37 protein-coding genes and 2 pseudogenes are annotated in these 41,782 nt (G+C 53.6%); 18 read left to right on the forward strand and 21 right to left on the reverse strand.

Going from position 1 to position 41,782, the window contains the following annotated elements; genetic code table 11:
- The 7 genes and pseudogenes from ABLU87_RS24295 to mdh all read right to left on the reverse strand — a co-directional run.
- A pseudogene (locus tag ABLU87_RS24295) lies at window positions 1-79 on the reverse strand (oxaloacetate decarboxylase subunit gamma); the annotation flags it as partial.
- Between the two features lie 273 nt (window positions 80-352).
- Window positions 353-970: a L(+)-tartrate dehydratase subunit beta gene (ttdB, locus tag ABLU87_RS24300; RefSeq protein WP_014227006.1), complete on the reverse strand. Its 618-nt coding sequence runs from the start codon at window positions 968-970 to the stop codon at window positions 353-355.
- The gene (gene ttdA, locus ABLU87_RS24305; RefSeq protein ID WP_014227007.1) at window positions 970-1,869 is read right to left on the reverse strand and encodes a L(+)-tartrate dehydratase subunit alpha; all 900 of its coding nucleotides are present in this window, start codon (window positions 1,867-1,869) and stop codon (window positions 970-972) included. Before ttdA ends, ttdB begins: the two co-directional genes overlap by 1 nt.
- A 32-nt stretch (window positions 1,870-1,901) precedes the next feature.
- A complete protein-coding gene (locus tag ABLU87_RS24310) occupies window positions 1,902-3,170 on the reverse strand; it encodes an SLC13 family permease (protein WP_122117299.1) in 1,269 nt (422 codons plus the stop codon).
- A gap of 210 nt (window positions 3,171-3,380) precedes the next feature.
- Window positions 3,381-4,046, reverse strand: a complete 666-nt coding sequence (locus tag ABLU87_RS24315) for a GntR family transcriptional regulator (RefSeq protein ID WP_122117298.1) — start codon at window positions 4,044-4,046, stop codon at window positions 3,381-3,383.
- Window positions 4,018-4,662, reverse strand: coding sequence for a GntR family transcriptional regulator (locus tag ABLU87_RS24320; protein ID WP_025108483.1), 645 nt, complete (start codon window positions 4,660-4,662; stop codon window positions 4,018-4,020). Before ABLU87_RS24320 ends, ABLU87_RS24315 begins: the two co-directional genes overlap by 29 nt.
- A gap of 131 nt (window positions 4,663-4,793) precedes the next feature.
- Window positions 4,794-5,732, reverse strand: coding sequence for a malate dehydrogenase (gene mdh, locus ABLU87_RS24325; RefSeq protein WP_004854646.1), 939 nt, complete (start codon window positions 5,730-5,732; stop codon window positions 4,794-4,796).
- A 413-nt stretch (window positions 5,733-6,145) separates the two neighbouring features.
- Here mdh and argR point away from each other — a divergent pair, with 413 nt between their 5' ends.
- The 3 genes from argR to yhcN-B all read left to right on the forward strand — a co-directional run bounded on the left by argR (window position 6,146) and on the right by yhcN-B (window position 7,603).
- A complete protein-coding gene (gene argR / locus ABLU87_RS24330; protein ID WP_004106225.1) occupies window positions 6,146-6,616 on the forward strand; it encodes a transcriptional regulator ArgR in 471 nt (156 codons plus the stop codon).
- A gap of 354 nt (window positions 6,617-6,970) precedes the next feature.
- On the forward strand, window positions 6,971-7,234 hold the full coding sequence (yhcN, locus tag ABLU87_RS24335; RefSeq protein ID WP_004106226.1) for a peroxide/acid stress response protein YhcN: 264 nt from the start codon (window positions 6,971-6,973) through the stop codon (window positions 7,232-7,234).
- 102 nt (window positions 7,235-7,336) lie between these two features.
- Complete coding sequence (gene yhcN-B, locus ABLU87_RS24340; protein ID WP_004106229.1) at window positions 7,337-7,603, forward strand: DUF1471 family stress response protein YhcN-B; 267 nt, start codon at window positions 7,337-7,339, stop codon at window positions 7,601-7,603.
- A 50-nt stretch (window positions 7,604-7,653) separates the two neighbouring features.
- Here yhcN-B and ABLU87_RS24345 read toward each other — a convergent pair whose 3' ends face one another.
- From ABLU87_RS24345 to aaeX, 4 genes are all read right to left on the reverse strand, one after another.
- A complete protein-coding gene (locus ABLU87_RS24345) occupies window positions 7,654-7,929 on the reverse strand; it encodes a barstar family protein (protein ID WP_004854654.1) in 276 nt (91 codons plus the stop codon).
- Window positions 7,930-8,068: 139 nt separating this feature from the next.
- Complete coding sequence (gene aaeB / locus ABLU87_RS24350) at window positions 8,069-10,036, reverse strand: p-hydroxybenzoic acid efflux pump subunit AaeB (protein WP_014227012.1); 1,968 nt, start codon at window positions 10,034-10,036, stop codon at window positions 8,069-8,071.
- A gap of 5 nt (window positions 10,037-10,041) precedes the next feature.
- Window positions 10,042-10,974: a p-hydroxybenzoic acid efflux pump subunit AaeA gene (gene aaeA, locus ABLU87_RS24355; RefSeq protein ID WP_004854657.1), complete on the reverse strand. Its 933-nt coding sequence runs from the start codon at window positions 10,972-10,974 to the stop codon at window positions 10,042-10,044.
- Window positions 10,975-10,981: 7 nt separating this feature from the next.
- Complete coding sequence (aaeX, locus tag ABLU87_RS24360; RefSeq protein ID WP_002918640.1) at window positions 10,982-11,185, reverse strand: p-hydroxybenzoic acid efflux pump operon protein AaeX; 204 nt, start codon at window positions 11,183-11,185, stop codon at window positions 10,982-10,984.
- Window positions 11,186-11,316: 131 nt separating this feature from the next.
- On the opposite strand from aaeX, the gene aaeR reads away from it, so the two are divergent.
- Entirely contained in the window at window positions 11,317-12,246 is a 930-nt protein-coding gene (aaeR, locus tag ABLU87_RS24365) for an HTH-type transcriptional activator AaeR (protein ID WP_004854659.1), read from the forward strand.
- On the opposite strand, the gene fucR is transcribed toward aaeR, so the two are convergent.
- From fucR to csrD, 9 genes are all read right to left on the reverse strand, one after another.
- Window positions 12,243-12,989 carry an L-fucose operon activator gene (fucR, locus tag ABLU87_RS24370; RefSeq protein WP_025108485.1) on the reverse strand — a complete coding sequence of 249 codons (747 nt, stop codon included), beginning with the start codon at window positions 12,987-12,989 and terminating at the stop codon, window positions 12,243-12,245. The genes aaeR and fucR overlap by 4 nt on opposite strands.
- 58 nt (window positions 12,990-13,047) lie before the next feature.
- Window positions 13,048-14,493 (reverse strand): metalloprotease TldD, encoded by a 1,446-nt coding sequence (gene tldD / locus ABLU87_RS24375; protein ID WP_004854666.1) that lies wholly within the window; start codon window positions 14,491-14,493, stop codon window positions 13,048-13,050.
- Between the two features lie 88 nt (window positions 14,494-14,581).
- Window positions 14,582-18,379, reverse strand: coding sequence for an AsmA2 domain-containing protein YhdP (gene yhdP / locus ABLU87_RS24380; RefSeq protein WP_122117297.1), 3,798 nt, complete (start codon window positions 18,377-18,379; stop codon window positions 14,582-14,584).
- A 79-nt stretch (window positions 18,380-18,458) separates the two neighbouring features.
- Window positions 18,459-19,928: a ribonuclease G gene (rng, locus tag ABLU87_RS24385; RefSeq protein ID WP_004125826.1), complete on the reverse strand. Its 1,470-nt coding sequence runs from the start codon at window positions 19,926-19,928 to the stop codon at window positions 18,459-18,461.
- Window positions 19,929-19,930: 2 nt separating this feature from the next.
- A complete protein-coding gene (locus ABLU87_RS24390; RefSeq protein ID WP_122117296.1) occupies window positions 19,931-20,512 on the reverse strand; it encodes a nucleoside triphosphate pyrophosphatase in 582 nt (193 codons plus the stop codon).
- A 7-nt stretch (window positions 20,513-20,519) separates the two neighbouring features.
- Window positions 20,520-21,008 (reverse strand): rod shape-determining protein MreD, encoded by a 489-nt coding sequence (gene mreD / locus ABLU87_RS24395; protein ID WP_004125830.1) that lies wholly within the window; start codon window positions 21,006-21,008, stop codon window positions 20,520-20,522.
- On the reverse strand, window positions 21,008-21,994 hold the full coding sequence (gene mreC, locus ABLU87_RS24400; RefSeq protein WP_004106252.1) for a rod shape-determining protein MreC: 987 nt from the start codon (window positions 21,992-21,994) through the stop codon (window positions 21,008-21,010). The genes mreD and mreC overlap by 1 nt, the downstream gene beginning before the upstream one ends.
- A gap of 70 nt (window positions 21,995-22,064) precedes the next feature.
- A complete protein-coding gene (mreB, locus tag ABLU87_RS24405) occupies window positions 22,065-23,108 on the reverse strand; it encodes a rod shape-determining protein MreB (protein WP_002918653.1) in 1,044 nt (347 codons plus the stop codon).
- Window positions 23,109-23,413: 305 nt separating this feature from the next.
- Window positions 23,414-25,354 (reverse strand): RNase E specificity factor CsrD, encoded by a 1,941-nt coding sequence (gene csrD, locus ABLU87_RS24410; protein ID WP_025108487.1) that lies wholly within the window; start codon window positions 25,352-25,354, stop codon window positions 23,414-23,416.
- 219 nt (window positions 25,355-25,573) lie between these two features.
- Between csrD and ABLU87_RS24415 the strand changes: the two genes are divergently transcribed.
- The 11 genes and pseudogenes from ABLU87_RS24415 to fis all read left to right on the forward strand — a co-directional run bounded on the left by ABLU87_RS24415 (window position 25,574) and on the right by fis (window position 35,632).
- Window positions 25,574-26,548: an MDR family oxidoreductase gene (locus ABLU87_RS24415; RefSeq protein WP_048263765.1), complete on the forward strand. Its 975-nt coding sequence runs from the start codon at window positions 25,574-25,576 to the stop codon at window positions 26,546-26,548.
- A 77-nt stretch (window positions 26,549-26,625) separates the two neighbouring features.
- On the forward strand, window positions 26,626-27,627 hold the full coding sequence (msrP, locus tag ABLU87_RS24420) for a protein-methionine-sulfoxide reductase catalytic subunit MsrP (protein WP_014227018.1): 1,002 nt from the start codon (window positions 26,626-26,628) through the stop codon (window positions 27,625-27,627).
- Complete coding sequence (gene msrQ / locus ABLU87_RS24425; RefSeq protein WP_025108489.1) at window positions 27,627-28,226, forward strand: protein-methionine-sulfoxide reductase heme-binding subunit MsrQ; 600 nt, start codon at window positions 27,627-27,629, stop codon at window positions 28,224-28,226. Before msrP ends, msrQ begins: the two co-directional genes overlap by 1 nt.
- A gap of 393 nt (window positions 28,227-28,619) precedes the next feature.
- On the forward strand, window positions 28,620-29,093 hold the full coding sequence (gene accB / locus ABLU87_RS24430; RefSeq protein WP_004125844.1) for an acetyl-CoA carboxylase biotin carboxyl carrier protein: 474 nt from the start codon (window positions 28,620-28,622) through the stop codon (window positions 29,091-29,093).
- A 10-nt stretch (window positions 29,094-29,103) separates the two neighbouring features.
- Window positions 29,104-30,453: an acetyl-CoA carboxylase biotin carboxylase subunit gene (accC, locus tag ABLU87_RS24435; protein ID WP_004125846.1), complete on the forward strand. Its 1,350-nt coding sequence runs from the start codon at window positions 29,104-29,106 to the stop codon at window positions 30,451-30,453.
- A gap of 110 nt (window positions 30,454-30,563) precedes the next feature.
- Entirely contained in the window at window positions 30,564-30,806 is a 243-nt protein-coding gene (locus ABLU87_RS24440; RefSeq protein ID WP_004125848.1) for a YhdT family protein, read from the forward strand.
- A complete protein-coding gene (gene panF / locus ABLU87_RS24445; RefSeq protein ID WP_032751512.1) occupies window positions 30,796-32,247 on the forward strand; it encodes a sodium/pantothenate symporter in 1,452 nt (483 codons plus the stop codon). The genes ABLU87_RS24440 and panF overlap by 11 nt, the downstream gene beginning before the upstream one ends.
- A gap of 11 nt (window positions 32,248-32,258) precedes the next feature.
- The gene (gene prmA / locus ABLU87_RS24450) at window positions 32,259-33,140 is read left to right on the forward strand and encodes a 50S ribosomal protein L11 methyltransferase (protein WP_070596136.1); all 882 of its coding nucleotides are present in this window, start codon (window positions 32,259-32,261) and stop codon (window positions 33,138-33,140) included.
- A 136-nt stretch (window positions 33,141-33,276) separates the two neighbouring features.
- Complete coding sequence (locus ABLU87_RS24455; protein WP_064375622.1) at window positions 33,277-34,017, forward strand: carbonic anhydrase family protein; 741 nt, start codon at window positions 33,277-33,279, stop codon at window positions 34,015-34,017.
- 328 nt (window positions 34,018-34,345) lie between these two features.
- A pseudogene (gene dusB, locus ABLU87_RS24460) lies at window positions 34,346-35,354 on the forward strand (tRNA dihydrouridine synthase DusB).
- Window positions 35,336-35,632, forward strand: coding sequence for a DNA-binding transcriptional regulator Fis (gene fis, locus ABLU87_RS24465; RefSeq protein ID WP_000462905.1), 297 nt, complete (start codon window positions 35,336-35,338; stop codon window positions 35,630-35,632). Before dusB ends, fis begins: the two are co-directional and overlap by 19 nt.
- A gap of 73 nt (window positions 35,633-35,705) precedes the next feature.
- Here fis and envR read toward each other — a convergent pair whose 3' ends face one another.
- Window positions 35,706-36,347 carry an acrEF/envCD operon transcriptional regulator gene (gene envR / locus ABLU87_RS24470; RefSeq protein ID WP_004854718.1) on the reverse strand — a complete coding sequence of 214 codons (642 nt, stop codon included), beginning with the start codon at window positions 36,345-36,347 and terminating at the stop codon, window positions 35,706-35,708.
- A gap of 378 nt (window positions 36,348-36,725) precedes the next feature.
- Here envR and ABLU87_RS24475 point away from each other — a divergent pair, with 378 nt between their 5' ends.
- The 3 genes from ABLU87_RS24475 (at window position 36,726) to ABLU87_RS24485 (ending at window position 41,479) form a co-directional block, all read left to right on the forward strand.
- Window positions 36,726-37,865 carry an efflux RND transporter periplasmic adaptor subunit gene (locus ABLU87_RS24475; protein ID WP_025108493.1) on the forward strand — a complete coding sequence of 380 codons (1,140 nt, stop codon included), beginning with the start codon at window positions 36,726-36,728 and terminating at the stop codon, window positions 37,863-37,865.
- 13 nt (window positions 37,866-37,878) lie between these two features.
- Window positions 37,879-40,989: an efflux RND transporter permease subunit gene (locus ABLU87_RS24480; protein ID WP_014227025.1), complete on the forward strand. Its 3,111-nt coding sequence runs from the start codon at window positions 37,879-37,881 to the stop codon at window positions 40,987-40,989.
- Window positions 40,990-41,257: 268 nt separating this feature from the next.
- Complete coding sequence (locus tag ABLU87_RS24485) at window positions 41,258-41,479, forward strand: hypothetical protein (RefSeq protein WP_032751522.1); 222 nt, start codon at window positions 41,258-41,260, stop codon at window positions 41,477-41,479.
- Window positions 41,480-41,782 lie beyond the last annotated feature (303 nt).

The following is a 41,782-nucleotide window of genomic DNA, read 5'->3' on the forward strand; positions in this document are numbered from 1 at the left end:
ACAGAAACGCCAGCACGAACCCCATGCCGAGGAACATCAGGGTGAAGCCTTCACCTAATAGCAGTGCTGCATCAGTCATAAAATAGCCTTCGGGCAGGAGGCACGATAATGATGTTATTTATCCCGGATATCTTTCAAATTGCTTCTTTGTTGGCTACGTTCGTTCCCCCCTGTCACTTACTTGCGTAAGCTCCCGGGGACTCTCTCTTGCCGCCTCAAAGCAACTCGAAATCTATTGGGTATATAACGAAAATAATAAGGGTGGATTTCCCTGGACCGCCCGGTCAGAGCCCCTGTTTATTATCGTCATAAACATCACGCCATCATTATCGTGCGAATGATATCATCCAGATTATTTGATAAAGCTTACGTTCTGGCATATTTCATCAGCGACAATCTCTTTACGCTGATTGAAAATAACTTTGTTCTGTTCAAACAGGTTATTACCATGAGTATCAATAGAAACAATTAACGGGCCAAACTCTTTTACCCGACATACCCACAGCGTTTCCGGCATACCCAGATCGCGCCACTGCGCATCTTCAATTTCTTCCACGCACACCGCGGCCACTACCGCGCAGCCGGCCGGGAATACGCAGTGCAGCGCTTTATGCTCCGCGCAGCCCTCTTCAGTGCCCTTCCCCATACCGCCTTTACCAACAATTAATTTCACGCCGGTCTTTGCAATAAATTCTTTTTCGAATTTTTCCATGCGCATGCTGGTCGTTGGTCCGACGGAGACCATTTCAAACTTATCGTCTTCGCCTTTAATCGGACGGACAATAGGCCCAGCGTGTAAAATAGCGCCGCCGCTAACATCAACGGGTAATTCGCGGCCACCTTCAATTAAGCGACGGTGCGCCACATCACGGCAGGTAACAATATGGCCATTGAGATAAATAATATCGCCAGCTTTAATATCGGCTAAATCTTCATCTTTAATTGGCGTAGTAAGGATTTTTTTCGTCATCAGAAATTCACTCCGCTGTGAGACATAATGGTGTAGTTCAAGTCTTTATCAAAAACGATATGTCCTTTCCGGTGCGACCAGCAGCCCACGTTCACCGCCACCCCAATGGTGGAAGGATGACGCGCGGTGTTTTCAATATTCACGCCCATAACGGAGGTATTACCGGACATCCCCTGCGGCCCAAGGCCAATTTTGTTAATACCGTCTTCCAGCATTTTTTCCAGCGAGGCCGCACGTTCATTTTCATTATGCGAACCGATCGGACGCATCAGCGCTTTTTTCGACAGCAGCGCCGCCGTTTCAACGGAGGTCGCCACGCCCACGCCGACCAGCAGCGGCGGACACGCGTTCAAACCGTAGCTGGTCATCACGTCGAGAACAAAGCGGGTAACGCCCTCATAACCCGCGCCCGGCATCAGCACCATCGCTTTCCCCGGCAGGGAACAGCCGCCGCCAGCCATATAGGTATAAATGCTGCACTGGTCAGAATTGGGGACAATCTCCCAGAACACCGTCGGCGTGCCTTTACCCACGTTTTTGCCGGTATTGTATTCATCAAAAGTCTCAACGCTGTTGTGGCGCAGCGGGGAATCCACGGTCGCTTTAATCACCGCTTCACGCAGCAGCGCTTCCAGCTCGCCGATCAGCGGGAAGTTCGCCCCGCACTCCACCAGAAACTGAATCACGCCGGTATCCTGGCAGGAAGGGCGATCCAGCTCTTTTGCCAGACGTTGGTTCTCAATCATGGTCGTAAAGATGACGTCAGCCAGTTTACTGGTCTCTTTCTTATGCAAATCTTCCAGTTTTGCAGTGACGTCATCAGGTAAGACTTTGCCGGTATATCCCACAAATTTGGCCATCACATTGGTCATATGGGATATCTGTTCACTTTTGCTCATACAGGCTCCTTAGTCAGGACAGCTTCCGTTCATTACGGATGAAAAGGGAAAAGGATTGGCAGCAGAATCAGGCTGACAATGGTGGAAACGATAATCAGAGGGATGCCGGATTTGGCGTAGTCGACAAACTTATAGCCACCTGCCGACAGCACCATCATGTTGGCAGGCATACCGATTGGCGTAGCGTAGGCGCAAGAACTGCCGATAACCGTCGCCATTAGCACCGCACGAGGATCGGCGCCCATACCCGCGGCAATCGACAGGCTCACCGGTACTAACAGCGCCACGGTCGCGGTGTTGGACATGAAGTTAGTCATAATGATGGACAGCGCAAAGACCACCACCAGCAGCATAAACGGCGAAGAGTTTTGTCCCAGCATGCCAATCACGTGATCCGCCACCAGTTTTCCCGCCCCGGTCATTTCCAGCGCTTTCGCCAGCGCCAGCGTGCCGCCGAAGATAAAAATGGTCTGAGAATCTATGGCTTTATAGGCCTGCTTTTCTGTAAGTACGCCGGTAACCACCAGCACCAGCGCGCCGATACAGCCCGCTACCGCCAGACTCACACCGGTCTGCTTTTCGAAAATCATGCCGAGGATCGTGGCGATCAGAACAACGAAAGAGAGGATCTGCTTCCAGCGCGGAACGTGGCTGTAATCGCGCTGTTCACCGATGCTGCCAACTGCACCGCTGTTCGGGTGATTGGGCAGGAATTTATAGCCGATGGTCAGGAAGTAAATAACGCCGCAAATCAGCATCGGTAAACCGACTTTGGCATATTCAAAAAAGCCAAAACCGCTGCCAATATTCTGCAAAGCTGACTGCGCAATCAGGTTGCCCGGCGCACCAATCAACGACAGGTTACCGCCGAGCGCGGCGGCAAAAACCAGCGGCATCAGCAACCGGGAACGGGCAAAGCCTGATTTCGCCGCCACGCCGATAACGACCGGGATCAGTACGGCTGCGGTACCGGTATTGGAGAGAAAACCGGACATCACGCCAACCACGACCATAATGGTAAAAATCAGCTGTTTTTCCGTTTTCGCGAAGCGCGTAATCACGCCCCCCACCTTATTCGCCATTCCGGTTTCAAATAGCGCCCCGCCGACGATAAACATGGCGACGAAGAGAATAACGTTGGTGTCGATAAAGCCGGCGAAAGCCTGCTTGAGATTGAGCACGCCGGTGAGCACCAGCGCGACGCAAACCACCATAGACGTGACCGCGAGGGGGATTTTTTCCCACACGAACATGGCGATAGCAAACACCAGCAAACATAGGGTAATGGTAATCGGTTCCATATTTATAGTTATCCCATCAATGATATATGATATTGTATCCAATATTGACGAGAGGGAAATTATTCCCATACAAAGAGTAAGTCAACGCGTTTTTTTTGAAAGCTTCAGGATTGAGATCTTTATCAAAATCTCGCGAAAGCAGTCACTTATCGAAACTTATTTATGGAATGAATAAGTAAGGCGCCTGCAGCGATCCTACAGGCGATGAGATCAAGCGGAGGGTTCTTCGACGTAGCGCGTTAGCATATTCTCCATCGAACGGATGATATGCTCGCGCATTCGCTGGCGCGCCAGCGCTTCATTATGCTGCTCCAGGGCCTGTAAAATCCCCATGTGCTCGCGGATGGAAATGATCGCGTACTCTTCCTCAGTGACCTTATGCCCCATCGAAAGCCCGTTCCACATATTGCTGAGCAGCAGCTTCATTTTGCCATTTCCCGCCGCGTTCCATATCTCCATATGAAACGCCTGGTTCAGGTCTGAATATTCAGCTGAGTTATTTTCCGCCAGCGCTTTTTCCGCAGAGTAATGCACTTCGGCAATGCGCGAAATGTCCGTCCCGGGACGACACGCTTTAGCAACTGCTTCACTCTCCAGCAGCGCGCGAATCTCATAATGCTCGCGGATCGTTTGTTCGTTAATTCCCAGCACGACCGCCCCTTTATTGGGCCGGACTTTAATCAGCCCATCCGCAGCCAGTATCTGAAACGCTTCACGCACGGGCATACTGGACACGCCGACCATGGTGGCGATCCCTTCAAGGGTAATTTCTTGCCCTTCAACTAAATCTCGCGACAGTATAGCTTTACGTAATACTGCCGCGACCTGCTCTTTCGCTGAAAGAAGCTTAATTTTCCCTAATCGAGGCTTCTGCACTTTCCCAATCCTTCATGTGTTGACGCATTATTTCTGCCAGAGAGAGGAAATAACGCTGCGTTTCCTGCGCGATCTCGGCGCGATCGCCCTGACGAATAGCCTCCATCAGAGAGCTGAGTATTTGCGCCGACTCCTGATTATCCTCTTTCAGATACAGAATGACATAACCGATATAACCATCCAAAAACTGCTGATAAATCTTTTCCAGATAGCGATTATCAATATAAGAAATGAGCGTCTCGTGGAACGCCAGCTCGCGCGCGCGCTCACCGGGATGCCCCAGCGCGCGCGCGCTGGCCGCCAGCGATTCGCCCGCCGCTGCGGGTACCAATGAAAAAAGCTCCGTTGCCATCACCGCAATGGCCCGGAAAATATGGCTGACGTGGTCAGGTGCCAGCCTTGCGACCTGCATATGGCGGTTTGGCAAACGCACCAGAAACCCTTCCTGCTCAAGGGCCTGTAGCGCTTCCCGAACCGGCATACGAGAAAGCCCCAGCTGTTCGGCAATACTCTCCTGCGCGAGTTCATCCCCCGGTTTCATGCTACCGGAAAGGATCTCGTAACGGAGCATTTGCGTAATGTGGTCCCTGGTCTGCTTTCTTTCGATTTTTTTCACAACGTCCTCGTTTATTACCGCTCAAGACGCGGGGAGTTTAGCAGATTTACCAGCAGGTTGAGTCATTCAGGGGTGGGAGAAAGCCATAAAAAAGCCGGAACCCAGGCTCCGGCTTTTCTTTTCATGAAACGTTATTTATTCACAAAGTCTTCGCCAAGGGCGATATCTTTCTTCAACGTATCCAGCATCCCCTCCAGCGCCTGCTGCTCAAACGCGCTCAGCGTGCCGATAGACTGACGCTGCTCTACGCCATTTTTGCCTAACAGCAGCGGCTGTGAGAAGAAACGGGCATATTGACCATCACCTTCAACGTAGGCGCATTCCACTACCCCTTTCTCTCCCTGCATGGCGCGAACTAAGGAGAGACCGAATCGCGCGGCGGCCTGTCCCATCGAGAGCGTTGCTGAGCCGCCACCGGCTTTTGCTTCCACAACTTCAGTACCGGCGTTTTGAATGCGCTTAGTCAAATCGGCCACTTCCTGCTCGCTGAAGCTGACGCCCGGAATTTGTGACAATAAAGGAAGGATAGTCACGCCTGAGTGGCCGCCAATCACCGGAACCTCAACATCTGATGAAGATTTGCCTTTCAGTTCGGCAACAAAGGTATTCGAGCGGATAATATCCAGCGTTGTGACGCCAAAGAGCTTGTTCTTATCGTAAACACCGGCTTTTTTCAGCACTTCTGCGGCAATCGCCACGGTGGTGTTCACCGGGTTGGTAATCACCCCGACGCAGGCCTGCGGACAGGTTTTGGCGATTTGCTGTACCAAATTTTTCACAATACCGGCATTAACATTGAATAAATCGGAGCGATCCATGCCGGGCTTACGCGCTACGCCCGCGGATATCAGCACCACATCAGCGCCTTCCAGCGCAGGGGTGGCGTCTTCGCCGGAAAAACCTTTGATTTTTACATCGGTAGGGATATGGCTTAGATCAACCGCCACGCCCGGGGTTACCGGAGCAATGTCGTACAACGAGAGTTCTGAACCTGAAGGCAGTTGGGTCTTAAGTAGTAGGGCAAGCGCCTGGCCAATTCCACCAGCGGCGCCGAGGACTGCAACTTTCATCCTAAACTCCTTATTATGGTTAAAATAGTCTTTCGTTACTCCGTCGCCTGGACCTTAATTCACAAGATGAACAATTACAATACTTATGGCTGAAGAATGCGTGGTCGTGCGCAGCGATGCAGCAGCTTCGCATTTTCCTCCCTGAGACTGACCATCCAGCAAAGCGTAGTACCGGATCGACTGTTGGTTACAATACACCCAGCGCATTGAGCAGAACAACATCATTTAATAACATTTCATTTACTTTTGTGGCAATTTGCGCGCCGTGACGAAAGCATGTTCCTTATTAGGGTTTTTTGCTAAAATATGCGCCCTTCATAACATTATTTACGCTTCTCCCCTGCGGATTATTTGCATAAAAATGCATGTTTATGCATAATGATGTTGTTTTTACCACCATAATTGGGTGACTTATGCGTAGTTCGGCAAAACAAGAAGAACTGGTTAAAGCGTTTAAAGCGCTGCTTAAAGAAGAGAAATTCAGCTCTCAAGGTGAAATCGTTCAGGCCCTGCAAGAGGAAGGCTTCGATAATATCAACCAATCGAAAGTCTCACGTATGCTCACCAAGTTTGGCGCCGTACGCACGCGTAACGCCAAAATGGAAATGGTTTACTGCCTGCCCGCCGAGCTTGGCGTCCCGACGACCTCCAGCCCGCTAAAAAACCTGGTGCTGGATATCGATTATAACGATTCGGTCGTGGTTATTCATACCAGCCCAGGCGCAGCGCAGCTGATCGCCCGGCTTCTGGACTCCCTTGGCAAAGCCGAAGGGATTCTCGGCAGCATTGCGGGTGATGACACTATCTTTACCACCCCGGCCAGAGGTTTTACCGTTAAAGAGCTGCATGACGCCATTCTCGTCCTGTTTGAGCAGGAACTCTGATGCCCTTCCCTCTGGTTAGCGCCGGAGGGTATCCCTTCAAAAAATTATCATTTCTTTAACATTTTGTGTGTTTTTCCGCTTCTATACATTCATTTACGTGATGAAACCGGCTTAAGCGCACAAAAGATCAAATTCACCTATCCTTATGATTTTATTAGCCATAATGACCAAGCATGGCGAAGAAAAGACATTTCTAATTCTTATATGTTATAAAAAAGACATTTCTTTGTAATTATTTACATGAAAAACAATTAGCAAGGTATTAATATTTTCAGTGATTAGTGTATACTTGATTTTGTGATGAGGGTCACGAAACAAAGACCCCCAACAAAAAGATTCGACGAGGTGAACATCATGAAAATCAAAACCACTGTAGCAGCATTAAGCATCCTTTCCGTTCTGTCTTTCGGCGCCTTCGCCGCTGACTCTATCAACAGCGAACAGGCTCAAGGCCGTCAGGCAATCGGCACCGTTTCCGTCGGCGCGGTAAGTTCTTCCCCGATGGATATGCACGAAATGCTGAACAAAAAAGCACAAGAAGAAGGTGCTTCTTCATACCGCATTATTGAAGCACGTACCGGTGACCACTGGCACGCAACGGCTGAACTTTATAAATAAGATTTAACGATTGTCGGTCATTAACTGAAACAGAATCTCTCCAGCGGCCCCAGGTTCATTAAGCCTCCCGCCGCTGCAAATATTAAGGTTGGAGAAAAAATTATGAAAAGCGCAATTATCATCGCATCCCTGGGTCTGGCTTCCGTTCTCTCTTTCGGCGCAAACGCCGCCGTTAATCAAGTGAACGCCGAACAGGCGCAAAATCTGCAGTCCATGGGCACCGTTTCCGTTTCTCAGGTAGGCAGCGCGCCGATGGATATGCGTCAGGAACTGGCGGCTAAAGCTGAGAAAGAAGGCGCCAGCAGCTACCGTATTATTGAAGCCCGTACCGGCGATAACTGGCACGCTACGGCTGAGCTGTACAAATAAACCCTCGTCGTCTTATCCGACGACTTGCCCCCGCTCCGTCGGGGGCTTTTTTATGACTGCCGCACATTAAAACGCAGCTCCCCTTCCAGCTCCTCTTCCGCCTCATCAAAGAGCAGAATTAACGCGCCGAAACGCCGGCGCTGATTATCGCTTAAATGAATAAACTCAATCTCCAGCGGTAAGGGTAACAGCCCGGCGGTCACGGCTTCCCACAGAGAATCCAGGTTATTCACTTTCTCACGCGCTAAAGCAAAGGTACGAGAAAACTCACGATAAAAATCCTGCTGCTCAGCTATTTCATCAAAATCAAAGGTATAGGTAGTCATTGCCCGCATCCCGTCCACACCTGCAACTTTTCATAGCCCGGTCATCCCGGCGTGTAGTTCCACTCTGACGGCGGAATTCATACTCTGAGCGTTAAGTATAGCGATAAAAAAACCGACGCTTCGGCGTCGGTTCTGGCGGCTAGCTGTTGGTTAACACATGCTGGTACTTATGCAGCATCTCCACCAGCCTTCGTACCGGCTCGGTCACCTGCGGAGAGGCTTCCCAGTGCTGTAATTTTTGCTGGTAGATATCCAGTTCATCAAGCAAGCGGGCAAAATAGTAGCGGCGCTTATCATCACTACTGGCTGAAATGACGCGATCCGCGGTACGTCGCAGCTGCCGGTGAAAGGCCGACAGATCGTCATTTATCGGTACCGGCGCATCGCGCAGACGCTGATGCGCGATAATCAGGGTCAGCGCCAGACGAAAGCGGGCGATATCGCCAGGGAATTTATTCAGCAACAAAAAGAGCTGACGATACAGGGCCGGCAAGTGGTTCTCTTTACGTCGCGCCATATTGGTGGTCAGCGATGATACCGCCGCCGAGACAAACTGGTTGAGCAGCACGCGGCCGGTGCGGGCCTGCGAATTATCACGCACCAGCAGGATCACCATCAGCGCAAGGAAGCATCCGACAATCTGGCCCAGGGCACTATCAAGAAACTGGTTGAATTCAAACTTCATCGGATTGTCGAGCACCAGAATATTAATGGTGCTGGCCAGCGCCCCCAGCGAACCGAGCCGCCGCTTTTGTACCTCGATGCCGATAAAAAAGGCCATCACCGCCAGGCTGATACACAGCAGCAGCATACTTTGCTGCGTCGCGGGCATAATCACGAGGAAAAACAGCGCCCCCAGCGGTAACGCCGCCAGCGTGCCGTAGAGGAAATCGATAGCTACCATCCGCGGATTAGGTAAACGCATCGCTAAGGCCGTGACAACCGCAATCATGACCATCGCCCCGCTTCCTGAAGTCCAGCCGGTCCACAGCCAGAACAGCGTACCGAGGATACAGGAGATAGACGTACGCCAAAAGTTGACCATCGCATGGTGCCGCTCGGCGGATTCCGCCTTCACCACCACTTCGCCTTGCAGCACTTCTTCTTCAATACGGCTGATTTTGGTATTGCCGACCACGCCCCGCTTCAAAAGCAGATAGCGCGTCGCAGCGCCTACCCAGCTGTAGATTGTTACCGGCGTATTGTGCTCTCCCTTCCAGGTCAAGAAGCGGCGCATCCGCTTTAGCTGGCGGTGCACGTCCTGCACGGTCTCGACCGGTTCAGCAAACAGCTCGCGGTAATCATCCGTCACCATCTCAGGGCGTGTATTCTGAATCAAATAGGTTTCACAGGCCTGAGTAATTAAGGTCAGAGAGAGGGTATTGATCGCCTTCAGCCGCTGATTCACTTTTGCCCAGCGCGAGGACTCCATGATCAAGTTGCCGCGCATCCCTTCCAGCCCGTTGGTACGACGCACCAGCGCGCTCCAGGCCTTATCGACGTCATCTTTATCACCATGCGCCACGCAAAGCTGCATCAGGCGATAGTGATCGATCAGCAGATTATCCAGTTCAAGGTCGATCTCTTTTTTAATCGAACGCGGAGAAAACAGCAGGTCGGCCACAATGGCGCTGACGATACCGATGACAATCTCACTGCATCGCTCAACGGCGAACTGCGGCGCCAGCATCGGCTCTTCATGAATAGTGATAATAATGATAAGCGCGGTATAGCCCGCCAGGCCCCAGGCATAGGAGTTCTCAACCCGCACCAGCGAGGAGATCCAGGTGCAGAATCCGGCCCACAGGCAGCATACCAGCACCATCAGCAGCGGGGCGCGGATCATCAGGATGATGATCGCCAGCGCGGCGATACAGCCGATAAAGGTGCCGGCGATACGCAGCATCCCGCGATAGCGGATCGCCCCGGAGTAAGGCTCCCCGCCTGCGGCAAACGCCGGGCCGGCAGCAACGATGGCGGCGGTAAGCACCGCCCAGCGCGGCGTTTCCAGCTGAAAATGAAAACCGACGAATAACGCCAGCACCACCGCGCAGGCTAACTTAACGGCGAAGCGGAGATGCCGGAGTTCGATGGTGAAGATCCCCATGGCGATTAACCGAACTCACGCAGGCGCATCGCCAGTTTCTGGAAGAAGTTTGCCTGGCGAGTATCGCGATCCTCTTTACCTGTAATCACCACCGTCGCGGTGGTACCCGCAGGCCAGAGATTGCCCTGCTGTTGATCGAGGCGAATACGTACCGGCACCCGCTGTGCCAGACGTACCCATTCAAGGTTAGAATCAATAGAGGCTAGCCCTTTTGAATCGCTGCTGCTGCTGGCATTGGTGACGCCTGCAGCAATGCTGTCGACGGTGCCCCTGAGGGTGTGTACGCTTCCCAGCGGGGTAATTTCAGCACGAAAACCGGGGCGCACGCCCTCAAGCTTGGTCTCTTCAAGATAGGCCATAACGTAGAAGGTATTCTGCTTCACCAGCGCAACCGCAGTGGAGCCTCGGGTGATAAACTCGCCGCGGTAAACGTTCAGGTTAGTCACCCAGCCGTCGGCCGGGGCGCGAATCACCGTACGTTCAAGGTCAAGCTTCGCCAGGTCGCGACTTGCCGTCGCTTTGGCTAATTGATGCTCAACGGTTTGCAGAACGTTATTCGCCTGGTCTATCTCTTCCCGGGACATGGCCTGGACGCCAAGGCGGTTACGACGGCCGGCTTCGACGCGTTTCTCCTGCGCCAGAGTCTGATAGTAGGAGACATCGGCTTCAGCCTCGGCTAACGCCTTCTGGTAACGCGGCTGGTCAATGACGAACAAAACCTGGTCTTTCTTAACCAGTTGGTTATCCTTGATATTCACCTGCGAAATCAGGCCGGAGACATCGGGAGCGATGGCCACAATATCCGCACTAAAACGCGCATCGCGCGTCCAGGGCGAGGCGGTGTAATACACCCATGCGCGAAAAATCGCCATAAATGCAAGGATAACCAGTATCACAGTGATTGCGGTACGGAGGATATTTCTTGTTAGTGTTTTCACATCAACCTCAAACGAACAAACGTGATATCAGATAAAACAGGCAGCAATATAGCGCGGTATTAAACAGTGCCGGGTGCCAGACAAAATCATAGATGCCCGTTGGAACCAGCAGGCGGTGCACCAGCCAGAAGATGGCTAGCGACAATAGCAATTCAAAGAAGATCGGCGGAAACGACAAGCCGAAAATCACAATGACAGGAAACAGACTCATGATGACCTTGATAAGAAGCGTACAGGTGATATGCGCGATGCGTTTATTATTAAGCTAACTATATAGTAACGTAACAATTGCGGTCTTATCTATAATGTGTGATCTAAATCACTTTTAAGCCAGAGTGAATAATGGAACGATTAAAACGCATGTCCGTTTTTGCCAGAGTGGTCGAATTAGGTTCATTCACCGCCGCGGCCCGCCAGCTCCAGATGAGCGTTTCTTCCATCAGCCAGACGGTAGCCAAACTGGAAGATGAACTGCAGGTTAAGCTACTCAACCGCAGTACGCGCAGCCTTGGCTTAACAGAAGCGGGAAAAATATATTATCAAGGCTGTCGGCGAATGCTGTTCGAAGTCCAGGATGTCCATGAGCAGCTGTACGCGTTTAACAATACGCCCATCGGTACGCTGCGCATCGGCTGTTCTTCAACTATGGCACAGAATGTCCTGGCTCGCATAACCGCCGATATGCTCAAAGAGCACCCGGGTCTCTCAATCAATCTGGTCACAGGCATTCCCGCGCCGGACCTGATTGCGGACGGCCTGGATGTGGTTATTCGCGTGGGAGCGCTGCAGGATTCCAGCCTCTTTTCCCGCCGCCTGGGCTCCATGCCGATGGTGCTCTGCGCGGCAAAAAGCTACCTTCAGCACGCCGGATGTCCGGAAAAACCGGCGGATCTCGCCAGCCACTCGTGGCTGGAATACAGCGTCCGGCCGGATAACGAATTTGAAATCATCGCTCCGGAAGGGATTTCAACCAAGCTGATCCCTCAGGGCAGATTCGTCACCAACGATCCGATGACGCTGGTGCGCTGGCTGACGGCAGGCGTCGGCGTGGCTTACGTTCCGCTGATGTGGGCGATCGAAGAGATCAACCGTGGCGAACTGGAGATCCTGCTGCCGAGCTACCAGTCCGATCCGCGACCGGTATACGCGCTGTATACCGAGAAAGATAAGCTGCCGCTGAAGGTACAGGTATGCATTAATTACCTGACTGAGTATTTCGTCGGGGTGGCGAAGATTTACCAGGGGATGCACGGCCGGGGGATTGCCCGCTAGCGGCCCGAGCCCGCCACAGAGGGTAAGAACAGATTATCGGGCCCGGCATCGGAAATAATCTGCGTTACGTCGCGGAGATTGCCGATACGCACCTCGCCGGAACGATCAAATTTGCTTTTGTCGATTAATAATAGCGACTGTGCCGCCCGTTTCAGAAGCAGCGATTTGTAGGCGGCATTATTGGCGCTGGAATCCCAGAGTACGCCATCGTTATCGATCCCCTCGCAGGAAAAAATAAACAGATCGATCTCCAGCGATTTGACCTGAGAGAACAGCGCCGGATTAACGTAATAACCATACTGACGCAGGAGCTGCCCCCCGGCGCTGATCAGCTGGATCCGCTCACGGCGGCCCAGCTCTACGCAGACCGGATGGCTATTGGTAAACACCGTCAGGGTCATATTCGGTAGCTGACGCGCCAGAAACCAGCAGGTTGAGCTGGCATCCAGGGCGATCGTCATCCCTTCATCAATCCACGCCAGCGCCGTACGCGCGATATCAGATTTATGGGCATAATGGCTTTTCACGCGGCTATGAAAAGGCTTCTCGCCGTTATGATTGTTACGCTGGAGAACGCGCGCCTGCCCGTGGCTACGCTGAAGACGCCCCTGCTTCTGCAGCTCGCTCAAATCGCGACGAATGGTCTCGATACTGACCTGCAGCAGATGGGACAACGCTTCGGTGGTTAAGGTGTGATGCTGGTTGAGTAGTTCGACTATCTGCTGCTGACGCGCGGCTTTCATCGCGACTCCGCGGAGGTGATTTGCGCTTTCGCCGCGGGCGAAAGCGCCTTGAGAAGTATCAGGCGGTACCGCCGACGGTGAGTTTATCCACTTTGAGCGTTGGCTGACCGACGCCAACCGGTACGCTCTGGCCCTCTTTGCCGCATACGCCGACGCCGCTGTCCAGCTTCAGATCGTTCCCCACCATCGAAATCTGCTGCATTGCTTCGATACCTGAACCGATAAGCGTCGCGCCCTTCACCGCTTTGGTCACTTTACCTTTTTCAATCAGGTAGGCTTCAGACGTGGAGAAGACAAATTTCCCGGAGGTGATATCCACCTGACCGCCGCCGAAGTTCGGCGCGTAGATGCCGTAATCGACCGATTCGATAATCTCCTGCGGCGTAGATTTCCCCGCCAGCATGTAGGTGTTGGTCATACGCGGCATAGGCAGGTGCGCGTAGGATTCGCGACGACCGTTACCGGTTGGCGCCACGCCCATCAGCCTGGCGTTGAGCTTGTCCTGCATATAGCCTTTGAGAATGCCGTTTTCGATCAAAACGTTATACTGGCCCGGCGTGCCTTCATCATCAATGGCAAGGGAGCCGCGACGGTGAGCAATGGTGCCATCATCCACTACGGTGCACAGCTCAGAGGCCACCAGTTCGCCCATATGGCCGCTGAATACCGACGTCCCGCGACGGTTAAAGTCACCTTCCAGGCCGTGACCGACGGCTTCATGCAGCAGGACGCCAGGCCAGCCCGCGCCCAGCACAACCGGCAGCATCCCGGCAGGCGCCGCGACGGCGGTCAGGTTGACCAGCGCCATACGCACGGCTTCTCTCGCCCAAACATCCGCGCGAACGTCGCCATCCTGCGAGTCCAGGAAATAGTCGTAGCCAAAGCGGCCGCCGCCGCCGCTGGCGCCGCGCTCGCGTTTGCCATCCTCTTCCACCAGCACGCTGACGGAAAGGCGAACCAGCGGGCGAACGTCCGCCGCCAGCGTGCCGTCGGTGGCGGCGACAAGAATTAACTCGTAGACGCCGGTCAGGCTGGCGGAAACTTCCTGCACCCGCTTATCGGCCGCGCGGGCGGTTTTATCTACCCGGCGCAGAATATCCAGCTTCTCTTCCCGGCTCATACTTTGCAGCGGATCGATGCTGGTATAGAGGGAACGATGTTCCACCCCGCCAAGGGTATGCACTTTACCATCCCCATGGTCGCGTACAATGGTGCGGGCCGCCTGTGCGCTCTGTTCCAGCGCCAGTCGACTAATCTGGTCAGCATAGGCAAAGCCGGTTTTTTCCCCGCTCACCGCGCGGACGCCAACGCCCTGGTCGATATTGTACGAACCATCTTTAATGATGCTGTCTTCAAGAACCCAGGACTCGTGATAGCTCGACTGAAAATAGAGATCGCCGTAATCCAGACGGCGCTCGGCCAGCTGGCCAAGAATGGTAAACAGATCCTGATGATTCAGGCCGTTTGCCGACAGTAATTGTTCACTTACCAGGTTCAGACTCATCGTTTTGCTACTCGTTTGTTGCCGCCTCAGGGGCGGAAATAAAAAAGGCTATCTATTGAGAGTGCGGTAATTACGCACAATCGTCAAATCATTGCTTTTTGTCGCTCCGCGCCTGGCGCAGCACTTCGTTAATTTGCGGCTGATCGATAGGACCGGTGATGCGATAGCGCAAAATAGAGACCTTGTTCCACAGCGGCCCCAGTACCTTACTGGCAGCAAAGACCGCGGCGCCGATAATCGGGTTAACGGCAAAGGCCGCGGCGACGCCCACGGTCGCAGAAATCTCCGGCGCGACCACGGCCTGCATATCCAGCTGACGACGCACGAGATCCACCGACCCCTTCATGGCGATATCCGCTTCCAGACCATCGACCAGCGTATCGTCGGTATGCAGAACGCCATCTTTAATCCACGCCGTACTGCGAATGGAATCAAAGTAGAACCCTTCGCTGAACGTATCGCTAAAGTCGAAGCGCAGCTTGCGCAGCAGCGCGTCAACGCTCAACAAACGCAGAAGCTGGCCGGCATGACCGGTGCTGAGGTCGGTAAATTCGCCTTTTCCAAGACGGCTTTTGAGGATCCCGTTAAGCGAGGCAACGTCGGGCTGCCACGGCGGCGCACGCCAGTGCAGGTCATAATCAATATCAAACGACGAACCTTTTACCGGCGTGGAGACGCCGAAGAAGTTCACGAAATCGTCGGTTTTATTGCCGTGCAGCTTACCTTTCAAAGAGGTTCGTACGCCCGCCGGCGCGCTCACCCATACGCCATCGGTCGTCAGACGGCCAAAACCGGTATCGACCAGTCCGTTCGCCAGCGTCAGGGTATCGCCGCGAATATCAAAATCCCCTTCGATACGGCCATATTTTTGCCCCCACAGCCAGCACTCGGCGCAGCGAAGCTGAAGGTCCGGCCAGCCGTGGAAATCAATGTTGGTATCGGCCAGCGGGGCGCTGCTTTTTTCTGTACCGCGGCTTTTCGCCGCCGTTGGGTTGTAGTAGAGATAGCGAATGGCCGCCAGCCACGGGGCGTTCTTCCGCATCGTCAGGGTTGCGTTGACTTCACGCCCCTGGGCTTCGATCTTCGTTCCCCCGGCATCGGGCCGGGAGACAAGGCTAACGTTATTCCAGCTCTGCCCCGCCATCGTTAACGCTGGCGTTCGCAGCGTGACCTGCTCCGGGAAGACGAGATTACTGCTGACGTCATTCGCCGCTCCGCCCTGGAACAGCGCCAGCCACTGCGCGCCATCCATCGGCGGCATATTCAGCTCCACGCCTGGCTGCTCGGGAAGCGGAGAAACGGCTTTACTGTCCGTGGTTAAAATAGCGCGGTCCAGGGTCAGCTTATGACCCAGCAGCCAGCGGCTATTAATATGGTTCTTCGCCCCCATGGAGCCGGCCAGATTAAAACTGCTTAAGCCGCCATCGACCTTAATTTTTACCGGCAACGGCTCCCCGGCCTGCTTATCTAACGGTGCAGGTAAGTGACTACTTACACTCTTCAGGTCAGCGTTGAGGTCAACCTTATAGGCCGCGCTACCGCGATACGGAAGCTCAATCGCGACTTTTCCGTCCCAGGGCACGCTGCCGCTCAGGGTGCCGTCCAGGGATTTCGGCAATAAACCGGTACGCGCAGGCTGCCAGTTGGCGTTCATCCCGACGTTCACGAGAAATGCTTTCGCGCCTTCGGTGGTCGAGAAATCAAGATTCAGCGGCTGATTAAACCAGCTCGCGCTCATCGGTTCGCTTTTCAGGTCGCCGTTTACAAAGCTGAATTTACCGCTCAGGTTCTGCAATGTGGTATCGATAGGCTTGATAAACAAGCTGTTATTGTTCAACCGGACATCACCTTTAGCGGTGGTCATCTCGCCATCCAGGGGGATATCAAGATGTAAGCGAGCGCTAACATTACCGTCCAGCTGGAGCTCATCCAGCGCCGCGCCCAGCGTCTCTTTCAGCGGCGTCTCGTTAAAATAAGGGCCAACCTCTTTACCCGGGCCGTTAACGTCGGCATCAATCAGCAGCTTTTCTCGCGAATAGTCGGGAATCACCGCATCGAGATTGCTGGCGGTCACATTGCCGAGCATCGCCTTATCGGCCTTCATCCATAGCCCATCATTGATAAAGTTAAGGTCGATATTAAGCCCGGTAAGCGCGGGCCAGTCAGGCTGAAAGGCAAAGGTGGCGTTCTTGAGCGGCACCGTGACCTGGAATTGCCCCTCATTATGCTTGTACGGGAAAAGATGCGGGTTACCGCCATAAGCCAGCGTAGCATCGGTGGCCTGACCGCCTTTAATGGCTCCGCTGAGGTAATCCACCAGCGCTTTGCCCATCAGATTTTCCGGGAAGTAGCGCCAGGCCTGTCCGCCATCGTTGGTACTGATACCGGCCAGAATACCGAGCCAAGGTTCGTCGCCCTGCGGCTGCAGATAGCGGAACCCACCGCGAGCGCGAACGCCGGTAGCCTGTACGTCAATATCGCGACCATCGAGCATAAAACCCTTGTCATTCTTCACCCAACTGAGGGTCGCATCGCCTTTGGCGATCTCCAGCGGCGCACGAAAGACCGTTTCATAGGGCATTTTCGCCTGCGTCATGCTGGCATGCAGAGTACCGTTTTCTACGCTCCCGGCAATGTTGCCGGAGAAATGCTCAGCCCCTGGCAGCAGCTTCCACTGCTTCCAGGACATGTCGCTCCAGTCCGCCCGGAAGCGCGTTTTTTCCGCCATTTGCAGCGGAATATCCAGCGCCAGAAGATTGATTTTGCCGTCCGGCTGCGTCGTACGCCAGATTTCGCCCAGCGACGGAGCCAGTTTATCCGCCATCGGCTGCAGCCCGGTCAGACCGCTAAGGTTAAGGTTGCTGGCGCGAATGCGCAGCTCATCGCTGCGTTGACCATTTTTTCCGCCCACATCCTGAGCCGGGATCCACGCCATCGACAGCGCGCCGCGCGGCCAGGGTTTGTCATCCATCGAGATGCGCGTATCAGGGATGTGAAAGCCCCAGCTTTGATTATCGCGATAGATGTGCGCCGTCAGATTATCAACCGACAGATGGTGCTTCTCTTTATCGCCCTGCCAGCTGGCGCCGCCTTTTTTAAGCCATACATCGCCGCTGGCGACATCGCCTTTGTCGATAGTCATCCAGCCTTCCAGGCTAAACCGCGCGCTCTGCAGGGCGATGTTGTCCTGCATCCAGCGCCCAAGCCACGGCTTAACGTCGATATCATCCGCCTGAAGCCAGACGCGCCCCTTATTGAGCAGGCCGTCTTCATCGCGCAGGTCCATTCGCACCTGCATCACGCCGTGCTGGCCGGTCAGGCTGCTGAGACTAAGCTGCCCCTCCGCGCGATGGCGATTTTTACCGTTCAGCCAGGTAAGCTGCGGAATGGTGAGCTCCGCACGCTGGCCGGAGATGGTCAGAAAGCTCAGATGGCTATCGCGAAGAATAAAGTGATCGAACTGGCGGAGGAAAAGATCGCTGATACGGTCGGTTTTCAGCCCTTCACCGCTATTATTCGTTTGAATGGGGGTATTGGTATGAACCTGCAGCTGCCAGAAGGTCAGATCGCGAAACTGCCAGCGCATATGAAGCAGGCTTTGCCAGACGTCGAGCGCCAGGGTGACGCGTTTAGCGGAAAGCTGGCCGCCATCATTCAGGCCGGCCTTAACATCGCGGACATCAAGCGTCGGGCCAAAAGTCTGCCAGCTGGCGACAATATTTGAAGCATCGACCGGTACGCCGGCCATCGCGGAGACTTTTTCCAGCACCTGCGGACGCCAGCTGTTTAACTGCGGCAGAACGAGACGCAGACCGCTCACCAGCAGTGCGACGACAACAATCAATGTTGCCACGGTGAGCAGTAATATCCCGGGCAGTCGCCTCACGCATCTCTCCTTGTCAGCCTGTTACGCGTCATCCTTTTGCCCGCCTCTTTATCCCGACATCAGCAAGCAAAACGGATGATTACATCATTACTACATCAAACTGCTCTTGATTATAGAGCGGTTCAATTTGCACTTTGACCTGCTTACCGACAAAGATCTCGACTTCTGCCAGCGCGTGCGACTCTTCCCCTTTCAGCGTTTCCGCTACCGCAGGAGAAGCATAGACCAGGAACCGGTCGGAATCGTAGGCATGGTGCACGCGCACGATTTCGCGCATGATTTCATAGCACACCGTTTCCACCGTTTTCACCGTACCGCGACCGTGGCAGGTAGGGCACTCATTACACAGCACATGCTCCACGCTTTCGCGAGTACGCTTGCGGGTCATCTCTACCAGCCCAAGCTGGGAGAAGCCGTTGATGCTGGTTTTAACCCGGTCTTTGCTCAGCGCCTGCTCAAGAGAGTGCAGCACCCGACGGCGGTGATCTTCATTGTTCATATCAATGAAATCGATGATGATAATCCCACCGAGATTGCGCAGCCGCAGCTGGCGGGCAATCGCCTGGGTCGCCTCAATATTGGTATTAAAGATAGTATCGTCAAGATTACGGTGACCGACGAATGCCCCGGTGTTGATATCAACGGTGGTCATCGCTTCCGTTTGGTCAATGATCAGATAACCACCTGATTTCAGCTCAACTTTGCGTTCCAGAGCGCGCTGGATTTCATTTTCCACGTCAAAGAGATCGAAAATCGGCTGACGGCCGCTGTAGTGCTCCAGCTTGCTGGTCATCTCCGGAATATATTCGGCGGTAAACTCCAGCAGCGATTCGTAAGTCAGACGAGAGTCAACGCGAATCCGGTCAAGATGCGCATCGGCGAAATCACGCAGCACGCGCTGCGCCAGCGCCAGTTCGCCGTACATTTGATATCGGGTCTGCTGGCGCTTTTTGCGTTCCATCACTTTTGTCCAGACGCGCTTGAGATAGGCGGCATCTGCTGCCATCTCCTGCTCATGAACGCCTTCCGCCGCGGTACGGATAATGAATCCGCCCTGCTCGTCACAGTATTCAGAGACCACTTTTTTCAGGCGTTCACGTTCCGCTTCGCTTTCAATACGCTGAGAGACGCCGACGTGCGAAGCGCCGGGCATAAAGACCAGATAGCGAGAGGGAATGGTGATATCGGTGGTCAGGCGGGCGCCTTTGGTGCCGAGGGGATCTTTCACCACCTGCACCATTAAATCCTGCCCCTGACGCACCAGCTCTGAGATATCGCGGACGGCGAACTGCTTTTGCTCTTCGCCCGCCACGCACTCGGTGTGCGGCATAATATCGGAAGCGTGCAGAAACGCGGCCTTATCCAGGCCAATATCTACAAAAGCCGCCTGCATTCCCGGCAGCACCCGACTGACACGACCCTTGTAGATATTGCCTACTATTCCGCGTCGCGCTTCACGCTCAATATGAATTTCCTGAAGAATACCGCCATCAATGTAAGCGACGCGCGTTTCTGATGGCGTTACGTTAACTAATAATTCAGCAGTCATCTTTATCCCTTTTCTTCACGCAGTGAGTTAAAGTTACTTAGCAACTCATACGTTTCCACCAGCGGTAAGCCAACGACGGCGTGATAGCTGCCATTTATCTTCCTGACGAAACAGCCACCCAACCCCTGAATACCGTATGCACCTGCTTTATCTAAAGGTTCGCCGCTGGCGACATAATCGGCGATATCCTGCCCTGAGAGCACGCGGAAAGTGACCTCCGTGACCACCAGGCAATCCAGCGTCTGCCGCTTATCAGCCAGCGCCACGGCGGTCATCACCTGATGAGTCTTTCCGGAAAGCATGCGTAGCATCTCGGCGGCGTGCCCGCCATCGCGCGGTTTTTCCAGCACTTCACCGTTAAGGATGACAATGGTATCCGCGCCTAAAACCGGGAGATCGCGCGGTGCCAGCGCGACGCCAACCTGGGCCTTTTCGCGCGCCAGCCGGACCACATACTGCTGGGCGCTCTCCTGCGGGCGCCGCTGTTCCTCAATACCGGGAACCACGCGCTCAAAAGCGAGGCCAAGCTGTGTCAGCAGTTCCTGCCGACGCGGAGAACCTGAAGCAAGATACAGAGTCGTCATATCAACCTTATTGCACCGCAAACTGCTGACGCACTTTACGCATCAGCAGGAAAATCCATGGCCAGAGCACACCGTTTACTACACTACTCCAGAACACTTCCGGACGGAAAGAGACGTTGATCACTAAAAACTCTGCCCAGAAAACAATGATATCCACGGAGAGGGATAACATGACCACCACCAGCGCCTGTTGCCAAAGCGCCAGGTTGCGGAACAGTTGATACTTCAGCGCAACCAGATAAGCCACAATACTTAATGATAGTGCGCGAACGCCAAGCGTCGACCCGCTGATGAGATCGAGGATCGCGCCCATCACAAAGCCTGTGCCAACGTTAACCCGGTGGGGGAGCGCGAGGATCCAGTACAACAGGATAAGCAATACCCAGTTTGGCCGGTAGACGCTAATGTCCGCCGGCCAGGGCATAATCTGCAGCAATAGTGCGATAAGAAACGAGAGCCAGATAACCCAGCGTCCCTGGCTACGGTAACTTGCCACTATTGCCCTCCTGCTGGCAGAGGCTGCTGTGGCATACCGGTTGCCGGCGCGGGCATCTGCGGCCCCATCGCATCCGGCGCAGGCAGAACCTGCGGCATCATCTGCATCAGGCGTTCATTCGCTACGCGATGAACCTCTTCCGGCGTCATCGGATTCGCGCCGTTGCGATCGGCTCCCCACAGCAGCAGCAGATAACGCAAGCGCTGCAGACCGGCAGTCGGACGCGCCTGAATCACCGTATACGCACGCTGCGTATCCAGCTTAACGGACGAAACCACCCCGACCGGATACCCTTCAGGGAAGCGGCCGCCGAGACCCGAAGTGACCAGCACGTCGCCGACGCGAATATCGGTATTGGCCGGCAGATGTTCCAGCTGTAAATCGTCAGTACAACCGTTGCCTGCGGCAATGACGCGAATATCGTTACGCAGTACCTGAATCGGTAACGCATGCGTGGCATCGCAAATCAGCAGCACGCGGCTGGTCAGCTTCGCGACCGCGACCACCTGACCCACAACGCCTTTATCACTGATAACCGGCTGGCCTTCGTAGACGCCGTTAACGCTGCCTTTATCGATAACCACCTGATCGCTATAGGGGTCGTTAACCGTTGAGATGACCTGGGTCACCATTTTTTGCTCGTCCTGGCGCAGCGGAGAGCCCAGCAGCTCGCGTAGACGCGCGTTCTCCTGTTTGTACTGACCCAGCATCAGTAAGTCGCTGTTCTTGAGCAGCAACTCCTGACGCAGCGCGCGATTTTCCAGTTCGAGCTGATCGCGGGTGGCCAGCGTTTGCGAAACGCTATCCAGCAGTTCCCGGGGACCATTAGAGACAAAGTAGAAAGGGCTGACGGCTGTATCCATGTACGTTCGAATTTGGCTGAACGTACCCAGGCGGCTGTCGGCGATTATCACGCCAAGCGCCACCAAAACCGCCAGAATAAGGCGAATCTGTAGCGACGGGCCACGGCTAAAAATTGGCTTCATAGGCTATGCGTATTCTCGTGTCAGTTAAGATCGGGGCAGCCGTAGGCCAGCTACCCGGATCTCAGGCTGACTACTCTTCGCTGAACAAGTCGCCGCCGTGCATATCGATCATTTCCAGTGCCTTACCGCCGCCACGAGCGACGCAGGTCAGTGGATCTTCTGCAACTACGACAGGGATTCCTGTCTCTTCCATTAACAGACGGTCAAGGTTGCGAAGCAGAGCACCGCCGCCGGTCAGAACCATCCCGCGTTCGGAGATATCGGAAGCCAGCTCCGGTGGGCACTGTTCCAGCGCGACCATCACCGCGCTGACGATACCGGTCAACGGTTCCTGCAGCGCTTCGAGGATTTCATTGGAGTTCAGAGTAAAGCCGCGCGGAACGCCTTCAGCAAGGTTACGCCCGCGAACTTCGATTTCGCGGACTTCATCACCCGGATAAGCGGAGCCGATTTCGTGCTTAATGCGTTCTGCGGTCGCTTCGCCAATCAGGGAGCCATAGTTACGACGGACATAATTAATGACGGCTTCGTCAAAACGGTCGCCGCCGATACGGACAGAAGAGGAGTAAACCACGCCGTTAAGGGAGATGACCGCCACTTCAGTGGTACCGCCGCCGATGTCCACAACCATTGAACCGGTTGCTTCGGAGACCGGCAGGCCTGCGCCGATCGCAGCCGCCATCGGCTCTTCAATCAGGAAGACTTCACGGGCGCCAGCGCCCTGTGCGGACTCACGAATCGCGCGACGTTCAACCTGGGTCGCACCAACCGGCACGCAGACCAGCACGCGCGGGCTCGGACGCATAAAGCTATTGCTGTGCACCTGTTTAATAAAGTGCTGGAGCATTTTTTCGGTAACGAAGAAGTCGGCGATAACGCCGTCTTTCATTGGGCGAATAGCTGCAATGTTGCCCGGTGTACGCCCAAGCATCTGCTTCGCTTCATGACCCACAGCGGCGACGCTTTTCGGCGATCCGGCACGATCCTGACGAATGGCCACAACGGAAGGCTCATTCAATACGATGCCTTGTCCTTTTACATAAATCAGGGTATTCGCGGTACCCAGGTCAATGGACAGGTCATTGGAAAACATGCCACGAAATTTTTTTAACATACTAAGGGATAATCCTGAAAGCTGGGGCGGAAAACAAAATCCGCTTACTTTACCAACCACGCGCAGCAGCGACAAGGCGCAAAAATCATCTGCTGCGGTGAAAATTAGTGCAGTTCGTTACCTTTGTTACAAATTTGACTGAGTCCGTCCAACGCAGAAATCTTCAGCAGCGCTCCGCGCTTGAATCTGCAACCTGTCAAAGGTCATTCACTGGCATTTACATTGCGACAATCCGGCAGGTAGACAAGCACACCCCCATCACTATGGCGCGCATTATTCTACGTGAAATCACGCTAAACGGCAGATCAAACAGAGTATCTTTGCGAATATTTTTTCACATTTGTGTCAAGTGGCTGTGAGGCGGCAAAAAATTCCCCCTGGCCACCGGTAACACCGCATTGAGACAGCACCTGCCACTCGCTTCGGCTGAGTACGCCGGTTGCGAAAACCTGAACCGGCATTCCTTTACAGGCTTCTACCAGGCTCTGCACCAGCAGCTGATTTTCACTGCGTTTTTCTATATTGCGCGATAACCCCGAATGCAGCTTAATCACTTCAACATCGAGCTGCTTGATCCAGCTGGTTCCAACCAGCGTCAAACCGGCCTGAACCACGGCAATTCGAATACCTAAAGCGTTAACCAACCGCATAACCGGCTGCAGGCGGCCGATATATTGACAAACATCCGCCTCTGCAAGTTCAAAAATAATACGTCGACGGTGCGATTTTTCGCATTGCATCAAAGTATCGCGCAGCCAGCGCTGGAATCGAGGGCGGATCAAGGACTCGACCGTCACCTGCAGCGCGAGGTTTTCTTCCGGCCAAAAGCCTAAAAACGGCAGCAATCGCGTAATTTGCAAACGGTCATACTCCTCCGCCAGGCCAAACTGCAGCACCATCGGCATATATTCGGCCGCAATCACCTCTTCCTTACCATCATAAAGACGGCACATTAGCTCACGATGATGTACGCGACCATCACGAGTGACGGCGGGTTTCTGGTAAAGTCGCGGGCCGCCGCGGCTAAGCATTTGCTCGATAAGCGTACGCCAGCGCACGTTGCCACGCCCTTTCTCCGGCAGAGAATCGTCATAGACGGCCCAGCTGTTGCTGCCCTGCAGCACCGCATTACGCGTGGCCGCTTCCGCATGCTCCATTACCTGGGCCGCCGTTTGTCCGCTGCGGAAAGCGCAGATCCCGATATGCATCATATCGTCACGATCGAGAATTCGCGTCGGCGGCAGGGCATCCATGGCTTTCAGGAGTAACCCGGCAATGCTGTCCGCCTCTTTCAACGTGCGATGCGGAAGCAGGACGGCAAAATCGCTGCGGTGGTAGCGAGCCAGCAGTGCGCCAGGGTAGCGCATAATAAAAGTGGAAAGCATATTGATCAGCGTAAAGTAGTGCTCTTCGGTCGCTGCGCGTCCCCAGTTATCGCGCAGCAGGTCGAAATCCGGCAGGCGGATCATCATTACGATGCCGTATGACCCCACTTTCTCCTGATCTTCAAGCAGCGTCGACAGCTGATTATCAAAAAATAATCGGTTACTCAGCCCGGTTTTTGAATCCTGCGCGACATAGGAACGGATCAGAGTATCCATACGGCTTCGCTGATCGCTGGCGAACTGAAGTTCGGATAGCAGCATATCCAGCGCGCTACTGGTATTCGCTGGCCACTCGTGTACCGACCCTCGCACCTGCGGTCCGCGTTCGCCATTAAGAATACGCGCAGTGCGGAGTTCCAGTAGCTCCTGGCCCGCCAGCTGGCGACGGATCCAGCGTACGGAAAAAAAGATAATCAGCACCATAAAACCAATGGCGATGGAGAGCGGCGCGGTGATGTGCAGTGAACGGAAGTAATTGGCCATCGGATCCAGGTACACCAGATGGATTGCCATACCGGGCTGCTTGAGCGACGGTACCGTGATATCGCGAAACTGATTGCTGCTACCTAAAGGACGATAGTTATCGGTGCGGGAATGGCTATAGACCGATTTGCCATTAAGCTGAAAGTCAACGCGCGTCGCGTCGATCGGCGTCATCAGCTCATCCATCTGCGGTTCAATCTGGTCAAAAGACATAGAGACCAGACGGTTATCCAGCATGGTCGCCACCGCCTGAACGCGGTTGGTCATTTTTAGCTGAATGCCGTTGTAAAAACTCAGCGAAGCGCCAATCAGCGTGACAAAGATCGTCAGGCTGGTGAGTAACGTGACAAACGCTGAGAATTTCGTCGTTAATCGCATCCCTGTGTTAACTCCGCGTGTGAATGACTACCCGATAAACATCCGGGCTCCTGTGCTGGCGCCTAAACTAAAGTAAGCACTAACTTTCTAAAGAGCGACGCATACTATCAAAGCTGGCGCATCTGGCAATTTATTGCGTTACATCGGTGTAATAATGCCGTTAGCGAGTATAGTCTGCAGAAAAAATTTTCCAATCATCCAACCTATGAGGACCGGCGCATGCAGGCTTTAATCTTAGAACAGCAGGATGGCAAAACTCTCTCTTCGGTGCAAACCATTGACGCCAGCCAGCTGCCGCAGGGGGATGTGACAGTGGATATCCACTGGTCCAGCCTTAACTATAAAGATGCGCTGGCCATCACCGGTAAAGGAAAAATTATCCGCAACTTTCCGATGATTCCTGGCATCGATTTTGCTGGTTTTGTCCACAGCAGCGAGGATCCGCGTTTCCACGCCGGCCAGCAAGTCCTGCTGACCGGATGGGGCGTGGGGGAAAACCACTGGGGCGGACTGGCGGAGCGCGCTCGCGTTAAAGGCGACTGGCTGGTGGCGATGCCGCAAGGCCTGGATGGTCGTAAAGCCATGGTCATTGGGACCGCTGGTTTCACCGCGATGCTGTGCGTGATGGCGCTGGAAGACGCCGGGGTTAGTCCGGAAGATGGCGAAGTCGTGGTCACCGGGGCCAGCGGCGGCGTCGGCAGCACCGCGGTCGCTTTGCTGCATCATCTCGGGTACAAGGTGGCGGCGGTTTCCGGGCGCGAAAGCACCCATGAATATCTTAAAAACCTCGGCGCGCAGCGCATTCTTAGCCGCGATGAGTTCGCCGAAACCCGCCCGCTGGAAAAACAGCTGTGGGCCGGTGCCGTTGATACCGTTGGCGATAAGGTGCTGGCAAAAGTGCTGGCGCAGATGAACTACGGCGGCTGCGTGGCGGCCTGCGGTCTGGCAGGCGGCTTTGCCCTGCCCACGACCGTGATGCCGTTTATTCTGCGTAACGTGCGCCTGCAGGGCGTTGATTCGGTAATGACGCCAGCCGCGCGCCGGGCCGAGGCCTGGCAGCGTCTGGTGCGCGATCTGCCGGAATCCTTCTATGCGCAAAGCGCGACGGAAATCTCCCTCGCCGAAGCCCCTGAATTTGCCGATAAGATCATGACCAATAAGATTCAGGGGCGCACGCTGGTTAAAATCGCCTAATCTGCAATTTTTCGTGACATATTCGCAATAACGCTCCGCCTCCGTCATGCTAAGAAAAACGCACGACGGAGGATGCCATGAAATCCAAAAAACTGACGGAAGCCGACGTAACGGCAGAATCCGTTTTTATGCTGCAGCGTCGCCAGATCCTGAAAATGTTGGGAATTAGCGCCACCGCCCTTTCCCTCTCACCCTCCGCGCAAGCTGACCTGCTGGATTGGTTTAAAGGCAACGACCGCCCGCCGGCGCCGGCAGGTAAAGCGCTGACGTTCGATAAACCGGCGCAATGGCAAAACACTCTCACGCTCACGCCGGAAGATAAGGTATCAGGCTACAACAACTTTTATGAGTTCGGCCTGGATAAAGCCGATCCGGCGGCCAATGCCGGAAGCCTGCGCACTGATCCCTGGACGCTGACGATTGGCGGCGAAGTGGCAAAACCCCTTACGCTCGATCATGACGACCTGACCAGCCGATTTCCGCTGGAAGAGCGAATTTACCGGATGCGCTGCGTCGAAGCCTGGTCGATGGTGATTCCCTGGGTCGGCTTCCCGCTGCATAAATTGTTATCGCTGGTCGAGCCCACCAGCAATGCGCGCTACGTCGCGTTTAAAACGCTTTATGCGCCTGAGCAGATGCCGGGTCAAAAAGACCGTTTTATCGGCGGCGGGCTGGCGTATCCCTATGTCGAAGGGCTGCGGCTCGACGAGGCCATGCATCCTCTGACGCTGCTTAGCGTAGGCGTGTATGGCAAAGCGCTGCCTCCGCAAAACGGTGCGCCGGTCCGACTCACCGTGCCCTGGAAGTACGGTTTCAAAGGGATTAAGTCTATCGTCAGTATCGAGCTGACGCGTGAACGTCCCCCCACGACCTGGAACCTCGCCGGACCTGAGGAGTATGGCTTCTACGCCAACGTCAATCCGCATGTCGATCACCCCCGCTGGTCGCAGGCAACTGAGCGCTTTATCGGCGCAGGCGGCGTACTCGACGTCAAACGCCAGCCAACACTGCTCTTCAACGGCTATGCTGACGAAGTGGCTTCGCTCTACCGGGGCCTGAATTTGCGGGAGAATTACTAGTGCGCCTGACTGTAAAGCAGATTACCTGGCTGAAAGTGTTTCTCCATCTGGCCGGATTTTTGCCTTTTGTCTGGCTCTTCTGGGCCGGACATCAGGGGTATTTCAGCGCCGACCCGGCAAAGGATATCCAGCACTTTACCGGTAGGATGGCTCTTAAATTCCTGCTGGCTACCTTGCTTGTTTCGCCGCTGGCGCGCTACGCTAAACAGCCGTTATTGATACGCACCCGGCGCTTACTTGGTTTATGGTGCTTTGCCTGGGCTACGCTGCATTTGACCAGCTATACGCTGCTCGAACTTGGGATTAACAATCTGGCGCTATTGGGTACAGAAGTCCTCACCCGCCCTTATCTGACGCTGGGGTTAATCAGCTGGCTGATTCTGCTGGCGCTGGCGGCGACGTCAACGCAAGCGATGCAGCGAAGATTGGGTCGTCGCTGGCAAACATTGCATAACTTCGTCTATGTTGTCGCGATCCTCGCCCCCATTCACTACCTATGGTCGGTGAAGATTTTATCCCCCCAACCGCTCATTTATGCGCTGCTGGCGATCCTGCTTTTAGCATGGCGATATAAGAAGTTCCGCCAGTGGTGGCGCTAATTCCGGATATGTGCAGTTTCCCGCAGTTCTTTTATCAACCGCCACTCTTTACACGATAGCGGTTGATAATCTTCCCTGATAAGACCAGTATTTAGCTGCCAAATGCTACGAAATCGTTATAATGTGCGACTTTGGTTTTCCTGACGGGCTTTTTGAGTCCCGAAAAGGTGACAATCGCGCATCGAAGGTATATTTTGTTTTTTACCCGAGAATGGCAGAAGATAGCCGCATATTGGCCGATAAGTTTCGCTTTTTGCTTTCGAGCATCGGAGGCTTAACCTGTCGGCTTCTGAAGAAGCGCGGCGTCTTGCAACAGCAGTAATTCATATGCTTTACAGACGGTGCTAACACGCCTGTCACAATCACACTAAACAAAGAGTACGGAACCCACTCATGGATATTCGTAAGATTAAAAAACTGATCGAGCTGGTTGAAGAATCAGGCATCTCCGAACTGGAAATTTCTGAAGGCGAAGAGTCTGTACGCATCAGCCGTGCCGCGCCAAACGCAGGTTTCCCGGTGATGCAACAGGCTTACGCCGCACCGATGATGCAGCAACAGCCAGCGCTGTCTAACGCAGTCGCCTCTGCGGCAACGCCAGCAATGGAAGCCCCTGCGGCAGCGGAAATCAGTGGCCACATCGTACGTTCCCCAATGGTTGGTACTTTCTACCGCACCCCGAGCCCGGACGCGAAAGCCTTCATCGAAATCGGTCAGAAAGTTAACGCGGGCGATACCCTGTGCATCGTTGAAGCCATGAAAATGATGAACCAGATCGAAGCCGATAAATCCGGCGTGGTGAAAGCCATTCTGGTCGAAAGTGGTCAACCGGTAGAATTTGACGAGCCACTGGTCGTCATCGAATAACGAGGCGAACATGCTGGATAAAATTGTTATCGCCAACCGCGGCGAGATTGCATTGCGTATCCTGCGTGCCTGTAAAGAACTGGGCATCAAGACCGTTGCTGTGCACTCAACGGCGGATCGCGATTTAAAACACGTATTGTTAGCGGATGAGACGGTCTGTATCGGCCCGGCTCCGTCCGTAAAAAGCTACCTCAATATCCCGGCGATTATCAGCGCTGCTGAAATCACCGGCGCGGTGGCTATTCACCCGGGTTACGGATTTTTGTCCGAAAACGCAAACTTCGCTGAGCAGGTTGAGCGTTCCGGCTTTATCTTTATCGGCCCGAAAGCTGACACAATCCGCCTGATGGGCGACAAAGTGTCTGCGATCACCGCGATGAAGAAAGCGGGCGTTCCGACCGTACCGGGCTCTGATGGCCCGCTGGGCGAAGATATGGACGTTAACCGCGCCCATGCAAAACGCATTGGCTACCCGGTGATTATCAAAGCCTCCGGCGGCGGCGGCGGTCGCGGTATGCGCGTTGTGCGCAGCGATGCTGAGCTGGCGCAATCCATCTCCATGACCAAAGCGGAAGCCAAAGCCGCGTTTAACAACGACATGGTGTATATGGAGAAATACCTGGAGAATCCTCGTCACATCGAGATCCAGGTACTGGCTGACGGTCAGGGTAACGCTATCTATCTGGCTGAGCGCGACTGCTCCATGCAGCGTCGTCACCAGAAAGTGGTCGAAGAGGCGCCAGCGCCGGGCATTACGCCGGAACTGCGTCGCTATATCGGCGAGCGTTGCTCCAAAGCGTGCGTCGATATCGGCTATCGCGGCGCGGGTACTTTTGAGTTCCTGTTCGAAAACGGCGAGTTCTATTTCATCGAAATGAACACCCGTATTCAGGTTGAACACCCGGTAACCGAAATGATCACCGGCGTCGACCTGATTAAAGAGCAGCTGCGCATCGCAGCCGGCCAGCCGCTGTCCATCAAGCAGGAAGAAGTTGTGGTTAAAGGCCATGCGGTGGAATGCCGTATCAACGCCGAAGACCCGAACACCTTCCTGCCGAGCCCGGGTAAAATTACCCGCTTCCACGCGCCGGGCGGTTTTGGCGTGCGCTGGGAGTCTCACATCTACGCGGGCTACACCGTGCCTCCGTACTATGACTCAATGATCGGTAAGCTGATCTGCTATGGCGAAAACCGTGATGTCGCGATTGCCCGCATGAAAAATGCGCTGCAGGAGCTGATTATCGATGGCATCAAAACCAACGTTGATCTGCAGATTCGCATCATGAACGACGAGCATTTCCAGAATGGTGGCACCAATATCCACTATCTGGAGAAAAAACTCGGATTGCAGGAGAAGTAATTCTGCCATCGCTGCAAAAGGCCGGATAATCCGGCCTTTTTTCTTTTTCTCTCCTCTCCTCTTTTCCATGCGGTACAATCCCCGCTTTCTTTATCCTCAAGGGACAAAAAATGGACAAACGCTTTGTTCAGGCCCATAAAGAGGCGCGCTGGGCGCTGTGGCTAACCCTTCTCTATCTTGCGGCCTGGCTGGCTGCCGCCTATCTGCCGGGCGTCGGTATTGGCCTAACCGGCCTACCGCACTGGTTCGAAATGGCCTGCCTGCTGGTACCGCTGGTGTTTATTCTGCTGTGCTGGGCGATGGTAAAAGTTATCTATCGCGATATTCCTCTGGAGGATGACGATGCAGCTTGAAGTCATACTGCCGCTTATCGCCTACCTGCTGGTGGTGTTTGCTCTCTCCATCTATGCAATGCGTAAGCGCGCAACGGGTTCCTTCCTGAACGAATATTTTCTCGGCAGCCGCTCGATGGGCGGCATTGTATTAGCCATGACGCTTACCGCTACCTATATCAGCGCCAGTTCGTTTATAGGCGGCCCCGGCGCGGCCTATAAATATGGCCTCGGCTGGGTGCTTCTGGCGATGATCCAACTTCCGGCGATCTGGCTTTCTTTGGGGATTTTGGGTAAGAAATTCGCCATTCTGGCGCGCCGCTATAATGCCGTAACCCTGAACGATATGCTCTTTGCCCGCTACCAAAGCCGTCTGCTGGTCTGGCTCGCGAGCCTGAGCCTTCTGGTGGCGTTTGTCGGGGCAATGACGGTGCAGTTCATCGGCGGGGCGCGGTTGCTGGAAACCGCAGCGGGTATTCCCTACGAAACCGGTCTGCTGATTTTTGGCGTGAGTATCGCGCTCTATACCGCGTTCGGCGGTTTTCGTGCCAGCGTCCTCAACGACACGCTCCAGGGAATGGTGATGCTGGTCGGCACTATCGTCCTGCTGGTTGGCGTCGTTCATGCGGCGGGCGGGCTACATAATGCGGTAGAAACCCTGCAAACCATCGATCCTAAGCTGGTTTCCCCGCAGGGGGCTGATGACATTCTTTCCCCCACCTTTATGACCTCCTTCTGGGTGCTGGTCTGCTTCGGGGTGATTGGCCTCCCGCACACCGCCGTTCGCTGCATCTCCTATAAAGACAGCAAAGCGGTGCACCGGGGAATTATCATTGGCACCATCGTGGTGGCGATCCTGATGTTTGGGATGCATCTTGCGGGTGCGTTAGGCCGGGCGGTGATCCCGGATCTGACGGTGCCGGATCTGGTCATCCCGACGCTCATGGTGAAAGTCTTGCCGCCCTTTGCCGCCGGGATCTTCCTCGCCGCGCCGATGGCCGCCATTATGTCGACGATCAACGCCCAGCTGCTGCAAAGTTCCGCTACGATCATTAAAGATCTGTATCTGAATCTGCGCCCCGAGCAGATAACAAATGAAGCCCGGTTGAAGCGGATGTCGGCAACGATCACCTTGCTGCTGGGCGCTTTACTGCTGCTGGCAGCCTGGCGTCCGCCTGAGATGATTATCTGGCTCAACCTGCTGGCGTTCGGTGGCCTGGAGGCCGTGTTCTTATGGCCGCTGGTGCTGGGCCTGTACTGGGAACGCGCGAACGCGAAAGGGGCGTTGAGCGCGATGATCGTCGGCGGCGTACTCTATGCCATACTCGCCACTTTTAATCTGCAGTACCTGGGCTTCCATCCGATAGTGCCCGCGTTGCTGTTAAGCTTATTGGCTTTCCTGGTCGGAAACCGGTTCGGTACCTCCGCCCCGCAAGCCGCCGTATTGACTACTGATAAATAAAGAGTTTTGCCATGCCATGGATCCAACTGAAACTGAACACTACCGGCGCGAACGCGGAAGAGCTGAGCGATGCGTTAATGGAAGCGGGTTCCGTTTCCATTACTTTCCAGGATACGCACGACACGCCGGTATTCGAACCTCTGCCGGGCGAAACCCGTCTGTGGGGCGATACTGACGTTATCGGCCTGTTTGACGCCGAGACCGATATGAAAGAAGCGATCGCGATGCTGGAGCAGAATCCGCTGCTGGGCGCCGGTTTCGTGCATAAAATCGAACAACTGGAAGACAAGGACTGGGAGCGCGAATGGATGGATAACTTCCACCCTATGTGCTTCGGTAAACGCCTGTGGATCTGCCCGAGCTGGCGCGATGTGCCGGATGAAAACGCCGTTAACGTGATGCTCGACCCGGGCCTGGCGTTTGGTACCGGTACGCATCCCACCACGGCAATGTGCCTGCAGTGGCTGGATGGCCTCGATCTCGCGGGCAAAACGATTATCGATTTTGGCTGCGGCTCAGGCATTCTGGCCATTGCGGCATTAAAGCTGGGCGCCGCGAAAGCTATCGGTATTGATATCGACCCGCAGGCCATTCAGGCCAGCCGCGATAATGCCGAGCGTAACGGGGTTTCTGAACGCCTGGAACTCTATCTGCCTAAAGATCAGCCAGAGGCGATGAAAGCCGATGTGGTGGTCGCAAACATTCTGGCAGGCCCATTACGCGAACTGGCTCCGCTTATCAGCGTGCTGCCGGTTACAGGCGGTCTGCTGGGGCTTTCCGGCATCCTTGCCAGCCAGGCGGAAAGCGTTTGTGAAGCGTACGCCGATCTCTTTAACCTCGATCCCGTCGTGGAGAAAGAGGAGTGGTGCCGGATCACCGGTTATAAAAAGTAATCTCCCTGTGGCCTCATCGCAGGCCACCGCTTTTCGCGCTTTCTGTACAAAATCATTCGCTCAATGAGAATAAGATGATGCGGTAACGTATTGTAGTTACCAATAAAATCATAAATTTATTCATTGGACGAATGATATGAAAACATCTTTAGGCAAGGCGGCATTATTGGCGTTAAGCATGATGCCCGTGACGGTTTTCGCTTCCCACTGGAGCTATGAAGGCGAAGGTTCGCCGGAACACTGGGGGGCGCTCAATGAGGAGTACAAAACCTGTCAAAATGGCATGAATCAATCCCCTATCAACATCGATACCACGTTTAAGACACACCTTTCACCGCTGGATACGCACTACATCGATGGCCCCATTACGCTCATCAACAATGGTCACACTATCCAGGCGGGGTTAAAGACCACAACAGCGGATACCGTTACGATTGACGGTACGCCATTTACCCTTCAGCAGTTCCATTTTCATGCCCCGAGCGAAAACACCGTTCACGGTAAGCACTATGCGATGGAGATGCATCTGGTACATAAAAGCGCTCAAGGCGCCGTTGCCGTCGTGGCGGTGATGTTCGACCAGGGCGCGGAAAATAGCGAACTGAACAAACTGTGGGCCACCATGCCCGAGAAAGCCGATCAGACGGCTAAAATCGTCACCCAAATGGATCTCAACGCCCTTCTTCCCGCAGACAAGACATACTGGCGTTTCAGCGGCTCCCTGACCACGCCGCCTTGCTCCGAGGGGGTAACCTGGATTGTGCTTAAACATCCCCTGACACTTTCATCAGCGCAGCTGGCAAAATTTAGCCACGCTATGCATCACGATAACAATCGTCCGATACAGCCGCTGAATGGTCGCGTGGTCATAGAATAAACATCAGCTGTGCTTCACGATCATGTTCTGAAATGAGAGCCAACTCACATAAAGCCAAGGTAATTTGCTGATTTCTTCAGCAGATTATCTTGCCCGTTCCCTGTGCCGGGAAGAAAAAATGAGAAGTTAGACAAAATTATATGTGTAGATAAATTCATCACATGTTTTTAATGCAATGATTTATATAGCTAATTATTCATGCACACTGACCTGCAAGGCGATTCTTTGATCCACCGCAGAGGATTGCTCAAAGTTTGGCCTTTCATCTCGTGCAAAAAATGCGTAATATACGCCGCCTTGCAGTCACAGTATGGTCATTTCTTAACTCATGCGCATCGGACACTACCAGCTCAGGAATCGACTCATCGCAGCGCCTATGGCTGGCATTACTGACAGGCCATTCCGCACGTTGTGTTACGAGATGGGAGCAGGATTGACCGTATCCGAGATGATGTCCTCCAACCCGCAGGTTTGGGAGAGCGACAAGTCACGCTTACGGATGGTGCACGTTGATGAGCCCGGTATTCGTACCGTGCAAATCGCCGGTAGCGTACCGGAAGAGATGGCTGCAGCCGCCCGTATTAACGTGGAAAGCGGCGCCCAAATTATTGATATCAATATGGGATGCCCGGCTAAAAAAGTGAATCGAAAGCTTGCAGGTTCAGCCCTCTTGCAGTACCCCGAGCAGGTGAAGTCTATCCTGACGGCGGTCGTCAAAGCAGTGGACGTTCCCGTAACTCTCAAGATTCGCACCGGTTGGGAACCGGAACACCGTAACTGTGTAGAAATTGCCCAACTGGCTGAAGAATGTGGCATTCAGGCTCTGACTATTCACGGACGCACGCGCGCCTGTTTGTTTAACGGAGATGCTGAGTACGACAGTATTCGGGCAGTTAAGCAGAAAGTTTCCATTCCGGTTATCGCGAATGGTGACATTACTGACCCGCTTAAAGCCAGAGCTGTGCTCGACTATACGGGGGCAGATGCCCTTATGATAGGCCGTGCAGCTCAGGGAAGACCCTGGATCTTTCGGGAAATCCAGCACTATCTGGACACTGGAGAGCTGCTGCCGCCGCTGCCGTTGGCAGAGGTTAAGCGCTTGCTTTGTGCACACGTTCGGGAACTGCATGGCTTTTATGGCCAGGCAAAAGGGTACCGAATCGCACGCAAACACGTATCCTGGTATCTGCAGGAACACGCTCCAGATGACCAGTTTCGGCGCACATTCAACGCCATAGAAGATTCCAGCGAACAGCTGGAGGCGTTGGAGGCATACTTCGAAAATTTTGCGTAATAGAAATAAAGAGCTGACAGAACTATGTTCGAACAACGCGTAAATTCTGACGTACTGACCGTTTCTACCGTTAACTCTCAGGATCAGGTAACTCAAAAGCCCCTGCGTGACTCGGTTAAACAGGCACTGAAGAACTATTTTGCTCAACTGAACGGTCAGGATGTTAATGACCTGTATGAGCTGGTACTGGCTGAAGTAGAACAGCCCCTGTTGGACATGGTGATGCAATACACCCGCGGTAACCAGACCCGTGCTGCTCTGATGATGGGCATCAACCGTGGTACTCTGCGTAAAAAATTGAAAAAATACGGCATGAACTGATACTAATCAGTTAAATGTTTGATATAAAAGGCGCTCTTCGGCATGGGGAAGCGCCTTTTTTATTACATGAATTTTAATGGCTGGCTATCGTCTGCCGCCCATTAGCCCCGCAAAGGATTGACATAATATTATCAACCAGGGCGGGTGCCTGGCGATACAGATCGAATTGCCCGGGCTCCACCAGCCAGTTTTTAATAATACCGGTAAATGCGCTGTGTAATACAATTAATGAAATTTCAACATTGGTTTCCGCTGGCAATAATCCGTTACGAATACAGAGCTGCAAAATGCTGCGAATAATCGGATAGCTAAAACCAATTCTCTTGCGAATCTCAGCTTCCGGCATCATGTCGCTGGAAAACTCACACTTCTGATACAGAATTTGCATTAAGGCACGTTGACGGGGATTATTGGCGATATATTGTAAGCCAATAATAAATTTCTCTCGTAGCGTGCTGAGCGGATCCTGATCGTCTTTAAGGTTAAATTCATGCTGAAGCAGGTCGCGTAGCGGCAGCTGCTGTTGCCACATTTCATTAAATAGCTCAGCTTTGCTTGCAAAGTGCCAGTACACCGCTCCGCGCGTCACGCCAGCAGCATCAGCGATATCGGCTAAGGTCGTGCTGGTCACGCCACGTAAGGCAAACTGCTGAATGGCAGACTCAATCAGAAGCTGCCGCGTCTTTAACGCATCTTCTTTCGTTCTTCTGGGCATACGGTGCTCCACTCAACGCCAGATTGAGAGTGTGGGGAAATCACTGGATACCTATAAACCTAACATCTGACAATCAATATTGTTTAGCAAAAATACAGATGAGTTAAATCTCAAACGCTCTCCAATAAATACACCGCAAGAATAATTAAGATAAATATATTCATATATTAAATATCAATGTAAGCAAATTTTAATTTAAGTTCATTCTAAAAACATTATTCCTGATATTTTGTTTTTACGTGCCTTGCTGATGGCTAAAAAATAACTATGTCTTACATCCATCGTTTTTTATTTGTAGGATAACAAACCGCATTTTAATTCATTATTTCTTGCACAGATTCGTGGCCATGCCTGGCTCATAATCTATAAGGAACAGCAATGACACCTCATGTCAGGGTTACACTTTTATCCAGCCTTATCATCCCGGCCATCCTGCTCAGCGGTTGCGATAATTCAGGCGATCGGCAACCGCATGCGCAGATACCTCAGGTCTCCGTTTATGTCGTACACAGCGCGCCGCTGTCCGTCACCACGGAGCTACCTGGCCGCACATCAGCCTACCGCGTCGCGGAAGTCCGCCCGCAGGTCAGCGGAATTATCCTGCAACGTAACTTTGTCGAAGGTAGCGATGTCACCGCTGGACAGTCTCTTTATCAAATCGATCCGGCGACCTATCAGGCGGCTTACAACAGCACAAAAGGTGATGAAGCGAAAGCAGAAGCCGCGGCGGCTATCGCCCACTTAACGGTAAAACGCTACGCGCCTCTTCTCGGCACAAAATATATCAGCCAGCAAGAATACGATCAGGCGGTGGCGACCGCGCGCCAGGCCGATGCCGATGTTATTGCCGCAAAGGCAGCCGTGGAAAGCGCGCGTATTAACCTGGCGTACACAAAAGTGACGTCGCCAATCAGCGGCCGCATCGGCAAATCCAGCGTGACCGAAGGTGCCCTGGTGACAAATGGTCAGGCTGACGCGATGGCGACGGTACAGCAGCTCGATCCCATTTATGTGGATGTCACTGAATCCAGTAATGATTTCATGCGCCTGAAACAGGAAAGCCTGCAGCACGGCAGTGGCACCAAAAGCGTGCAGTTGATTATGGAAAACGGAAAACCTTATGCGCTTCAGGGCACGCTGCAGTTCTCTGACGTCACGGTAGATGAGAGCACCGGCTCTATTACGCTTCGCGCCATCTTCCCCAACCCACAGCACGCTCTGCTGCCAGGGATGTTTGTTCGCGCCCGCATTGATGAGGGCGTTTCACCGGATGCCATTCTCGTTCCTCAGCAGGGAGTCACCCGAACGCCGCGCGGCGATGCCAGCGTGATGCTCGTTAATGATAAAAACCAGGTGGAAACACGAGCCGTCACAGCCTCACAGGCGATTGGCGATAAGTGGTTAATCACGAGCGGTCTGAAAGCCGGTGAAAAGGTTATCGTCAGCGGTCTGCAGAAAGTACGTCCCGGCGTCACCGTGAAGGCCGAAGAGGATACCGCGACGTCCGTCGCGCAATAAGGTACGAATCCCTATGTCTAAGTTTTTTATCCATCGACCGGTCTTCGCCTGGGTGCTGGCGATCATCATGATGATTGCCGGTGGCCTCGCAATTATGCAGCTACCGATTGCACAATACCCGACTATCGCGCCGCCAGCGGTGGCCATCTCCGCAACCTATCCAGGTGCGGACGCACAAACCGTTCAGGATACGGTGACTCAGGTTATCGAACAGAACATGAACGGTATCGATAATCTGATGTACATGTCCTCAACCAGCGATTCCGCAGGCGGCGTTACCATCACCCTGACCTTTAAATCAGGTACGGATCCGGATATTGCGCAAGTTCAGGTGCAGAATAAACTGCAGCTGGCGACGCCGCTTCTTCCTCAGGAAGTACAGCAGCAGGGGATTAGCGTCGAGAAATCAAGCAGTAGTTTCCTGATGGTTGCCGGATTCATCTCCGATAACACGAGCACCACTCAGGATGATATATCCGACTACGTTGCATCGAACGTCAAAGATACCATCAGCCGCCTTAACGGCGTCGGCGATGTACAGCTCTTCGGCGCGCAGTATGCCATGCGCGTCTGGCTGGACGGTAATCTCCTGAATAAGTACAACCTCACGCCTGTCGACGTCATTAACCAACTGCAGGTACAGAACGATCAGATTGCAGCAGGCCAGCTTGGCGGTACGCCGGCCCTTAAAGGCCAGCAGCTAAATGCATCCATTATTGCTCAGACGCGACTGAAAGATCCGGCAGAGTTTGGCAAAGTGACTTTGCGCGTGAACGCGGATGGCTCAGTGGTGCACCTGAAAGATGTGGCACGTATTGAGCTGGGAGGTGAAAACTACAACGTTGTCGCAAAAATCAATGGAAAACCGGCTTCAGGACTGGGAATTAAGCTCGCTACCGGCGCCAATGCCCTTGATACCGCCGCCGCGATTAAAGCGAAGCTTGCCGAACTGCAGCCGTACTTCCCGCAGGGGATGAAGGTCGTCTATCCCTACGACACTACGCCGTTTGTGAAAATCTCTATTCATGAGGTTGTGAAGACGCTGTTTGAAGCGATTATCCTCGTCTTCCTGGTGATGTATCTGTTCTTACAGAATATCCGGGCCACGCTGATCCCCACCATTGCGGTTCCGGTCGTCCTGCTCGGGACCTTTGCCGTACTGGCGATGTTCGGTTACTCCATCAATACGCTAACGATGTTTGGCATGGTGCTGGCAATAGGCCTTCTGGTCGACGATGCTATCGTGGTGGTGGAAAACGTCGAACGCGTCATGGTAGAAGAGAAGCTTCCCCCCAAAGAAGCGACGGAAAAATCAATGTCGCAAATTCAGGGGGCGCTGGTCGGCATTGCCATGGTGCTATCGGCAGTGTTTGTCCCGATGGCCTTCTTTGGCGGCTCTACGGGGGCGATCTATCGGCAATTTTCTATCACCATCGTCTCCGCCATGGCGCTGTCCGTACTGGTCGCGCTGATCCTGACCCCTGCGCTTTGTGCCACATTACTGAAACCTGCATCAGCCGATCATCATGAGAAAAAAGGATTTTTTGGCTGGTTTAATGCGAAATTCGATCGTAGCGTGAACCACTACACTAACAGCGTCAGCGGGATCCTGCGCTGTACCGGACGCTACCTGATCATCTATTTGCTGATCGTTGTGGGTATGGCCGTCCTGTTTATGCGCCTGCCCACCTCCTTCTTGCCGGATGAGGATCAGGGGGTATTTATGACCATGATCCAGCTTCCTTCAGGCGCAACGCAGGAACGCACGCAAAAGGTTCTTGATACGGTTACCGATTACTATCTGCATAAAGAGAAGGCGAATGTTGAAAGCGTCTTTACCGTTAACGGCTTTAGCTTTAGCGGTCAGGGTCAAAACTCCGGTATGGCGTTTGTCAGCCTGAAGCCATGGGAAGAACGCAGTGGCGCAGAGAATGGCGTTGAGGCAATCATCAAACGTGCGACCGTTGCCTTCAGTCAGATTAAAGATGCTATGGTCTTTCCTTTCAATCTGCCGGCAATTATCGAGCTGGGTACGGCGACCGGTTTTGACTTTGAGCTTATCGATCAGGGTAACCTTGGCCATAGCGCGTTAACCCTGGCCCGTAATCAACTTCTGGGTATGGTGAGAGAGCATCCTGACCAGCTGGTACGCGTTCGCCCCAACGGGCTCGAAGACACGCCGCAATTTAAGCTGGATGTTGATCAGGAGAAAGCTCAGGCTCTGGGGATTTCGCTATCCGATATCAATGAAACCATTTCCGCGGCGCTAGGGGGTTACTACGTCAACGACTTTATTGACCATGGACGAGTGAAAAAAGTCTACGTTCAGGCCGATGCAAAATTCCGTATGCTGCCGAGCGATATCAATAATATGTACGTCCGCAGCGCGAATGGCGAAATGGTTCCGTTCTCCGCCTTTGTCACCTCACGCTGGGTTTATGGTTCACCGCGCCTGGAGCGCTATAATGGCTTACCCTCTATGGAAGTTTTGGGTGAAGCTGCTCCGGGGAAAAGTACCGGCGATGCGATGATTTTAATGGAGCAGTTAGCCAGCAAGCTTCCTGCCGGTATTGGTTACGACTGGACGGGAATGTCCTATCAAGAACGTTTATCCGGTAATCAGGCGCCCGCGCTCTACGCCATTTCGCTTATTGTTGTCTTTCTGTGTCTTGCGGCGCTTTATGAAAGTTGGTCTATTCCCTTCTCCGTCATGCTCGTCGTTCCATTAGGGGTAGTTGGTGCATTACTGGCGGCGTCGTTACGCGGGCTTAATAATGACGTTTATTTCCAGGTGGGCTTATTAACAACTATCGGCCTCTCTGCGAAAAACGCGATTCTTATCGTGGAGTTTGCGAAAGACCTGATGGATAAAGAAGGCAAAGGAATTATCGAAGCCACACTTGAAGCATCGCGTATGCGTTTACGCCCTATCCTGATGACTTCGCTGGCCTTTATCCTCGGGGTTCTGCCTCTGGTTATTAGCCATGGAGCCGGCAGCGGCGCCCAAAACGCGGTCGGTACCGGCGTTATGGGCGGAATGCTGACGGCAACATTACTGGCGATCTTCTTTGTTCCTGTCTTCTTCGTCGTGGTAAGACGCCGCTTTACGAAACACGCAGAGTAAATATGTTTTTCTAAAGGCACCTTTCAGGTGCCTTTTTTTCGTCTGCGTTTCGATAACTATCCTGATGATATTAAATATATTTATTGCTGCGGTAACCAATACACATTATTTCCCCATAGTTATCTGGTTTTCTTCATGATATTTACGTTACTCATAAATTGAGATTATTTACTCTAGCGGCACCCCATATTGCTGATGATAAAATAAACCGTTCCGCGCAGGTATGGGTTCTCCAATACAGCGAAGCGGATTATTTAGAGGTAATATCATGAATAAAGTTATTCTAGTGGCATTGCTGGCAACGCTACTCGCCGGCTGTGCACATGACTCTCCGTGTGTACCGGTCTATGATTCTGAAGGCAGATTAGTGCACACCAATACCTGTATGAAAGGAACGACCCAGGATAACTGGGAAACCGCCGGCGCGATTGCCGGGGGCGCAGCTGCCGTCGCTGGCCTGACGCTCGGCATCGTGGCGTTGACTCGTTAATTCCTTTCTTTTCTCTGCCATGACAGGTGCCGGAGCGAGCTCCGGCACTGCTTTTCCCCGAAGGTAAGCTCCACAATGCTTAAACTGCAATACCGGCAGCTGAAGCTCGGGAAACGATCCTTTAGATAAGATCAAATGGGCAAATTGTCATTGCCAGGTCTGGTATAAATGGGTATTTTCGCCGCAGCACAAACGCAAAAAGCCCATCCTGACGGATGGGCTTTTCACTTATTTGATGCCTGGCAATGCCCTACTCTCACATGGGGAGACCCCACACTACCATCGGCGCTACGGCGTTTCACT

This window comes from Klebsiella sp. CB_Kp196 (assembly GCF_040061575.1).
Lineage (GTDB): Bacteria > Pseudomonadota > Gammaproteobacteria > Enterobacterales > Enterobacteriaceae > Klebsiella > Klebsiella michiganensis.

Bases quoted from the DNA above. Each gene is read 5' to 3' on its own strand.
- ABLU87_RS24390 (WP_122117296.1), bottom strand. From the start codon at position 20,512: ATGACGACTCTGTATCTTGCTTCAGGTTCTCCGCGTCGGCAGGAACTG.
- aaeR (WP_004854659.1), top strand. From the start codon at position 11,317: ATGGAACGATTAAAACGCATGTCCGTTTTTGCCAGAGTGGTCGAATTA.
- ABLU87_RS24310 (WP_122117299.1), bottom strand. From the start codon at position 3,170: ATGGAACCGATTACCATTACCCTATGTTTGCTGGTGTTTGCTATCGCC.
- accB (WP_004125844.1), top strand. From the start codon at position 28,620: ATGGATATTCGTAAGATTAAAAAACTGATCGAGCTGGTTGAAGAATCA.
- panF (WP_032751512.1), top strand. From the start codon at position 30,796: ATGCAGCTTGAAGTCATACTGCCGCTTATCGCCTACCTGCTGGTGGTG.
- argR (WP_004106225.1), top strand. From the start codon at position 6,146: ATGCGTAGTTCGGCAAAACAAGAAGAACTGGTTAAAGCGTTTAAAGCG.
- fis (WP_000462905.1), top strand. From the start codon at position 35,336: ATGTTCGAACAACGCGTAAATTCTGACGTACTGACCGTTTCTACCGTT.
- ABLU87_RS24440 (WP_004125848.1), top strand. From the start codon at position 30,564: ATGGACAAACGCTTTGTTCAGGCCCATAAAGAGGCGCGCTGGGCGCTG.
- ABLU87_RS24415 (WP_048263765.1), top strand. From the start codon at position 25,574: ATGCAGGCTTTAATCTTAGAACAGCAGGATGGCAAAACTCTCTCTTCG.
- msrP (WP_014227018.1), top strand. From the start codon at position 26,626: ATGAAATCCAAAAAACTGACGGAAGCCGACGTAACGGCAGAATCCGTT.
- ABLU87_RS24480 (WP_014227025.1), top strand. From the start codon at position 37,879: ATGTCTAAGTTTTTTATCCATCGACCGGTCTTCGCCTGGGTGCTGGCG.
- fucR (WP_025108485.1), bottom strand. From the start codon at position 12,989: ATGAAAGCCGCGCGTCAGCAGCAGATAGTCGAACTACTCAACCAGCAT.
- prmA (WP_070596136.1), top strand. From the start codon at position 32,259: ATGCCATGGATCCAACTGAAACTGAACACTACCGGCGCGAACGCGGAA.
- yhcN (WP_004106226.1), top strand. From the start codon at position 6,971: ATGAAAATCAAAACCACTGTAGCAGCATTAAGCATCCTTTCCGTTCTG.
- accC (WP_004125846.1), top strand. From the start codon at position 29,104: ATGCTGGATAAAATTGTTATCGCCAACCGCGGCGAGATTGCATTGCGT.
- ttdB (WP_014227006.1), bottom strand. From the start codon at position 970: ATGACGAAAAAAATCCTTACTACGCCAATTAAAGATGAAGATTTAGCC.
- ABLU87_RS24475 (WP_025108493.1), top strand. From the start codon at position 36,726: ATGACACCTCATGTCAGGGTTACACTTTTATCCAGCCTTATCATCCCG.
- tldD (WP_004854666.1), bottom strand. From the start codon at position 14,493: ATGAGTCTGAACCTGGTAAGTGAACAATTACTGTCGGCAAACGGCCTG.
- aaeX (WP_002918640.1), bottom strand. From the start codon at position 11,185: ATGAGTCTGTTTCCTGTCATTGTGATTTTCGGCTTGTCGTTTCCGCCG.
- ABLU87_RS24485 (WP_032751522.1), top strand. From the start codon at position 41,258: ATGAATAAAGTTATTCTAGTGGCATTGCTGGCAACGCTACTCGCCGGC.
- yhcN-B (WP_004106229.1), top strand. From the start codon at position 7,337: ATGAAAAGCGCAATTATCATCGCATCCCTGGGTCTGGCTTCCGTTCTC.
- csrD (WP_025108487.1), bottom strand. From the start codon at position 25,354: ATGCGATTAACGACGAAATTCTCAGCGTTTGTCACGTTACTCACCAGC.
- ABLU87_RS24455 (WP_064375622.1), top strand. From the start codon at position 33,277: ATGAAAACATCTTTAGGCAAGGCGGCATTATTGGCGTTAAGCATGATG.
- rng (WP_004125826.1), bottom strand. From the start codon at position 19,928: ATGACTGCTGAATTATTAGTTAACGTAACGCCATCAGAAACGCGCGTC.
- mreB (WP_002918653.1), bottom strand. From the start codon at position 23,108: ATGTTAAAAAAATTTCGTGGCATGTTTTCCAATGACCTGTCCATTGAC.
- ABLU87_RS24345 (WP_004854654.1), bottom strand. From the start codon at position 7,929: ATGACTACCTATACCTTTGATTTTGATGAAATAGCTGAGCAGCAGGAT.
- mreC (WP_004106252.1), bottom strand. From the start codon at position 21,994: ATGAAGCCAATTTTTAGCCGTGGCCCGTCGCTACAGATTCGCCTTATT.
- aaeB (WP_014227012.1), bottom strand. From the start codon at position 10,036: ATGGGGATCTTCACCATCGAACTCCGGCATCTCCGCTTCGCCGTTAAG.
- envR (WP_004854718.1), bottom strand. From the start codon at position 36,347: ATGCCCAGAAGAACGAAAGAAGATGCGTTAAAGACGCGGCAGCTTCTG.
- mdh (WP_004854646.1), bottom strand. From the start codon at position 5,732: ATGAAAGTTGCAGTCCTCGGCGCCGCTGGTGGAATTGGCCAGGCGCTT.
- ttdA (WP_014227007.1), bottom strand. From the start codon at position 1,869: ATGAGCAAAAGTGAACAGATATCCCATATGACCAATGTGATGGCCAAA.